We start from the raw sequence: 57,671 nt of genomic DNA, 5'->3' as shown, positions 1-57,671 counted from the left end.
TTTGCCGACGTTGTCATCAGAAAACGCAATTTTGTAGACACGTTTAAACTTGGCTATCTGACTGAAGCAATTTGCTGTTGCTGCCCCCGCCGCACAGGCTTTATCCGCCGTACCCTCGCCATTATCGCGTTCGATGACTAATCCATGTGTCGCATCAATCATATTGAAATCACCAATGGCATTCTGGTTATCTTCCAGTACATATTGCCAGCTGCGCCCGGTCCATTTCCGCTGTTTGACATCAAACTCCAACACGCGCAGATAGCGTTTGCCCGCCACATTCTCAAACTTTTCATCCTGCCACAGCGCCCCTTCCAGCATCGGATACAATTTGCTGCCATCCGGTGAAACCGCCATGCCTTCAAAGCCTTTAGAGCGCGCCACCTGGAAATTCTGCTTCCCGTCCGGGGCGCCTGGCAATGTCAGTGTTGGATTGTCCGGCGATTTCACGATTTTGCCATCAACCTGAGTCTCGAACACTTCCAGCACCTTGCCATTGAGGTCGGCTTTAATCAGATAGGGGCCAAATTCTTCGCCAATCCACAGGGCATCATCAGCAAATTGGAAGCTTTCGGGATCAAAATCGCTGCCGGTTAAATAGCGTTTTTCAGTACTCTCATTGATGATATGGAAAGGCACTTTTTTATCTGGATCGTGCAAAAACACGGTTTGTAGCGGTGTCACACTGCCATTCTTGAAATCAATATTGTAGTGATTGAGATACAGCATGGCATCTGGTGAGTTGGCTTTACTGCCAAATCCATTGTCCGTCAGCACCCAATAGGTGCCATCGGGCATATGCTTTATTCCTGAATGCCCTTGCAGTGGTTGCCCTTTAATCGGCAGTCCAAGACCTGTTAGCCGGTCGGCAGATTTACCCGCCACAGTCCCCAATGCGCTAACCCGTTGGCCACTGGTGTATTTACCACTTTCTTGTAAGTCTGATGGGGCATCCTGTGGTGTCGCCACGGCTGATTTCACCGGTAATACGGCATGCCCGGCTAGAGTAGCGGGCACCTCAACAGCCTGCGCCCATAAAGAGGTACTGAACGCGATGCTGCTGGCTAGCAGTGCCAACCGAAATGTGGTCATCTTCATGTTAAGTTCCCTAATTATTGTTATTGCCCAAAGGTATAAAGCAACCTAACTATAGGGAGCCTGAATGACAGAAATATTATCCCTGTTATTCTCTATGATTGGTGCATACTGATTCTGAGTATTATTAAGTTCGTCTTCATTCTCAAATAAGGTAATCCATGATGAAAGATAACGAATACCAACCACCCAAAGTCTGGACAGAAAACAGTGCCAGCGGCGGTGTGTGGTCCAAAATCAATCGCCCAACAGCGGGGGCTCGATATGAAGCTGAGCTACCTGTTGGCAAACACCCGTTGCAACTCTATTCCATGGGTACGCCGAATGGTCAGAAGGTCACTATTCTGCTGGAAGAGTTATTGGCATGGGGCGAAAAAGGTGCGGAATATGATGCCCACTTGATTCGTATCGGTGAAGGTGATCAGTTCTCAAGTGGTTTTGTTGCCGTCAATCCGAATTCAAAGATCCCTGCCCTAATGGACTATTCGACGACCCCGCCAGTCAGGGTATTTGAGTCTGGCGCCATTCTGCTGTATTTGGCGGATAAATTTGGCCACTTCTTACCTAAGTCACACGCTGGCCGAACCGAAGCACTGAATTGGCTGTTTTGGTTACAAGGAGCAGCACCTTATTTGGGCGGTGGTTTTGGCCATTTCTATCACTATGCCCCGGTGAAAATTGAGTACGCTATTGACCGTTTCACCATGGAAGCCAAGCGGCAGCTCGACTTGCTCAATACCCAGCTCAAAACGCACCCGTATATTGCCGGTGACGAGTACTCAATTGCCGATATCGCGATCTGGCCATGGTATGGCAATTTGGTGCTGGGCTTGCAATATGAAGCTGGGGAATTCCTCGATGTGAAGTCCTATCCCCATCTTATCCGCTGGACGGAGGCCATTGCGAAGCGGCCTGCGGTACAGCGTGGCCGCATAGTCAATCGTACTTGGGGCGCGCCAGAAGAACAGTTACCAGAACGCCATGATGCAGCAGATTTTGACCGTCTGTAGTGCATAAGTAAATGGTGCCTGATGTGGTTGAACAAGCTGTTTTGATCGTGATGCGTTTGGGGCAACCCAAGCGCTCTCGATGTGCCACTCGGATCGGCAAACCACGAATCTATTTACAGGCTCGCCCATTCACCCACGGAGTCAGGCTACCACTGAAGCTGATCGCTAGCTGTTAACTACTATATCTACTTTTATGCTCTTAATTAAAGCCATGGATCTTTCTAAAATCTGAGCGGCTTCCGAACCATGCAAGATGATATAACCTGAACGTCTTGAATTGCCTTCCAAGGCTGGAATTTCATCACCTTCAGAGTAATTAATTTTGGTTTCAACAACCTCATTGTACTCATCACTTTTTATTTTCTCAAATCCCTGTACCCTTTTAACTTTACCGGGAGGCAATACTAGGAATCTGACAATAGCGACACCTTGTGCAGTTTTATCGTTTAAATAGTCAGGTGTGATTTCTCTTGCAGCCCATAGTGCTGATAACTGAATCATATCAATATCGAAAACTCTTTTGATCAGTTTACCTACATTTCCGCCAGCAATACGATTATGTGACTCAATAATCCTAATCCCCTTCGAGCTTACTTTAAATTCAGTATGGGATGGTCCGTTGCTCAGCCCAATAATATTCAGAAACTGTGATGCCATCACTTGGGCCTGCTGCTCCACGTCAGGTGCCAGTCTTGCTGGTACCATGTGTCCAACTTCGACAAATTCTTCTACTGAAATTTTTTCAGTAATGGTCACCACTTTGTGCTGACCATTAAAGCTAAAGCATTCAATACTGTATTCTGGGCCATCAATAAACTCTTCAACGATATAATCGCCCCGACCTGAATCAATATTATTGACTATATCAGCCAGCATCTCATTTTGTGTAATTAACTGCACTCCCATACTACCGCTACCATCAATAGGTTTTATAATAACAGGAAGACCATTAGCACTAATAAAATTCACTAACTGCTGACCGTTAGCACAAACAGCATAATGTACCGGACTAAAATAATGCTTATTAAGCAATGCTCGCATGGCACCTTTATTCTTTAAATAATATATTGACTCTAGCGATGTACTTGGCTTTCCCCAACGAATGTTTAATTTCGCCGCAATTTCAACACCAGCCTCGGTAAGGGATAATACCGAGAAAAAATTCCAGTGCTGATGCAAACTATCAGCGAGTGGCAGAAAACTTTCCGCAAGATAATCTGTTATAACAATATCACTTGTCGCAGATAGTGCATGGATATCGAGTAACTCTTTTCTCTGCACAAATACGAATTTTAGCCCGGTATCATTGATTCGTTTTAAGGTATCCGGCGAATCCATTCCATAGCCAATTATCAGCAGCATTTTTTCAATGGAGTGATCATTCTTATTTAACATGTTGTTGGCCCCAATGCGTTTTAAGTGTGCTCTCGAGAAATTTGAAATACTCCTCACCCATTTGGGGCGAATTATGTTGGCCAAATACGATGATCAAGAAACCGTCGAAATCAGGATATGGCCGGTAATGTTTTCCAGGATGGGAAAAATCAAGAATATAGCGTGTATCTGGATGCTTGTTGACCGCATCCAATCCTTTAATAGAGAGCAGCACGCCTGAACCTCCCAGAGGCATAATCCAGCTACTAGCCGCTTTCGATAACCCGGTGGTATCAGGTGGCCAATTTTCAGGTGTCAAAGTGTTGGTCAACCAGTGAAAATAAAGGCCAATAAAGTCGATTCTATTTGATGCTTCAACGTTAAAATGAGCACAACCTGCCCCACCCAGGCGAGCGCCAATTTCCAGAATTATCGGTGTCCCTTCATGATTAAGTCGCAGCTCACAATGTCCCGGTCCATTCGTTAATCCTAATGCTTTCATACCCGCGATAGCAGTATGCTGGATGTTGGTTATCAGTGTTGGCTCAACGTCAGGGGGGCACAGATAAACTGACTCTTCGAAATAGGGACCTTGCGGTATGCCCTTATAGCCGCAATTTAACGCATGAACTTCCCCATCAACCGCGAACAATTCCACTACAAACTCAGGCCCATTAATAAACTCCTCTATCAGAACTTTGGCAAAATTGCCAGATTGATGCCAAGATAGGTGCCGATAAACATCCTGATTTAACTGCTCCACATAAGTAAATGCTTTGCACAATTGTGCAAAGTCCTGAACTAACTGAACTCCAGCACTATTAAGGCCAGAGCTTGGTTTAACTATGCAGGGAAACGTCAGTGACCGGCAGTGTTCAAGTTCATTGCTATGCTCCAGGGTGATATTACGTGGCACAGTTAACCCCGCTTCCTCAAATAATCTACGCATCATAGATTTATCGCGGGCGGCCATGGCTGCATCTGGGGATATTCCCGGTAAACCTAGTCGGTTTGCCGCGGCTGCTGTCCATACTACGGAGGGTTCTTTTACTGACATGATGCCATCAAAATTCCATTTCTTATGTAGCGCCTCGAGTGAAGTAAGCGCCTGTTCGGGTGCATCATAAATAGGTAAAAACTCACAACCAATGACAGCAGGGAAAGCTTCCGCCTCTGCGGTATCGTCAGGGGAAATGACGATCAGTTCAATGCCATTTCGGGATGCGATGTCAAAAATAAACGGTACCCCAAGAGTGGGGTGTATCAACGCTATTCTTAAGGGCATATTTAACTCCTTATTTAATTGGGCACTCTGCACGTTACGAAGGAATAAACCCTTTCTTACGCAGTTTAGCCACCGCGTTATCATTTTTTTCTAAGCTAGAGAGCTCCATTTTTTCCAATATCCCTGGCAACTTGGTAAACATAATATGTTGGTAGGAGACGATCTCAATACGATTACCCCAAGGGTCAAGGAAGGTAAATGTCGGTCCTGGCAGAAGTGAAATACCTAAATCAGTTACGCATTCACGCACCCGTTCTTTATCACTGACGACCAGACCAACATGATGGTCAACATCATTTCTTTCTTTTTTCCCACAAGTTAGAGCAATAAACTGATCGCCCATTTCTATGGAGGCAAGTTCTGAGCGAGGAATGCCAGATTGATCCTCATACACCACTTCAATGTCGAGGAAACCACCATAGAATGCCACAGCCTCAGCGATATTACCGACAACTAGCGATATATGATTAATACCAACAGGTTTAGCCAGACTCTTATTTTTCATTGTTATTTAATCCTTTAATTATTGTTTATTTAATTTTTCTCATGAAATATTTACCTGTGAAAACTTGAGTAATGCCAGTTTTCCAATCAAAATTTCGCAATGTTGCTTATTGCCTACGGTAATGCGCCACCAGTGTTTTAGTGCTGACAGTTCATAAGGTTTGCCAATTAAAATCCCTTCTGACTTCAGCAATTCAAATAGGTTATTCCCTAAAATGTCAGAGAAGTGGACAATAATAAAGTTACCAGCGGCATCTCGGCATTGAATATCTAATAGATTTAATTGATTAATTAACCAGTTTTTATTACTGCGAGTATTGTCCTGATATTCTTGTAGCAAATCAGTATTACGTAAGCGCCATTGTGCTGCTTCACCCGCTAATGCACTGATTTCGTAAAGGGGTCTGACTTTATATAATTGCTGAATAAGTTCCGGCGCTGCCAATACCATGCCAACCCGCGCACCTGCCAAACCGAATGCTTTGGATAAGGTTCGTAGTAAAACCACATTATTAAATTGCTTTAGCAAACTGAGATGCTCACTCTTGTTATTCGCTACATAGAGGTAAGCCTCATCAATAACTAGCAGGATATCTCGCTTATCAAGCTCAGCGGCAAGTTCAGTGATCGACTGCAAGTCTGCCTGTGTTCCCAGGTAACCGCTCGGGGTCTCCAGAATCACCATTCGGGTATTATCACGCAACTGGGCTTTCATTAATGGCAAATCTGGTTTCCAGGCCATATTCATCGGGATTTTTTCTAATTCCGCTTCAAAAAATTGTGCATAACGTTCATACATCAAATAACAAGGGTCATGTATTAGTATGTGATCGCCTTTCGATATACAGGCGTCATAAAGGCATTTAACGGCGAGATCTGAACCATTAGTGAGGATAATCTCGTTCTCATCGACACCGACAAAGTCTGCCATTTCTTGATAAATAGCACTCAGATCTGGATAAGCAGATAGCAACTCAGGTTTTAACCCTGAAATAAAATCTTTAAAGTACTTTTCATCTAAATCTAGCAAGTTCTCATTAAGATCGAGACGAATATAATTAACCCGTTGTGCTAGCTTTTCGCGTAGCTGGCGCCGTTCAGTTTCCCATACTCCCTTTTTAACCACATTTTGAATCTTCATGACTATTCTCCTGTTACTTTTAATCATTAGACAATGTTATTGATCAGGGCAAAGACGCGGCAGGGGCTACCGGTGCCGCCAACAATAGGTAAAGGCGCAATAATCAAGTCAATGCCGATAGGAGGCAGTTGTGCCAACTTTTTGAGTTGGGTAATACCGTATTTCCCTGCGCCAAGAAAATACCAGTGAACCGGGAATGGGGGGACGAAGCTGGCAGCCTGACCTGCGTCGGTTCCCACGGTTTCAACGCCGACACCAATAATAGATGTCTCATGTGCTAGCCAGCGGGCACATTCCACGCTTATCCCTGGGGTATGGCGGTTATTGAGAAAACCCTCGATATCGCCATCTCTCTCATCCCAGCCACTGCGATACAGCAACCAACCACCCTCAGGCAGAGGACCATATTGATCTATCCATGCTTCAACATGTTGACGCTCAAGGAGAAAATTAGCTGATTCCTTGCACTTGTCGCTCATATCGATCACCACCGCGGGTACGATGAGGTGCTCAGGAGGCACAGAAGCCACATCAAGACCATCTTTGCCCGAGGGCCAGTGGATCGGCGCATCAAAATGAGTACCGGTATGCTCTGACATTGAAATGTTGTACCAAAAGGCCTCGCCATACTCATCATAGTGACTGATAGTTTCACGTTTGGATGACCAAGCCTGACCGTGAGTGGGTGGTAGTTTGATTACCGGCGTTTGTTCCGAAAGAGGTGCGGTGAGATCAATAATGCGGCGTTTTAACCATTGCGACATGCTGGCATCTCCTGATTATTTGACATAAACCGGTAGGGAATAATGATGTGTTGGTGCTGAACGCACCTCTTTCTCGTAGCTGTACTGTAGTTGGCGCGTGATGGGGCCTGCTCCGCCGCAACCAATTTTTTTACGATCGAGGGAGATGACGGGTTGGATTTCAGCCAGAGTTCCACATAGGAAAACTTCATCAGCCAGATACATTTCGGTGCGGTCAATTTCGCGTTTTTCAAAACACAACCCAAACTCGGTCTGGGCCAGGCGTTGTAGACTATCAAGCGTAATACCTTCGAGCACACCACTGGATCCCGGCGGAGTAGCCAGTGTACCTTTATGTACCATAGCAACACATGAGCCCGGTGCTTCAGCGACGGTACCGCGTTGATTGAGGAAAATAGCGGTATCAAAACCGTTTTGCTGGACTTCATGCTGTGCTAAGCGGCTATTGTGATAATTAGCACCCGTCTTGATACGGGGTGGCATACATTCATCGCTGATCCGGCGCCAAGAGGTAATAGCGGCATGTGCCCCTTGCTCATAGCGGGGTGAGCGCGGCATGGGCAATGCAGTAATATGCGTCAGTGTATCGGCGGTGTAGCCAAGAGAGTCAAAGTTATGGCCGAAACCAAAACCGGCCACAATCACAATATGAATATCTTCACGGAAATGATTGCTTTTAATTACTTGTAAACAGCCCTGGGTGATCTCTTCATCACTATAACTGACCGGCATATCAATACATTTCATTGATTCACGTAATCGTCTTAAATGATCGGTAAGACGATAAATAAACATCTGCTGATTATCTTCCTGCCAATAAACACGGATACCTTCAAATACATTAGCGCCCCAAAATGCAGTCTGACTGCGGGCATGGATCACACATTTATCCCATGGGACAACCTCGCCATTTAGCCAAGCGAATGCAGGTTTATTTAATGACATTTCATTTACTCGCTATTATTCAGGATGTTCGTTGATATAAATTATTTATATCTGAATCAGCCATTGCACATAGATGGATTAATTCGTTGATATCTTTCATTTCACTTAAATAAAACTGTGCAGCAATATGTCCATCGGGTCTGACGAGATAGCAAAGAGGCTGAGATCCCATAAATTGCTGGGCAGCCAAAATATCATCGTAATCTGCCACAGTGATCGCTGTTTCCGTCTGATATTCGAATGATGCGCGAGGAACTACGGCAACAAATTTGACTTCGAAAGGAGCACGGCATTGCTGCGATAGCTGAGTAAATGCCGCCAGCGATATCTCTTCTGCAAAGCATAAACAGGTGAAGTGTACACCGAGTAATTTCCTTAGACGGGTACGCTGGTGATATATAAAAACGCACATATCAGGTAAAAACTGCCCAACTAACGGTGTTTCTGGGCTTTTATGGATTAGTGATGAGCTTGCGTAGGTAAAAGGCTCCGCCATTTTTCCGTGGTTAATCCAGCGTCGGGCCTGTGGAAAAAAACGTGATATCAGCAAAATAAGATTGCGCTTAATGCGAATACCACGCTCACTGGGAGCAATGAAGCGCATGGTTTCTTCAGTGACACGCAAATTTTCTAGTGCAGCTGGCCGACGCTCTTGATGGTAACTATCAAGTAGAGCATCAGGAGCTAGCCCGTTGATTACCCATGCCAGTTTCCAGGCAAGATTATCAGCATCCTGGATACCACTATTCATGCCGCGTGAACCATACGGCGGCAGTGAGTGTGCCGAGTCACCGGCAAAGAACAGATTGCCATGACGAAATTGATCAATGACTTTCTGGTTAAAACGGTAGGTGCTTAACCAATTAATTTCATATGGGATATTACCAATGACTTTACGAATGCGTTGATCCAGTTTGCCATTGATTTTTTCCTTCTCGATATCATCATTTTCTTCGAGCTGCCAGTCGATGCGCCAAACGTTGTCAGGCTGCGGATGCATAACTAACTGTTTTCCTTTGTGGAAAGGAGGATCAAACCAAAAATGGCGCTCTTTAGTTAAGGCGATATTGGCCCGAATATCAGTGATTAGGAATGGCGTTCTGTGCGTATAACCGGAAAAGTTTTGCCCAGCTAAGTCACGAATTTTACTACGCACACCATCACAGGCGACAACATAACGAAAATGTTCATCACAAACCTCATCAGGGGTCTGTAAGGTTAGCGTCACTGAATCCTTATGCTGTTCCATCGCGATGACCTCATGCTGCCAATGGATTTCAGTCAGTTCGGTCGTGGCAATAAACGCCCCTAGTTCCTGCTCAATACGGTATTGAGAAATGTTAATAAACTGGCCAAAGCCCGCACGTTCAGGAAAATGTTGCGGTTCGAGTTCTAACCCTTTGATATATGTATGAGCGATACGCCAGTGTATCCCCTCTTGGGCAAGCCGCGTCGCACATCCTATCTTTTCCAGGATTTCAAGGACATCGCCCTGGATGAGACAAGCTTTAGAGCCTTTTTTCTGTAGAAATGGGGCTTTATCGAAGATTACGCTGGCGATATTAAATGTTGAGAGCCGGGCTGCAAGTGCCAGCCCTACTGGGCCTGCTCCGACAATTGCCACCGGCAGGTTATGTAAGGGCTTCATTTTATCTCCTGAATTTTATTGGCTTCGAATACCGCAATATGCCGGACTTCATTAAGATAAGGTGTTCCCTCTGTATATCCGGTTCCCGGAGATACTCCCAACATTTTGACCGCAATACCGTAGTGCGATTGACGCCATTTTTTCAGTTCAAATTCGAATGCATTCATTGCTTGCGAGAAAACGGCTAAGTCCGATGGGCTGATGCTTGCTGTTTGCCCCATGTTCAGATAAACCGAATCGATGGTCTCCGATTGCTGCAATACTCTGTTGCGTACTTCCGGCACGGAAATATAGGCGATAGAATTAATACGTTCCTTACTCGGCGTTCGACATAACGATTCAACAGTTTTATAGCTGTGGGACTGTATTGCACTGGCCCCCTCGGTATGGGTGCGAAAGTCACGAAAGGCCTCAACGCGCAAGCTAGATAGAAGAGGAAATAATAATGAAGCTTCGCAGAGTCGCTGATGACAGCGTTCGATCAAATGATGGGATTGATGAATATCGGTCGTTCCTAACCGAATGACCTGATTCAGTGAGACGGCCAGCCAACTGAATACAGTTTCAAAGGTTTGCAGTATCCGTAAAAAAAGGTATTCATCATGGACTTTATCCACTGGTAGTAAGGAATAGTTTAGTCGCAGCCTATCTGTCTCACTCATTCGGGCGTCAATTTGCGACCATAAGTTCGATATCTCGGTTATAACTCCGCTCTCCACGTTGTGTGGAGTGAGTTGCTGTCTTTCTAGGGCTGCTTGCATAGCACGCAGAAGACGCCGACCTCGCATTGAGGCGAGTTTTTCATCACTCGGTATTCGGGGAAGCCAATTTTCATTGCCACTCAGTGCGGCAAATTCAAAGCGCATAATATCAAAAGTGAGTAGTGTCAAACGCCAGTCCAGCAGCGCTTCATTGCCTGTCGCATTCTCTTCCCAGTTGAGAAGATCCAATGCAAGATAGGAGTAGTAATCATATTTACCGTCATATTTATCCAGCAACGTCGCCAACGCAGCGCCTATCCATGTATTGGCTAGCAACTGTGAAGCAGCAAGTCTCTGGCGCACCCCATCCAAACGCTGTAGCAACGCCTTATCGACAAACTGTTTGCCGTAGTCATGGAAGGCTTGCAGTATTTCCGCCATCGGCAAAGGAGCCGAAATCCTCCCGTTTAACCAGTCATCTAACTGATTAATCAGCTTCATAGTCGTATCGCGTGGCGAATCAGGGACAGCCTTGGTAGTGAGCTGCCAAGCTATTACATCGGGTGGTTCATTCATTTTTCATATCTCATCGATTAGAACGGCGGTATTGCCGCAAACGCAGGCAGACAGCATCGATATCATCTGTGCTATTGAAATAGTGAATGGATAAGCGCAATACCTTTCCGCGAGGGCTGGTAACGATGGCGTATTGTTCAAGAAACTGAGCCAACTTATGGGGGGCGGCATCATGTAATGCCAGGTGAGCGCCATGCTGGCGGGCGCAGGAATAACCGAACAATTGCTCCCCCTGCTGTTGTAGCAGGTGAGCAGCATACTCAATCAAACCCATGATATGTTGCCTGATAGCCAGTGCGTTTGTTTGCTCGAGTAGAGATAACCCAGCTTGCGCTGCAAGGATCGCAGGAACGGCTGGCGTCCCAGTTTCAAAGCGACGAGCATCAGCGGAAAAATCGAGTACATGAGGTTCGAAATCAAAAGGATCACATCTGGCGAACCAACCCGTAAATTGGGGCTTAAGCTTGGCAATTGACAAATCCCGCACATACAAAAATGCTAACCCCGGCAATCCGAAAAGATATTTCATCATACCGCCAAACAGGTAGTCACAACGCAAGGCTTGGACGTCGATAGGGATGACGCCCAGCGCTTGATAGGCATCAACAGCGACTCTGGCAGGACTGTTTTTGTTCAAATGAATCAATTCGTCTACAGGGAGCAAATCTCCCTGTAAATATCCCACCAGTGGCATTGAGATAAGATCCTGACTCTCGCCATTTAACCCAGCCTCGAGCAGCTTATGTTCACTACCATGACTGATCAAAGCTCCGCATGTTGCTTGGGCCTGCCACACGTTGGCAATGGACGGGAACTCTTTGTCGCAGTACCACAGACGAACAGTGGCGGATGACTTTAGCGTACTGATAATTTGGAAGGCACAGGCAGATGCATTAGGAAGTAGCGCAATTTGCTGCGGTTGTGCATTGATAAGTCTCGCGATTTTATGACGCACACTCTCAATTTCGCTCTCAAAAAAGTCCCAAGCCAAATGTGGTTTTGCCATTACGTCCAACATCACCTGCATTTTTTCTGTCAACAAAGATGACGGGGTCGAAAGACTACAACTCGCTAACCAGTGCAGGCTCTCAAGCTGAGGAAAATATTGTTGTCGAAAGTATGATGGCGTCAACATCGGTTGCATAAATATCAATACTCCTCCACCAGTTCTGAGCGTAATTGCCAGAGACGAGGGAAATATTTATGACCGATCAATTGTGCTAATTTGTCGACCGGTGTACCTTTGGTTCCAACGGTTTTGTGCCCGATCGTCCTAACAGCTACTTTATAGTGACGGGTACGCCATAATGAAACCCACTCATCCCAGCTAATAAGCGCTTCGCAAAGATTAAATATTTCGCTGTGTGTCTGTTGGGTATAAACCTTAATCAGATCGGTTTCAGTTTCGTCAAGATAGTTGTTTATTGTTTTTGCCATTTCTCGGCCAATAGTATTGACGTTTTTCCAGCCAGGGGACTCCAACCCAGAGCCGTTACCCAATATTGGACGGATCCTAAAGAAATCGTATGGCGTCATATGTGTCAGTATTTCCAACTGTTCTGTAATAGAGCGAATACATTGTGAAGCACGCTGAATGAGTGCTGTCGCGTGTGATAAACTATGTTCTTCAAGTAGTTTGATCGCTTCTTTTAACTCTTCATTACTCAGCTTCAACCACAATTCGGTAGATTGGTGAATAATCTGAAAAAGAAGCTCATCCCGATGAATCCACTCATCAGAACTTCTTTGTAAAGATAATAAAAATTCAGTATTCATGTATTTTTCATAGTCATTATCACCATGTCCAATCAATACTGATTTAAAGTAATCTTTTGTAGTATTAATATCTTTTCGTGACATAATAATACTCCTTGTTAAAGTTAAATAAAAATAAAATCAGTACGTTAACTCAGTTGTTGTTTAACCACGGGGTATTATTAAATTTTAAATCAGAACGAAACTTTAATTTTCAATTGTGCTGCTTAGCGAATTTTCTTTTCTGTGTGAGGTGAGTTTTTTTGTAATAACTCAAAATTAATAATTGCAAGGTAACAATAGCTAAAGAGCTGTAAATAGCCTTATCAAAGCCAAATTGATGTATCCATGAAATGAATAAACTGACCATACCTATCCACAGAGAAGATAAAATAAACTTTACACCAGTCAGTGTGCCACGTATTTCAGTGGGTAGCTTTTGCTGCAAGAACGTACGCCAATAAATACCGGAAAAACTGGTAAAGTATCCCATAATGAATGAAGCGATAATAATAAGATAACTAGTTGTAATAGCGGCTGACGTTCCCAGCCATACTAAAAATATCAGCTGTACTGATGTAACATGCCAGTATCGTGTTTTAACTTGCCAATGGCTGACAAGCGCTCCACCGGTAATAGCACCAAGGGCATAGCATGCATCAATACCCGACATCCATAAGGCATTGCCACCGAAGTTCTCAGACACGATAGAAGCTAACAAGATATTGAATATTGCCAGAACAGTAAAATCAAAATCACTGATCACAAATAATAGCCCGTATCGCTTGCAAGCACTGATCAGGCTGTTGATAGTTTGTGGTAAGTGTAAACGTTTTAATTCCGTTGCTGGTCCATTATGTGTCGGTAACAATGTTGCCTGAATATAACCGATTGCTGCCATAATAAAGCAAACAGAGACAACACCGATTACTGTGGGAAAATTTAAAAAATATAACAACCCCCCAGCGCTGATCATGCCAATTAATTGCCCCAATTGTGAATTAAACGTCAACTTACCATTGCCCCATTCTAATTTTTCGAAGGTTAACAACGTTGGGATGAGATTAAATACACATAGCCGACTCATTCTCCATAACGCACTCAACACAATGGAGATAAAGAGTATTAGTCCAGCAGAAAGTCCAGCATGATACCAAATTAAGAGTGTCACCAAACTAGTGAAAATATTCATGGCAGCAACGCCGCGTAAAATACCTGATACGCCGTGATTATCAACATACTTCCCTGCTAACAGCGGCATGCAGGCAGAAATAAATATCTCACTAATAAATGAAATACTGACCATCCATATCTGTCCGGTCTCATCAAACATGAATTTTGCTATGCTGAGTAGCAGCATGGCGCGAGCCATATTAATAAAGAACTCTGCCGATGATAAAGGCTTCATTTACATTCCCTATATTTATCAGCCATATTTCATTCAAGCACTCGTTATTTTCACCCTAGAGTACATTTCATTGAGCATGTTAGTCAGTTCTTGCGTGGTTTGCCCGCGGATAATGCCTGCCAGAGGTAAACGCTTTTCATTATAAGTGACAGTTTTCAATAAATACTGTTCTAAGGGGAGCTGATTTAAATGCAACACATTTGGGTGGTCATGTAGATATTCATGTCCTGAAATTTGGTATTTATCTGCCGCAAGGTGGTGTCCGGGGAAAATAAACCATCCGTACAAATAATCCATATCCCACTTAATATTTAACTGAATGTCGTTATCTAAATGTGCTTTTATTTCTGCCACAGACGGGTGGATACCGGTCTTTAGTTCAAAGGTATCCGATATTCTAGCTCCCCCTACCCGATGAGCGATCTCCAAAAAGACGTTGCCATTGTCAGTTTCAATTGCTTCCAAATGGAACGCCCCGTTATGAATTTCGGTCGCAGCAAGAATTGTACTGACCCAGTTCTCGAATACTTTATCCGTTTCAAATTGAACTGATCCGGAAGGTGTACCATTGGCGAAATCAAGCAGAGAATTAATATATCGGCTGGCAATAATAATCAATATTTTATCGTTGCTGACAATGCCATCAATATGCAGTATTGGCCCAGAACAATATTCCTCTATCTCGAAATTATCATATTGACCGGCATCAAGCTGAGGAACTCCAGTTGTGCGTTGAGTTAAGGTATCAAATGCGCTTTCTGCTGTGGCAAAAATAGTCACGTACTTTGAGGAAGCACCATCCAGTGGTTTAATGACCACTTTGCCTGCAACAGGAAATACCGTTTGATCCTTAAACCAGTGTGTTAGATGAGCAAAGCGGGGAGTGCGAATGCCCGCATTTTGCACACACTGCTTCATAATCACTTTATTACGCACCTTTTCTGTTTGTGCATAATTAGCCCCGTTAATACCGAAACGCTCACGGAGTTTTGCCGCTGTCAGCAATTCAAACTCAGAAACTGAAATAAGCTTATCAAATTTTTGAGGGTGATCCGTTAGCCAGGACTCGACTTCTTCATACAGTGCTTTTTCGCCAGTGATACTAACTTTCTCACACCGGAGGTTGCTAGGAATATCAGCTAATTTATCAGGCAGGCCAATATACACGACATCATTGTTTTGATGGTCAATTGCTAAATGGTAAAGGATTGATTCATAGCGTACACAGTGAAGAACAAGAACTCTCACGCAACCCCCTAATAGCCTATGGCATCAATGAATTGTTTGTTGATATTTGGTTGGTTTTATATGTACTTAAAGTGTTACAGAACTTATCACAGGCTTTTTATGGTGTAAATAAATTAATATTAAAATAAGACGGCGCGTGGCGTTAATATTATATTCATCTTTATTTATCAAATAAATAATTGCCACCCAAGGTGGCGCGGTGGTATTTTTTGACTTTTATTTATATGAATAGTTAAATTATTTTAAATAGTTTATATGCTTATGGTGATAAGAATATGAGTCAACACATTAGCTTTATAAGAAACAAAAAACTAACGATTGAGAAACCACTGAAGATTTTACTCACAGGCATATCTTCAGACTCCCACACATGGAACCTGGTTTTTATCCAATTGTTGATTGAGCATTATGGCCACTCAGTAGTGAATTTAGGAGCCTGTACTCCTGATGAATTGATTATTGAGAATTGCATTTCTGAAGATATTGACATGCTGGTTATTAGCAGTGTGAATGGTCATGGACATATTGATGGTCGACGCCTGATCAAAAAAATCAGGGAACATAAACTGACTTGTCACCTTCCCTGCTTTATCGGCGGAAAACTGGGGACAGCAGGTGCGGGCAATGTGGCTTATATCAAAGAATTACTATCAGAAGGGTTTGATGCAGTTTATGACGACAGCCAGCAGGGAGATTCCTTTGATGATTTTCTGGCGCTACTGACAAGTGAATAAACAGGGAAAATACTTATCATGGATTTTAACCAAATTGTCACCCAAGCCAATCGAAACGGCATGTTAACGGTACAACCTCGTATGGGGTTTGATTGCCCAGATAAGATGCTGAATGGATTAACAGCCGTCAAAAATGCCAATGCAACGACGATGGGTACCATCACTTTAGACAGCTATACTCGGGTGGATGATATTGTAAATGCTCAAAAAAGTCTGGATGCTGGGCATATATTAAATGGTTATCCGATCATTAATCATGGTTCTAGAAAATGTATTGATTTACTTAATACCATTCAAGATGACTATTTTATGGTTCAAGTCAGGCATGGTAGTTCTCTGCCTAACCACATATTTGAATGTCTTGTGGAAAGTGGTGTTATGGCAACCGAAGGTGGCCCAATTTCGTATTGCTTGCCATATAGCCGTACTCCGTTGAAGGACGCCGTAAATTCTTGGAGACAATGTGTAAACATGGCTGCAATAGGAGGGGCGTTCGGACCTCTCCATATTGAGAGTTTTGGCGGATGTATGCTTGGGCAAATGTGTCCGCCGGGCTTGCTAGTGGCTCTTGCTATTATTGAAGGGGTTTTTTTTGAACGTTATGGGTTGACCAGTCTTTCTTTAAGCTATGCGCAGCAGACATCGGTCAGCCAAGATATCGGCGCAGTTCGTGCATTACGTGAATTGGCAACGAAATGGCTTAAAAAGGCTGAATGGCATGTTGTTGTGTATACCTATATGGGGGTTTTCCCAAAAACCATCGAAGGGGCGACAGACCTACTGAAGGCCAGCGTTGAAATCTGTAAATATGGTCATGCTGAAAGGCTGATCACCAAAACGGTAAAAGAAGCTTTTCGTATACCGACAATTGTCGAAAATATTGCTTCCCTCGAAAGGGCCCGTAAACATTGGGATTCACTGGGGGAGTACAATTCATATAAAGACAGTACTTTATTTTTTCATGAAATTTATACTGAAGCGACTAATATAATAAGCCATGTTCTGAATTTAGATTCTGATGTTGGCGAGGCAATACTCAAAGCATTTAGCTTGGGTATTATTGATGTACCTTATTGTCTTCACTTTGATAATAAAGGTAAATCGAGAGCTTATATTGATGCTGCGGGTATTCTACAATGGTGTGACGTTGGTAATATGCCTATTGAAATTAAACAAGAGAGGGGGGGAATCAACTCATTGGATCCATTTAAGTTTTTAGGTATGTTGTCATCTATTGAATCGAAGTACGATGCCCATTATTTGAAATAAACATATCCAATTCTCGGACAGAATTAACTGCACCGATTTTTTAGATTGAATAGTCATTCTTAATAAGAATAGGACCGTAAACGGCCCCTAATTTATCGAACCTTTACCTTCGAGGTTCTCCTAGCGTTGCACTACCCCATCACGACGCCAATTCCCCGCCGCCGGCATAGGGTGTTTTCCCGGCGATTTTCATGACTTCAGCCCCCAAGGTCACAAACGGCGCGCGACGACTGGCATAGATAATGCCCCCGGCTTTCGCCCGTACGGCTTTCACGGTATCAGTTATGGGGTCAATGATTTCAGCCACCACTTCATCTTTGCCGACCCAGTCGCCCGGTTGACGCACTAGCAGCAACAGGCCGCTGGCGGGTGCGGTGACAATTTCTCCGGCGGAAAATGGCAACATCACCACGTCGCGCTGCGGGATATCTGGCTTGGCCCCGGCAATGGCCCCCCGATACTGCAAATAGTGGTAAATACGTTCGGCATCCGCACTGGCTAACGCGTGGCTGACATCTTGCTGCCCTCGCAACTCCACGGTGACCGCCATGCAAGCCGGGGCCAGCGCACTTAAATCTGGCTGCTGCGCCAGCCGGTGCCACGGCAAGCCGCAAGCTTCATCAAAGGAGCCACCGCCGCTATCTTGTGACAGCAACACGGTGTCGATATGCAAAAAGCGCGCGAGTGTATCGACCGACTCACGCCAGGCGGGATCGGCATATAAGTGCAAAATGGCACTATCATCACAATGCAGATCCAGCACCAGATCCGCATCACAGGCCAACATCAGTAAATGTTGCCGTAAAGCCTCCACTTCACTGCTGGCAGGCAAATTTTGTAAGGCATCAACCATTTCGTGGCGTATCTGTTGCCGCAGCTGATGACTTTCTTGGCTTAATGTCTGGTGGCCCAGCCGCTGCTGAAGCAACTTAGCCAGATCAGGAAAGTCACGATTAAAATTGCGCCCGCTGACCAGATCAAAACGGCCGATTCCACTATTGAGTAGCACTTGTGCAATGCCCGCCGGGTTAGCGATTGGCACAATAATTATTTCGCTCTGAATTTCGGCCCGCCGTTCCGCCTGACTCAGTAATCTTTTAAGATAATGTAATACCAGCATACCGGGCAGTTCATCGGCATGCAGGCCAGCCTGAAGGTAGATTTTCTCGCCCACACCCGGTTGGCCAAAGTGAAAACTGGTTAATTGACGCTGCCCACTCAGGGCGTGTTCAGGTAACTTATGATGATTGATTTTCATTGGACATCCTATCTGTGGAAAAGAAAGCCCGGCTTGACCGAATTGACAAAAAAATCCTTGAAATCCTAAGCCAGGATGGTCGTATCTCTTATCAGAAGCTGTCTGAACAGGTCAATCTGACCGCCCGCCCCTGTCTGGAGCGTGTTCGGCTACTGGAGCGCGCCGGTATTATTCGTGGCTACAGCGCGATTATTGAGTTACCGGAGCCGGAGCACGCATTTGTGATCCAAGCGCAAATTGCGCTGGCTGACCACGGTCACTCCCAGGCAGCCTTTGAACAAGAGGTCCGTAAAACCCCCGAAGTGCTGGATTGCTGGCTCGTCGGCGGTAGTTTCGATTTTCTGCTACGCATTGGTTGTCGCAACATGGAACACTACCGGTTACTGGCCGATACCTGGCTGACCAGCAAAAAATTCCGCGTCGATAAAATTGTTACCATCACCGAGCTGCAAGCGATTAAGCGTTCCTGAACCTCTGGCCAGCCTGCCACCTCAATCGTGGCGGGCAAATGCCAACCAGCGCCGTTCCGCGCGCGAAAACAAGAATATCAATATAAAGGTACAGAGCAGATAAAGGGCGGCGGCCATCAAGAATGGGATAAAGGGTGAATAAGTTGCGGCATAGAAAGCACGGGCGACGCCGGTGATATCCAGCAAGGTGACCGTGCTGGCAAGGGAGGTCGCGTGCAACAGGAATACCATTTCGTTATTCAGTGCCGGAATACCACGGCGCAAGGTCGCAGGCAGTACCAGCCGACGGATGATTTGCCACTGTGTCATGCCAAATGCCTCGCCAGCTACCCACTCCTGACGGGGAAATGTCACCATCATGCCAGCTAATAATTCGGCAACATAAGCACTGGTATTGAGCACCAAGGCCAGCACGGCACAGAATGTGGCATCGCGGAACAGTAACCAGAAGGGTTGGTCATCCTGCCAGCCCAATTGCACAATATCAAACTGCGAAAGACCATAATAAATCAGCATTAATTGCAGATAGAGCGGCGTGCTGCGAAAGAAATAGGTCACACTGCGGATCAACCAAGCCAGTGGGCGTGGGCCAAATGCTTGCCCGATAGCCATTAACAGCGCCAATAGCAGACCGGGGAATACCGACAACAAAAACAGTTTGGCGGTCATGGCTAGCCCGGTGGTATCGGAACCGTCGCTATACAGAAATGTGGGTATGGCTTCCAGCACCGTTTGCAGATTCATTAGCGCGCCCTCGCCGTTGAGGTCGATAGCGCATAGCGCCGCGCTAGCAGGCTAAAGCCCCAGCTGGAAAGTGCGGTAATGACCATATAAATCATCGCCACCAGGAAGTAGAACAAGAAAGGTTTTTGGGTCGCCCGCCCGGCTTGCTCAGCCAGCCACACCATATCTTCTAAGCCCAAAATAGAGATTAATGCCGAGGCTTTCATCAAACCCAACCAGTTATTGTTGATGCCGGGAATAGCAAAACTGAGCATTTGTGGCAGCATAATGCGGCGGAATACTTGAGCGGGCCGCATACCGTAAGCCACCGCAGCCTCGAGCTGTCCACGATCAACCGTTTGAAAAGCGCCACGGAAGGTTTCGGTGTAATAAGCGCCAAACACAATGCCAATCGCCAGCACCCCGGAAACAAAGGTATTGAAGCGAACCGGCCCTAACCCCAATAAGCTCAAGAAACCGTTAACCAGCATTTCGCCGCCAAAAAACAGCAACAACATGATCACCAGCTCAGGAATGCCGCGCACCACGGTGGTGTATCCGGTTGATATCCAACGTAACCAGCGCGGGCCAAACAGTTTGATCACCGCATTAATCAGCCCGAGAATCAGCGCCACCGCCAATGAAAGCAGCATCACACACAGCGATAACCCCGCCCCCTGTGCCAGTAACGGCAAATAGTCTGTTACCATTATCGGCCTCCCCATGCTGAGAAACTGCAACCGGGCGTTTCAGCACGCCGCCCGGTTGGAGCAAAAAATTAGTTACCGTAAATATCGAAACTAAAATACTTTTTCACAATGGCATCATAGGTACCATCCGCGCGAATAGCCTTAATCGCACCATTAAGGGCATCGCGTAATGCCGGGTTATCTTTACCCACCGCAATGCCGACATCCGTAGAGATGGTTTCGTCTTGAATCACCGGACCGGCAAAGGCAAATTTCTGCCCGCGTGGCGTATCAATAAAGCTACTGGCAGCCTGAATATTATCTTGTAGCGAAGCATTAATTCGCCCGGACATCAGATCCAGATACACATTATCTTGATTAGCATAAGAAACGATTTTTATGCCCTGCCCAGCCCAATGTTTTTTCGCATAGGTTTCATGGATAGAACCGGTTTGCACGCCAACCGTTTTACCTTTCAGTGTGGCCACATCAGGTGTCAATGGGCTGCCCTTGCGCGCGACTAACTGGGCGGCGCTGCGGTAATAGCGGTCAGTAAAATCGACTTCTTTTTTACGCTCTTCAGTAATACTGAGTGACGCAATAATGGCATCAAACTTACGGGCATTGAGGGCCGCAATCATGCTCTCAAACGGCTGTTTGACGAAGACACATTTGGCATGCAAATTGTCACACAGTGCATTGGCAATATCGATATCAAAACCGGTGATCTCGCCGCTAGGCGCCAGCACGTCAAAAGGTGGATATCCCCCATCAACCCCAAAACTGATAGTGTCAATCGTCTGAGCCGCCACGGGAGCGGAAAGTATCAGGCCAGTCAATAATGCAGCTAATGTCTTTTTCATCGTTAGGATCCCACTGGTGGCAAATAATAGAGATGGTGAATAGTCAGAGATAAAAAGGGTTAGAAACGCAGTGAGAGGCAAGTTAAGCCGCCATCCATCTTCTTAAATTCACTGGTATCAAGTTGCACAATGGGCATTCCCAGCTTTTCAATTTGGGCCAAAGTATAAGGATAACCTTGAGGTGTAATCAGCGTATCATTGATCCATAAGGTATTACCCGCGTAAGATTCGGCCTCGGGAATAACAATGGTATTAAAATGGGCAAATGCGGGATGCTGTTGATAATCCTCAGTCAGCAATAATGTGTTGCGCCCCACGTAGTTCACAATAGATTTCAGGTGCAGACCAGCACTCACTTCGATGGTGGTCACTCGATAGCCATAGCGCCCGACCGCGGAAGAAAATTCACTGATTCCCACCTCATCGGTCCGAGAAGTTAACCCGATAAAAAACTGTTTATCCACTAACAGAACATCACCGCCATCAAGATGACCGTGCTGACTCATACGAAAAACGGGGCGATCCGTAAATAGTGGCTCAATGGTGTCAACTTCTCCCTGACGACTCGGCGCGCCGGGATGGGTTATCACCGCCAGCTCCGGCATCACAACCGCGGTATCTTCCACAAAGTGCGCATCTGGAAATGCTGGCGCTGCCGGTAAAATAGTCACTTTCAGGCCAAGACGCAGCAAAGTATCCACATAGGCCAAGAACTGGCGGCCGGTTGCAGCAATATCTGGCGCACCCAATTTTGAGGTCGTCTGGCCGCTGCCGCAAGTGTCAGCAGGGAGTCTGGCAATGGCTTGAGTAAAGTGCATAGGGATTCTCTTGATTGATGGCGAAAGGATTAATCTGATTATTAAACAGATACTGTCACTAATCTGGTTGAATCCGCCCATGGCGACTATACATTTGCGCTGTATCTGGCAATCACTACGACCTATTCAGCTGTTAGATGAAAAGCATATAATCCCGCTCTAACTATTTTTCTTGTAAGGACGTTCCCATGGCACACCTTTTTGCCAACGGATTATTACTGAGCGCGGTACTGGGCCTGCTGACCGCCTGTAATGATACTGAAACCCGGCAACAAATTGATATTGAAGGTAAAACGATGGGGACCTTCTACAGTGTCAAAATCAGTGGGGCAACCACCCCCAACCCACATAAGCTACAACAAGAGATAGATGCGCTGTTGGAGCAAGCCAATAATGATATTTCGACCTATCGCCAAACGTCGGTGCTTTCCCGCTTTAATCAGTATCGTGGGTCTGAACCCCAGCCGATTCCCCGTGGTATGGCGGATATTATTTTGCTGGCTCAGCGTATTGGTCGTGATACCGACGGCGCGATGAATATCACTGTTGGCCCGCTGGTGAACTTATGGGGATTTGGCCCAGAGAAGCAACCAACGCAGATACCCACTCAAGATCAGATAGATAGCGCACGCCAACAGGTTGGCTTACAGCATTTGACGCTTATCAGTGATAACCGTGGTGAATGGTTGCAGAAAGACTTACCTGATTTATATGTTGATCTCTCGACCATGGGAGAAGGCTATGGTGTTGATCTATTAGTTAACCTGATGATGCGAAAAGGAATTACCAACTATTTAGTCTCGGTGGGGGGCGCGGTCTCTTCCCGTGGCGTTAATGGTCAGGGGCAGCCATGGCGTGTCGCCATTCAGAAACCGACAGATCAGGAAAATGCCGTGCAGGCGCTGGTTGACCTGCAAGGCTACAGCATCAGCACTTCAGGCAGTTATCGCAACTATTTTGAGCAAGGAGGCCAACGTTATTCTCATGTGTTGGACCCGGCCAATGGCCGCCCTATTAACCATAGATTGGTGTCCGCCACAGTGATTGCGACCACCGCGTTAGAAGCCGATGGCTGGGATACCGGGCTGATGGTGCTGGGAACCGAAAAAGCCCTGAGATTGGCAGAAAGCAAAGGGCTAGCGGTGTATTTGATTACTAAAACTGACCAAGGATTCACGGCGGTAATGACGCCACAATTCAAAGCTTTTTTGGTACCCGATCAGCATTAATCATAGTTTGATATAATTAAGATAAATATCATTATGGATATGCCAGCTTTGGTTGCCGTCGCTGCACCCATAGCTTGCTCGTGAACCCAGGAAACCGAATGAAAAAGTTAACCATTGTGATGATTACATTGTTACTGATTGCCTGCGCGAATACCGGCCATGTTGGGGTGAGCGGAGGTTCGAGTGGCATCTCCAGCATCAGCATTGGCACCGGGGTTCGCCGCTAGGTAGGTATTTTAAGCCCCCTGCCTTGCGGCTAGTTACGGCTCAGTTAGGGGTGCTTCAGGTCGGTAACTTCAGTGGAAAAACGCGCGCTAATGGCATCCCGCTCATAACCTTGCCGCTCAGTCAAAAGAGTATATAGCTCTGGGCGGCGACCATAAATCCAACGACGACCGGTGCTCAGTGGGATCAATGAGAGATCCAGTTCGGCACTGACCATCATATCCGCCGCTTCCCAGGTCTCATTGATGATACGGCCGTAAGGGTCCAATATCATGGCATTGCCAGTACGGACCTCATCATCATCCGCGCCAATACCATTACTAAACAGAATAAAAAGGCCATTGTCATGGGCTCGCGCCGGTAGCCAGCGCATTAACCATTCGCGGCCATTGATTCCACGAATAGCCGCAGTCATTTCCTGTTTTCTTTCAATCCGTTGCTCCCATAACGCCAGTGGAATGGGCTTCATACCATATGGGCTACGTGAATGTGTGCCCCCAGTCTGATGTGGCGCTAATAATATGTCGGCCCCTAATAAGGTGGTGGCGCGGACATTTTCCACCAAATTGTTATCCCAACAGATGAGAATCCCGACTTTGACTCCCCATGGCGTGTCAAACACAGTATAAGAATCGCCGCTACTGATCGCCGGATGCTCAAAGGCATGCAGCTTGCGGTGAGTGTGCAGAGATCCATCCGGCATGCAGGCCACATAAGCATTGTAGAGCCGCCCATCATCAGCCAATTCAATCAGACCGACACCAATGAGCATTTGGTGTTTCACCGCTAAAGCGCGCACTAAGGCAATCGATGGGCTGCTGTCAATGGTCTCGGCCAGAGCACTGACCTGTGCTGCCGTCAATTTCGGCACATGCCAATAGCCGGTAATGCACATCTCTGGAAAGGCCAATATTTGGATATTTTGCACTGCTGCCTGTTCAATAAACTTCTCAATAACCAATAGATTATATTGCTTGTTGTTGGCCTGATGCTGGAACTGCACTGTTGCTGCGGTTATCAATTGTGATTCAGTCACATTAACCTCCAAGGTTAGCCGCTGTTGATGTTTATCATTGCTATTACAGCAGCCGTATTGATAACTTTATAATGAATGATTTTCCTTTATTGATTACCAATAGGAATGGACTGTGAATCTCAAATTGCTAAAAGCTTTTGTTATGCTCGCCGAGAAAGGCAACTACAGTGAGGCGGCGCAAGCACTTTGCGTCACACAACCGGCGTTGAGTAAGCAGATTAACTTATTGGAATCAATGCTTAATCTGCAGTTATTTTCTCGCGGGCGTCATGGTGCGGAACTGACGCGAAGTGGGCAGCAACTGCTTTCCGAGGCGGAAAAAGTGGTCAATCAGTCCGACTTTTTTGTACAGCATGCGGCGCGAGTGGCGCAGGGAATGGACGGATTCATAGCTGTAGGTTTTGGATTATCGACTTTTTATACTGCGCCGAACTGTATCGCAAAATTCAGACAACAATACCCGGCTATCACCATGACGTTGGAGGACATTCCCTCGGCCCAACAGTATGCATTATTGACCAGTGGTGAACTGCAAGTTGGCTTTGTGCGAATGCCGCCTACAGCATCGCTACATTTTCATCCCTTATTTGAAGACCAACTGGTGCTGGTTACGCCCCAAAATACCGCACTAACACTCGATGCGTGGCTAAAACAGCTGCCGTTGCTGCGGTTATATAGTGCGCGCGGGCGTGGATTAAATGCGCAAATTGACCTGTTTTTGCAGTCAAACCAACTTTATGCCCCTCAGGTGCAAGAAGTGGAAGATATTCAGACCATACTCGCACTGGTGGTTGCCGGTATCGGAGTAGCACTATTGCCACACAGTGTGGTGCATATCGCCCCTGCTACCCTCAATATTATGCCACCCAGTGGCAATAACCTTAGTTGGCCTGTTGGGATCGCCTGGAATGACGCCATTACGGACGTGGTGCGGGATAACTTTATTAAGATGATTACTAATGAGTAACTGACAAAGCATCAATGGCTCCGATGCTTTGTCAGCGATTAGGTGCCGAGATTAACGGAATGGCGGCTCGTTAAAGGTGCGCAGCTTGCGGGAATGCAGTTGATCCCCTTCGGCGCGCAGCAAATCTATCGCCCGGATACCAATTTGCAGGTGCTCAGAAATCGCCCCTTCATAGAAGTGATTAGCCTGACCCGGTAGCTTGATTTCGCCATGCAGCGGTTTATCAGAGACACACAGTAAGGTGCCATAAGGCACGCGGAAGCGATAACCTTGCGCAGCAATAGTGGCACTTTCCATATCCACGGCCACCGCACGACTTAAGCTGAAGCGCAATGCAGAAGCAGAAAAACGCAGCTCCCAGTTACGATCATCCGAGGTCACCACGGTTCCGGTACGTAACCGCTGTTTGACTTCTACTCCCGGCATGCCACTCACCGCTTTAGTGGCGTCATAGAGTGCTCGCTGCACTTCCGCAATACTGGGGATGGGGATATCTGGGGGTAATACTGCGTCCAGAACATGGTCATCACGCAAATAAGCATGAGCCAGTACATAATCGCCAATCGCCTGGCTCTCACGTAAACCGCCACAGTGCCCAATCATCAACCAGGCATGGGGCCGCATGACGGCCAGATGGTCACAAATAGTTTTGGCGTTGGATGGGCCGACCCCAATATTCACCAGCGTAATACCATGCCCACTTTCAGCCATTAAATGATAAGCCGGCATCTGGTACTTTTTCCACGCCAGATCGGAAGTGGTTTTGTCAGGATCCGCATTTTCTGCCGTTATATAGCTCCCACCGGCGCAGGATAGCGCTTTGTAAGGGCTGGTCGGGTCTAGAATTTGCTCGCAGGCCCAGCTGACAAACTCATCAACATAGCGGCTGTAATTGGTAAACAGAATATAGGGCTGAATATGTTCTGCCGGGGTGCCGGTATAGTGTTTCAAGCGCGCCAGTGAAAAGTCGGTACGCAGCGCATCAAAATGCGACAGTGGGAAGTCGGCGGTGAGAGTATCAATACCATCAGTGATACCATCGCCAATCATCGCCAAATCTGTGGTTGGGAAGTGTTGAGCCAGCCCCGCGGTCATTGAACGGTCAAGAACAAGGTCGGAGCCATCAATCACGAACGGATATGGCATCTGTTGTTGTGACGGTGTCACTTCAAACACTGCACCATATTCGTTTTCGAGTAAAGTCAGTTGCTCCGTTAAATAGGGTTTGAACAAGGCAGGCCGCGTGATAGTGGTGCTGTATTGGCCGGTGCGCGAGAAGCGCCCATAAGCACGAGTGCGCTGGAGGTCACGCAACCGCCCGTCCCAACTGACACTGATCTGCGGATATGAGAATAAACCTCTGGCCCTATCACCTGCATCCGGCAAAGAACCATCACGAATATAGTCGCTGATGGCATCACGCAATGCCGCCAGTGCCGACTCGTATAACGTCTCCAATCGCTCTATGGCCTCAATAGCCGAGAGATGAGTTGTAGTGGATGACTGATTCAAAGTATCTCCTTGCTTGCAATACGCGTTCCCATGGCTTTACTAGAGCTTACGCAATAAATCCAGACAGAGGTAGCTCTCTCTATGCGGGAATTGGCAAAATACTTTCTCAGTAATCCAAGTACTGCGAGTAAGAAGCGATACCCTGTAACGAAGGCTACCGGGTTAATTGCCGAACACGTTTCCAGCAAACAACGGGGCATTTTGCCACTTATTCCGCCGTTTGATTCCTACTGTTGCGCACTAAAGTATAGGCTGTCGCAGATAACACATTATTTTCTGCCTTGGGTTTCATTACAAAGGTCTCTTTTGCGTGGCAAAATTATTTTTACGCAGTGGTAGTTTGGCCGATATTCTGGCATTGGGCGAAAACGGGCAGCCGGTTTATGCGGCTGCACTTCAGATAAGAGAAGCATTACGCCTTAAAAAACAGCAGCATATTGCTGATTGTCTGGCAATTCCTCAGCTCAATGAACAAGGCGATCGTATTGACTGGTATTCCCCGATTGACGGTAAAGTCACCTCATGGATAGCCGCCAGCACCACTGAACGCAAAGCCGCCATTAAGCAATTGTCGGCGTGTCTGGCGAGTGTCAATGACCTCTGCCAACGCGCACAGCAATCAGATAAAGCGGCGCAACGACTATTTGGCGTGTTGCTCGCTAAAGCCATGCAGTTTCCTGATCAAAACCACGTGTATTTAGTTGCTGGCAAGCCAGTGCTGACGTTCTGGGGATTTGTCAGTCAGGATAAGAAAACACGCACTGACCCACTGGATTGTTTGCGCGAGACGGCAGAAAACAGTGAACCGACTTTCTCGACACTGAGCGCCACTCCGCCTGCGCCCATTACCTCGGTGGCCCCTGCCACTGTTGCCGCTATTGAGCTACCCCCTCAAGCCGACATTGCGCCAGAGATACCGCCCGCGCCGGTGAGTGAACTCGCACCGCCAGTTACCGAGGTAAAAAAATCATCTCGCTGGTTACGATTAAGTTGGATGTTACCGGCACTGGCGTTAATGATCGCTTTAATCGTGCAATTTAGCGGCAGCATGCCAGAGAGAGCCTCTGCGGCACCCGAAGTTAAAGCCGTGACTGCTGAAGATAAAACGCCTAAAATTCAGGAGGTTACTCCGCCAGTTACCGCGCCAATTACCAAGATTGTGCAACCCGCCATTGAGCCACAACTGCCGTTGGAAAATGCCACCATCGTCACTCCGGCCCCGGTTATTACCGAGTCTGTCGTCGTGCCGGTATTAACTGAGGCACAGAGTAAAAGTGCGCTGATATTACCCTCCGATGCCGTCAAGGTTGGCTCTACCACTTTCCTGAATGGCAACTGGCGTGTTAGCCCGGATATTAAAACCGCCCATACGGGTAAAGCGCCAAGCTTGAAATATCAGATTAAGAGTGGGAAAGGTACTGCCAAAATAACCCACGGCGATAATGTCACTTGTCGCGCCAATATTACTGCCGGGCTGATGAAGTCGGGCAACTTGGTGATCAATAGCCGTTACCGAGCACAGTGTAGTGATGGGTCAAAATATCAAATGCCTGAGCTGGTCTGTAAGCAAGGTGCCAGCGGTATTGCCGATTGTAAAGGCCGTTATGATGCCAATACGACCCTTCCAATGACGATGAAGCGTGAGACTAAATAATATTATGCTGGCAACGATCACTGACTATAAACAGAAAATTACGCTGATTCAGAATAGTGGCATCCAGTTTTTGGACTTCGCTTTAAAACCTGAATTAGAGACTGAACTGCCCAATAAATTCGTCCGTAAAAGTGCAAACGGCCCACTGCTGCGACTGAATTATAATGAACATAATGGTAAATATTCTCTTATGGTGCCAGGTGCCGCGCCTGAGATTGTTAAACCTGAATTTAGCTTCCCGCTAGAACAATCGCTGAAGTTGCTGAATAAGATTTGGCTCCCCTTGCCTTTCTTGCGTTTTAATCCGCCACGCACTTTCATTAATGGGCCAGATAACTGGGCCAGAATGCAAATTTTAGTCTTGGATAGCCCAGATCAAGATGGCAATACTTTGCGGGTGACACTGGCCTTTGATACCAAAGTTTATCCTGAAGGTCATGCTAACGAATATCTGGCACCGAATGAGAACGATATTAAGACCGGACTGAGTTTTGCCCTAGCCTACCATAATGAAGAGTTAGCTGAGTTTCTGGATTTAACCTGGGTAGATGGCTGGCTACGCGAAGTGTTTATCCAGCAAGCTTCTGAGCAGGAAGAACGTACTGCGCGGCATATCAGTGCTTCACTGCGTGAATTTGAATATCAGGCCCACTACCTTAACTTGCTTGAATTACTGGGCAGCCAAGTTGATGTGCCGGAAATTAAAATCAATACCAGCACCCTGCAAGAACCGGCGGTGAATGTTGACCTTATTCTTGATGTCGGTAACTCACATACTTGCGGTATTTTAGTTGAAGACCATACCGATGAAAGTAATGGTCTAAAACAGACTTACGAATTGCAAATACGCGACTTAAGCGAACCTCATCATCTGTATAACGAACTGTTTGAAAGCCGGGTTGAATTCGCGCAAGCCAAATTCGGCAAGCAGAATTTCTCGGTGGAGAGTGGTCGCGACGATGCCTTTATTTGGCCTGCAATAACCCGGGTGGGTAGTGAAGCGAGTCGAATGGCGCTGCATCGCTTAGGAACCGAAGGTTCTACTGGGATTTCTAGTCCGCGCCGCTATTTATGGGATGAAGAAACCTATACTCCTGGCTGGCGATTTAATGAAACGCAATCCACACAGACCGATGAACCGCTGGCTACCGCACCGCCGTTGACTAATTTGGTTAATGATGACGGCCAGCCTTTATATAGCTTGCCGCTGGATGATCGACTGCCGGTATTTTCGCCGCACTATAGCCGCAGCTCATTGATGACCTTCATGTTATCGGAGTTATTAGCGCAGGCACTGATGCAAATAAACAGTGCAGCGCAGCGGCTGAAAATGACTCATGCCAATGCTCCGCGTCAATTACGCGCCATTATTCTGACGCTGCCTTCGGCGATGCCAAAACCAGAACGCGAGATTTTCCGTCGTCGGATGAAGGAAGCCATTGCATTGGTATGGAAGTCTATGGGCTGGCATCCGGCTGATGATAACTTTGTCTCCGAAGCAGACCGCGCCAAAAGCTCAGTCCCGGTACCCAGTGTCCAGATGGAATGGGATGAAGCCACCTGTGGCCAAATGGTTTATCTGTATAACGAAACTCAGGTTAACTTCGGTGGGCGCACCGCCGCTTTCTTTGCCAGCATGGCCCGGCCTGATAAGCAACTTGAAGCCGGAGAAAGCGCAGGGAAAACCTTACGCATTGCCTCAATTGATATTGGCGGCGGCACCACCGACTTGGCTATCACCCAATATTGGTTGGATGGCGGCATGGGGAATAATGTCAAAATCAGCCCACGTTTATTGTTCCGTGAAGGATTTAAAGTGGCTGGCGACGATATTTTGCTGGATGTTATTCAGCTCTATATTTTGCCCGCCCTTCAGGCGCATCTTAAGAAAGCCGCCGTCGCCAATACTGATGTGTTGATGGATAAGTTGTTCGGTAATGATGGTCGCATGGACGGGCAATCAGCACTGCGGCAGCAAGCTACATTACAGATATTTATGCCAGTTGGTCGGGCAATTCTGGAAGCTTATGAAAGCTTTGACCCATTGGATACCAATGCAGAAATTGAGGCCAATTTCGGTGAGTTATTATCCCAACAACCGACTGCGAAAGTGCTGGAGTATATCAACAGTGAGGTTCAGCGCGAGCTGCCTGCCGATGCGGCTGAGTTTGATATCTTGCAGGTGCCATTAGTATTGAAATTAAGTAAATTGCACGGCGAGTTTTTATCTAACCGGATGAGCATTACGCAAAATCTGCGTTCGCTGTCGGAAGTGGTGTCGCTCTATAGCTGTGATGTGCTGTTATTGACCGGCCGCCCTTCGCGCTTCCCCGGTATTCAAGCCCTGTTCCGCCATCTACAACCGCTGCCTAACAACCGTATTCTTTCACTGGATGGATACCATACCAGTGATTGGTACCCGTTTAGTAAACAAGGCCGTATTGAGAACCCGAAATCTACGGCAGCAGTGGGAGCCATGCTGTGTTTGTTGGCACTGGATTTGCGACTGGCCGGTTTTTACTTTAAAGCGGGCGATTTCCAGCCTTATTCGACTATTCGCTATCTTGGTATGCTGGACAATAGCGACGCCCTGACTGATGAAAATGTCTACTATCGCGATATTGATCTTGATAGCGCAGATTACACCTTGCCATCTGAGGTCCGCTTTCAAGTAAGAGGCACATTGTGCCTTGGATTCCGTCAACTCGATAACGACCGCTGGCCGGCTTCTCCCCTTTATAGCTTGTCGATTGTTGATCAAGAATTGGCGCGCAAAGTCGCTGGGGATAGTGTGTTGCATGTCAGATTGAAACTGGCAACAGGCGATAATTTATTGGTTGATAAAAGCTGGGTTGATAAAAGCAGGATTGATAAAAACAGTGGCCCCGAGCGTTTTGAGATAGCTGATGCGGTATTGCAAGATGGTAGCCGCGTTCCATCGCATCATCTACGTCTTAAGCTAAACACCTTAGCCAGCAATGGTTCAGCATCAACCCATTATTGGATTGATAGTGGGAGCGTATTTAGAAAATGAAATCATTAACCAACCTTCAGCTCAATAGCCAGCTTCAGCAGGTGACTCAAGGCATTGATCAGACTATTGATTGGATTAACAATACGCGCCAACATGCTATTCGTCTGGATATCGAAGCTGACCAACTGACCATCAAATTACGCCGCCATCGTAATAAAGCGCGCCATTTAGCAGCGACGTCATTAACAGCCATGAGTATTGGCTTTTTTGGCCAGTCATCCGCCGGGAAACAGCATCTCATTTCAGCGCTGATGCCGAATGAACATGGCCGACTGGAAACGACGTTGGCGGGGAAAACTCTCGACTTTTGGCAGCAAATCAAACCGGGGTATCAAGCCAGCGGTCTGGTCACTCGCTTTAGCTATCAGACCGGAATGAGCCCAACAATAGCTCATCACCAGAGCCATCCGGTGCAGCTTTCGCTGCTGAGTGAAGTGGATCTTCTTAAGATAGTCACCAATGTTTTTTTGCTGGAAAATCAGACGAAAAGCCAACGGCAAGAGACTCACGAAAATACTCTGGATGAGCAGCATATTAACGACCATCTACAACAGTTGGTGATGCGCAAACAACCTGCTGTTGTTGCTGGCATAACCAGTGATGATGTTATTAGCCTCTGGGACTATTTGGTTCGCCATGACACATCACGGCAGAAAATATTGGCGGCACATTTTTGGCCCATGGCGACTGAACTGGCCCCTTATTTGAGTATTGATGACCGTGCCCGCCTATTCTCACTGCTGTGGGCCGAATCTCAGCCACTAACCGAGGCTTATCGCCATTTCGCCTATACATTGCAGCATTTGGGCGGCGCGCCGCAATTACTGGCACCACTGAGTGTATTAGTCGATGATATGCTGTTGCCGGCCAACGGCATCATGAATATCGCCACACTTGGCGACCTTAACACCCCTGCTGATAGCCATATCCAAGTGCTGCCTGTCGCAGACGATACCGTTAATGATTCAGTGACGTTGTCACTTGCCGAATTAACCTTATTGTCGGTCGAGCTACAGATTCCGCTGCCGATGTCAGCAGCAGAAAATGTATTTGAATCAATCGACTTATTAGATTTTCCTGATTTTAGTGCTGCGCTTGACAATGCTGTCCCTGAGCACCCCACTTACCCGCTAGCTGCTGGGTTGTCGCAAGCTAAAAATGCCTACTTGCTGGAGCGTTACACTGACAAACAGCAAATCAATCTGTTATTGGTCTGCAATGCGGCGGCTCAACGCGACGCAGTGAAAACGGTTGGTAAGAGGTTGGATTATTGGGTTAAGCAGTCTCAAGGTGAAAATAGCCAAGTCCGTTCACGGCGAAACCCAGGGCTTATTTGGGTATTAACACCTTTTGATCAGCGCATGGCGACGGATGGTGCAAAAAACCATGACGAAGCGGTTCAACGTTACGTGGGTAACCCCGGGGATAGCTGGGGCACGATGCTGGCACTGGATACTCGTGGTATTGAACGGATGGTGACTTATCTGGCTCAGGAAGTTCGCCGAGATATTAAAACTGAGCGTCTTACCGAGCAACTCCATGAACTGCAACGGGAACTGACAGAGAATGTGCTAGCGGGTTGGTATCAACCTGAAGCGAATGAATCACAACAAAAACAGCTTATTGCCGAGACATTGCTTAAAGCACTGCAAACCCGCACGGGCCTACATGGCGAGTTATTAGACCGTTTATTACCCTCTCGTGATGAGTTACGTGGCTTGTATTTGCAGCAGCAAAGTCACGCGGTTGAATTGAAAGCCCCGACGGCTAACACAGAACCTTTTAGCATTGGTATTGATATCGATTTATTCAGCGACCAACCTGTTGCCTTTGAAATACCCACCGCGACTGCGACACCGCTCGGGAGTGACTATGACGCGGAATATGCTGCCAAAGTGCACCGTTACTGGGTCAATCACTTACGGCAATTGCCGGAAAATGGGCCGCTGATCGAATTACTGGGCATTAATAAGCCCACGGTTGAATTGCTGGTTGCGGAACTAATTACCGCCAGTATCCGCTTAAATATCGTCGGGCAGTTGATCAAGACACTGGCAGACAGCGAACCTGTGGGTTTACAGCGTGAAACCAAAGCCGATCGTCAGGTATCCCGCGCCCTCAGCGTATTAGGGGATTTTGTTGCCTGGCTCGGCTTCTTACAAATCAGTGAAGATCAGCGCCCTAACAGCCGAATTAATCGTGGCTATAAGATTTTTGTTCAGCCGCCTAAGTCAGCCTCTCCTCTGGGGGCATCACATCGATTAACAAAACTGGCGCTCACCCCAACCAATAACACCGCATTTTATATTTATGATTGGCTGGTTGGTTTAGGTGAAATGATTATTCACAACGAAGGTTACTCAGCCAGTAATGAAATTAGTGGGCTCCATCGCGAACAGTTGGCAGCCTTATTAAAACTGATTAAAGCGTAAAGAGAGTCACTCACTTTTAGCAATAAGCCGAGAGTGAGTGACTGTTATTAAGTGAACATTTTCTTGCTACCGGCATTCTTGCCACGTACAACCCGATAACTCACTAAACTGCCTGAAAATACTTCTCTACTAACGCATATAAAATTGCAGCAGTTTCAATATCAATTATTCCACTGTAATTCTCGGGGCGAAAGTGTAGCTGGAATGCGCGCACCAGATATTTATAGCCATCTTCACTGTTAGCGTAAGTAATATCATAACCATAAGTACTAAAGTGACTGAGCAGTTCCGCTCTGGTCGGCAAGCCATGGGAAACAAAGTCTTGAGAGTATTTTTGCTTGGTATCATCATCATACCAAGCCCCTATTCCCGCTTCATATAACTCCTGCCAAGGGAAAGCTGGGCCTGGGTCACTTTTTCGGGTGGGTGCAATGTCAGAGTGAGCCACCACATTGACCGGGGTAATATCGGGGTAACGTTGTAAAATATTGGCGGCCAGCTGTTTGACGGCGGCAATTTGTTCAGCTGGATAAGGTGGAAAATTAAAAACGCCTTTACTTTCAGTTGCCAAATTAACAATTTCAATGCCAATCGAGCTATCATTAATTTGAGTACGCCCTGCCCAGCCACTCTCGCCAGCATGCCAGGCGCGCGCACTCTCATCCACGAGATTAAAGATGCGCATATCTTTAAATCCAGCCTGAATATAGCTCTCATCAGTAATATCTGGCACCAGATATTGGACACTGACCTTATCTCCTGTTAGAGAAGCCATCGAATCTGAAAAGTTCTCCGAAGTATAATGAAGCACTAAAAATCTGACGCGAAAATTAAACCCCTTAACAGAGCGATAACTATTATAATCAATCTGATACATAGTGAACTCCTTGTGGTATCAACATCATTTAATATGTGTTAATCAATACATCCCTATTTTTCACTTAGCCCACATTTAACGAGAACATTTGGGTAATAGATATTTACAATGCTCTAAGCACAATAATTCCAGGCGTGTTTTTTACATACTCAATAAATGGTGAATCAACAACTTTCATATTCTTTTTCATTGACGAGGCGTTACGCAACATTGGCCCATTGGGCGTCATAATATAAATACCGGTATGAGTGACATCTAACCCTTTAATTTTGGTGTAAATACCAATGTAATCACCGGTTTCTAAATTATGCACAACCGTATCATCAACGAACTCGGCTGGAATATAAACCACATCGCGTTTTGTCACCCCCAACGTTGGGATAAACTCACCGCCATCCTCTTTCTTATTCAGATACTTAGTGACAGTAACCGCGTGCGAACTTATTGTTGCGGTCACATCCTGGGCATTTAAGGGTTGTCGCTGTGACCAATCGGTGAAGAAATGCTTGCGATTTTTATAGCTAACATCACCATTGATATAGCGCGTTTCAATAAGCCGCTGAACAAATATATTGCTATCTGTAGATTTACGTAACGAATTAACATAATCAAGATAAGTAAAACAATCTAGCCCTCTGAAATCTATCACCAATTTTTCAGCTTCTGTTGCAGATCCCATCAGCATATTGGCTTTATAAGGTGTCCCTAGAAATTCGGCGGAGACTTTATTGATAACTTCACCCGCAGATTGACCCTGAGCGGTGTCTACTTGAGTTGCTATAATTTGCGCAATGCGTGTTGTCGTATAATTATCAATATCAACTGTTTCATGTGGGCTATATTTCGCACCACAGCCGGCTAAAACTGCAATTAAAACCAACGACAATGATTTATGCATAAGTCCCTTCTGCGTTATTCCATTCAAGCCAAGAAATGTTACTTTAATGTTTAAAATTTAAACAAGGCATCAACAAAACGACATTGAGTGAAATTAGCGCCAGCTGATGAGGACAACATTGTTCTCAACAACTCTGTGATCAATCTTGGGTTTTTGCATTCTTGTTGTTCTGCACTCTTGTGCCTTTTTGCTAATCGTGTTTATCTTTTAAGGCTTATTACACTTATTGATGAGATATCCCGTGAACTATTCCACTGCCAATTTCGCCCTACTAAACACCGCGCATGTTGACGCGGTAGTCGTCGTGCGCGTGGTGGTGGTGGTCGGCAGCGCGCCGTAACGGGTACCGAATCCAGAAAGATTCCCAAACCCCGCCGGCGCCAGCCGAGCGGGGTTTCTTTTTAGCCCCACTCTGTTAGCCGCCGGCCCTGATAAAGGATATAACCATGCGTTATACAGGCGCCCAATTAATAGTTCGCTTGCTGGAGCAGCAAGGTATTACCACCGTTGCCGGGATCCCCGGCGGTGCCGCGCTACCGCTGTATGATGCGCTGGGGCAGAGCCGCATTATTCGCCATGTATTGGCGCGACATGAGCAAGGTGCCGGTTTTATGGCGCAAGGCATGGCCAGAGCCACTGGACAAACCGCCGTTTGTTTGGCCTCCAGTGGCCCCGGTGCGACAAATCTGGTGACGGCGATTGCCGATGCCAAACTTGACTCAATTCCACTGGTTTGTATTACCGGCCAAGTTTCCTCTTCTATGATTGGCACTGATGCTTTTCAAGAAGTTGATACCTACGGCATATCGATTCCTATTACCAAACATAACTATCTGGTTCGTGATATCAACGAACTCACCCGGGTGATCCCTGCCGCATTCCGCATTGCGCAGTCTGGTCGTCCCGGCCCGGTATGGATTGATATCCCTAAAGATGTGCAAACGGCCACCATTGAGATTGATAACCTGCCTGCGCCCGGGGTAGCTGATGCTCCCTGCCCGATTGAGCCAATCGCTATTGCGCAAGCCGCGCAAATGATTAACCGAGCGGCTCGGCCAGTGCTGTATCTGGGGGGCGGGATCGTCAGTTCTGACGCTCATCAGCAAGCCATACAGCTGGCAGAAAAAGCGGGTTTGCCAACCACAATGACATTAATGGCGTTAGGCACGATGCCTGTTGACCACCCATTATCCTTAGGAATGCTGGGGATGCATGCCGCGCGCTCCACCAATTTAATCATGCAGCAAGCTGACTTATTAATTGTGCTGGGAGCCAGATTTGATGACCGAGCCATCGGAAAAGCCGAGCAATTCTGCCCTGATGCCAGCATTATTCACGTTGATATCGATCCAGCTGAACTGGGTAAAATTCGCCGTCCACATCTGGCGATGAATGCAGATATTCAACAGGTATTGACTCATTTATTGCCCTTGGTTGAGAGCAACACTCGCAGTGAGTGGCGCGCAACCGTCAGTGATATGCAGCGCGAGTTCCCGTTCAATCAACCCAATAGCGGAAACCCACTGTGCCACTATGGTTTGATTCGTGCCGCCGCTGAAGCGCTGGATGACGAAACTATCATCACCACTGATGTTGGACAGCATCAGATGTGGGTGGCTCAAGCTTATCCTTTGCACCGCCCGCGCCAGTGGTTAACCTCCGGCGGGTTGGGCACTATGGGATTTGGTTTGCCCGCCGCTATTGGTGCCGCACTGGCTAAACCCCAAGCAAAAGTGGTGTGTTTTTCCGGTGATGGCAGCTTGATGATGAATATTCAGGAGATGGCGACGGCAGCTGAAGAGCAACTGAACGTCAAAATTATTTTGATGAACAACCAATCGTTAGGTTTAGTCCATCAGCAACAGGAATTGTTCTTCGGCAAACGAATTTTTGCTGCTGACTACCCTTATCGGACTAATTTCATTCATATTGCCGAAGGATTTGGTTTCTCAACCTGCGACCTTAATACCGCGAGTGACCCTTATGCTGCATTACACGAAGCATTGAACCGCCCGGGGCCGGTATTGATCCACGCACTGATTGATGTAGATGAAAAAGTGTATCCGATGGTGCCTCCCGGCGCGGCCAATATCGATATGATTGGAGGTGAGTAATATGACAAATCAACACAGCACAGCTCAACCAACTGCAGACTTACCTACTGCCGCGCGGGTAACGCTATTGCTCACAGTACGCAACCATCCCGGAGTTATGTCCCATATCTGCGGTTTATTTGCCCGTCGTGCCTTTAACGTCGAAGGGATTCTATGTATGCCGCTAGCCAGTGGCGAAGAAAGCCGTATTTGGTTGCAGGTCTTGGATGATCAGCGCCTGCTGCAAATGATAAGTCAGCTAGAAAAGTTAGAGGATGTCCTTCAGGTGCGTCGCTTTGGGGCTGAAATGCCGATTTTTGACCAAGTCGAAGATTTGGTCGCCAATCAGCGTTGATGCTTTCGCTTTAATAAAAGTAGAAAAAATCTGATCTCACCTTTATTACCGACACGGCTGTTTATTGGCAGCCGTGTCGGCGTCTATCATTTCTGACCTGCCCCTATTCAGCGCGATCGTAACCAGCCAAACTCAATGCATAGTCACGAACATCGCATGGCCAATTGGCTGTGAGCTGAATGAATTTATTTGAGTCTCCGGCAAACAATGCTCGCGTACTCTCTTCAAAACCAGCCATGTCACCAGCCATTGCTGACATGAATTGATAAGCTCGCTCCTGAGCCTTTCTCTTATCTTCCTGTGTCGCGGTACGGCGTTTAGCCTCTTCAACTAGCTTACGTAAAGCAACTGATGCGCCTCCCGATTGTGTTGACAACCAATCCCAGTGACGAGGTAACAACGTAACCTCGCGAGCGATCACGCCAAGCTTTGGTCGCCCGCGACTGCGAGATTGAGATTGCTCAGCTTCAGATTCTTGAATCTCAACATCCTGAGACTCTTGAGGTAATCGCGCGATCATCTCAGCATCCGTGCCACGGATGTCTAACTCGATGACATGTCCAGTATGGTCGTCAAAGGTCAATATAGAGTGGGTAGAACCTGATTCCACCGCCCGTTTTACTGCCAGTGCGTTGGTTTCTAAATTGCCGTGGGCAATACGTTGCCAGCCATCAAAGCTGGTGAATGAGGGTTGTGTTACAGTTGGCATAGCGATTTTGTCCAGAATTTAAAGTTTTTTAATTTTACCCGGGTAAATATAAATGTCAATAATACCCGGGTAAAATAATGCTATGCACCCTATTGTAGATTGAATGGTCATCAAGTGATTCGCACTACATTACACCGCGCCAAAATCAGTTACATTTTAATATACAATATCGCAACATATCGCACTTGTTGCTAAATCAAAGACACAACAGCGGCATAAGCTTGATGAGTATCTCCCCCGACAGTAATTCGCCTGAGTGAGAGGGTTCTGCCACATGGCAGACGACGTATTTGCTACGAAATAAGCAGGTATAATATGAACACTCAAATCAAATATGCTCTGACCATTGCCATCATTACTTTAGCCAGTGCCAATATCGCCCGCGCTGCGGACCCACAAATTCCGTGGGCCGATAACAGTGGTGGAACTGAAAGCACTCATATCGCCGCAGTTGGGCAAGACTTGAATTCACACCATCAGGCCGTGACCAAAACACCAGAAGGCGTTTGGGCAGCCAATAGCGGCAGTATCAGCCAAGATGAACAAGCGCTACAGAGCAGCAAGCCCGCCTTTGCCGGTACGCCATCATTAATGCCTCATCAGGGATAATATAATTTACTTATTATCCTAGCGGCATAAATAGGCTATTAGGCAAATAAAAAGGCCGTTATCGATAATGTCTCGTTAACGGCCTTCGTTTAATTAAATATCCCTGAACTACGCCAGCAATAATTTTTGTAATTCTGCCAATGAGCTGACTTGATAGCGAGGTGCAATATTATTATCGGCTGCTGCGCCATGCATATTAAGCCAGCAGGTATCGATCCCGGCGTTAATCCCGCCTTGAATATCAGAATGGAGGTTATCCCCTACCATCAGAATATTTTCTTTCGCCGGATGATTCATTAAATTAAAAGCATGTTCGAATATGGCAACATCTGGTTTAGCTGCCCCCACTTCTTCAGAGATAATCAGCGGAGAAAAGACATTTTTTAAGCCCGTGCGTTCTAAACGTATGGTTTGCAACTCGGTAAAACCATTGGTAATGATACCCATGTTAACTTTGCCGCTCAGAGCATCAACCAGTTCCCGTGCACCAGGTAGCAATGAACAGATATCTGCCATAGCGGTTAAAAACTCACTGTTCAAGCGCGTCGCCGCCACACCTAATTTTTCAGCCCACATCTCAAAACGCGTATTTTGCAACTCAGTTGCTGATATTTTCCCGTCTTGATAGTCAACCCACAGTGGCTTGTTAACCAATTGATAATGGTCGAAATCCTGTACGGAGAAATCCACGTTAAAACGTGAAAACATCAGCTTTAACCCTTCATAGGCATCAAAGTGAAATAGAGTTTCATCCGCATCGAACAGTATCCATTGGTATTTCATTACGCTTATCTCTCTGACATTTGGCATTATTAGGCGCGTTATGGTAGCGATTATTGTGGACCGGCTCAAGCAAGGAGTGCTGCTGATATCTCGCGATCAAGGGTGATAGTCTCTTCACCAGTGATCAATGGCACCTCAAACGCAGCTAATACTTTTCGGTTAATTTCCACCAAAGCATCTTCAAGCTTAATTTCCATATCACAGGCAATATCGACCAATTTCTCTCGCTCCCAAGTATCACGGGAAATGAGTAACTTCAAGAACGTCACTGTACCATCAGGCAAATTAGCACTGATCGCCGCCATTGATTGTGGGTTAATTTCTTCCGCTGTCTGTGCCACGACGGTTTCAGTAACAAATAGATTCTCAAGTAATGTGACCAGCTCCTGACTCTCTTTTTTCAGCAAATTAACGCGGTCGGTATCGGTAATAACTTCGGCTGTTGGTGACGGCAGACTTAACGTCATTGGTGTTGCACGGCTATCAAGATCGGCATAGACCCATTTGCTGTCCAGAGCAAAACGCTGGTAGACCCGCTCAAGGAATTTAACTTCCTGTGGAGTGATTGTCCCTTCAACTTGCATTAAATGAGCCAGGAAACGAGCAATAACTCGGCGATTCTCCGGTGAAAGCGGCTCCAAATTATTCTTTAGCGCTAACAAAGTATTACTTTTACGAATGCCCGGTTGTAGATAAGCTTTTAAACGCATGCGTTGACCCGGGCTTAAGAAGCCCCAGGCATCAATATGCCGGGTCAATATTATGGATTCAGGTTCACCGATACGCCCATCGATCATCACTGCGGCACAAGCCAGTTCCACAGCAAGCATGGTCACGCGGTAGGTGTCAAACGTCGCCGACTCGGCAGCCAGTGATTCAATCGGGAACAGCGCCACTGTATCTTGTAATACCGGGGTGCGGTTATCGGCTCTCACATCAGGCTCGACACCCACTTGCAAAGAGGCTAGTGCATAAGTCAATGCCATAACATGGCTGCGAGATAAACGCTCTAATGGCTTGGTGCCACAGGCAGTACTGAGTTGAGTAAACAGCTCAGCTAGCGTGACCATCAGTAAACCGTATCCCACTCTGGCTTTGATACTCTCTAGCTCAGTTTTTAATTCTTTGGACCACAATATCATTGGCATCAATAACTGCCCTTCCAGTGACATCTTCCTCTTAGGATTAACACTGGCAAAACGATTATAGATATCAAGATCCTGCTGACATGCGGCAAATATTGCTCGCAACTTATCGCGATACGCTTTGCATACAGTAACATTTGGCAAGTCGGCAATCTGTTGGAAAAACTCTTGCCCCATTAAGCCCGCAGAGGCTGGGCGGTAGAATATTTGTAATTTGGTTTTATTGACCGGCAATAGAAAACCTTCGCCGTATTGTTCTTGATAACGTTGTTGGAATAATGTGGCAAAAGCATCAGCACAATGCGCCATCGAAATATTCTGGTTGATAGCCGGGTCGGCTTCCCCCCAAGCTAGCGCCCATGCTGCTGGTAAGGGCTTTTGGTCAATGGCTAGCTGCCCTAACCCAACTAACAGCGCCAAAGGAAATTCAGTCGAGGCTTCGCGCACTACAGGCGGGGGTGAGAGATAAAGCTTCTCATCTATATTCACCCTCGAAATATAAACTAATAGATTTTGCGCATAATGATTAAAGGCATTATTTTTACCATAGATATTTAGCAGGCGATTAATTTCAGATTCAATTATAGGAAGTTCTTTTTTCGCCACTGGATCTATTGCTGCATCAATGAGTATGCGATGTTCTAAGCCATAGAAAAATAAGAAAACATAGCCGATATCTGCGGTAGGTAATTTACGACCTGAGGATAACCACTGTAAATATCCCTTTCTCGCCTCAGGTGAACAAGTCGAATAATCGGGCGCACTGTCTATCAGGGGCAATGAAATATCAATTTCTTCTGTCGCGACCTCCATCGATGGATTAATAAATGCCGGCTCTGCTCCGGTACGATTACTTTTGTATTTATTACCAATGTAAACCATACCATCAGATAAGGTTATTCCCGCCACCACCGCCAGTTCCCCCGGGCGAAGCCAGGAAGCCCGGGCTAAAGAACCTCGAGATGTTTCTGGCTGTTTTGATTTCGGCTTCTTATCTTCATCACCTAATGGCTTTTGGATCTGTTCATCAGTTGCCGCAGATTGTTCTGCTTCTAACTGCGCAGGGGCAATCTGGTAGTCGCCCAGATCGGGTATCGCCGCGGTTTTTTGCATATCCGTATTGATAGCCGGGCGCGCGTGGGTTCTGGCGCCTTTGAGATTCTGCCAGACAAAATACATGCATAAGATAGCTGCACTCAGTGCAATCCACGCCTCTCTTGGGATACCAGTGATCAAACCTAAAACGACGATCAGTAGGATAACCCAGCCGGTACCAGTAGATTTTCTCTTAGCCACGATGGTTTATATGCCCCTATCTTAAAATAGTAATTTTTATTCTGCCTTTAATGGCAATTTCTAATAAATAGTTCTTTTTACGCATGCTTTTTACATAAATAGATCACGGTAAAAACCACAGAGGAAACCGATAAATTAGACTTAAGTGCAATTTATCGGTTAAATAATAAGTTACTGTTTTATTTTAAATAGTATGTACTCGGCTTCGTCGTGAATCCAAGCATACAATAAGTCAATTATGCCAGTTGATTATGCATTCAGCTAGCAAAGACTATGCAACCATTGGATAAATTCCGCCGCTTTAGGTTTGTCCAACGTGCGTTTGGGATAAATTAAATAATAAGGTTTCGTCACTGGCAGTTTGTGGTCAGATAATTGAATTAAGCGACCGTCCGCTAATTCTTTTTTAATCAAATGCTGCTGTCCCAGCAAAATGCCGTTACCCGCCAGCGCTGAATCGATCGCCATGGCGGTTAAATTATAGATTGGCCCACGATTAGGCGTGCATTGCGACCATTTTGCAGACAACAACCACTCATGCCAGTCGGGGAGAAATTGCCCTTCTTTGCCCCAATCAACATGAATCATGGGGTAGTTAATGTGGTGTTTCCCTTCTGACCAAGCAGTGGTTAATAAATTGGGGCTAGCCACCGGGAAGACCCAGTCTTGGAATAAAACCTCTTTTTCTTGCTGAGGATAATACTCATCACCAAAAGCTAAATAAAAGTCAGCCGCAGTACGATTAAAGTCCACAGCTGAATGCGTTGCATGAATACGGATATCGATATCCGGATGCTGTGTCAGCCAGTGTTTGAGCGACGGATTAAGCCAGCGACTGGCGAGTGCTGGCAATGCAAAGATATTTAGCGATAAATCGCCTTTATCTCGCTCCAGGCTCTGTTGTGCCACCCGTAATGTTTCAAAGGCTTGTTGCACATAAGCCAAATAAGCACTGCCTTGCTTAGTCAGTTCAACCCCTGATTTTGACCGGGCAAAGAGTTGAATGCCCAAATGCTGTTCTAATTGACGAATTTGCTGGCTAACCGCCGCAGGTGTTAATGATAGGCATGCAGCTGCACGAGCTAAACTCCCCATTTTTGCTGCGGTTTCAAATGCTAAAATGGCAGTTAATTTTGGCAAGCGAACTGCTTTTAAACTCCCCATTATTCGCTCCCTTCCCCATTATCTGTACTGTCGCTATCGATAGCTGAACTTAACCTATCATTAACGTTTTATTGTTATTCCAGTTACAACTAATCCTATACAGTTAGTCATAGAAACCAAGCAACATTTAGCATCACTGCGGGGATATATGCAGAAACTCGATGAAATCATTAATATGGCGGCGAATCCAGTTAACGACTTAGCCTTCATCGCCCAGTGTAAAGAGACTTTAGAAAGCTATGGGGCATTAGTCCTATCAAACTTCTTATTACCCCAAGCACTCGATAGCATCAAACAAGAAGGTATCGAGCATCAGCACCTGGCTTATTATGCCGCTAATCAACACAATGTTTATCTAACTAAAACTGATACGGATTTTGCCGTTGAACATCCCAGAAATCGCTTGGTGACCTCATCAAAGGGCTGTATTACTGATGAAGACATCCCGGTAGATTCTGCGCTCAGAACCTTATATGCCGCAGCAGATTTTCAAAACTTTCTGTGCGCCGTATTAAATGAAAAGCAGCTCCATCCCTATGCGGACTCACTTTCTTCCATTAATTTACACTATGCCGCTCAAGGCCAAGAACTGGGTTGGCACTTTGATAATTCATCATTTGCTATTACCTTATTAGTGCAAAAACCTCAGGCCGGGGGTGTTTTTGAATATATTGAAGAGATGCGAGATGCCGACCAAGGAGAAATGAACTATTCCGGGGTAGAAAAACTATTGAATCAACAAATTACGCCTAAAACATTACAGATTGAACCCGGTGATTTAGTCTTATTCCGCGGACGAAATGCTATTCACCGTGTCACACCGACGCAGGGTGACATTACCCGCATGCTGGTGGTACTGGCCTATAATGCTCAACCTGATATTTCGCTATCAGAAAGCGCCAGAATGACGTTCTATGGCCGCCTTTAGTTTATATTGTGTCCAAAGTTATGCGAGATAGGCTTGCCGATATTTAGCGGGCCTCCTTGCCCACCAAAAGAAATATCCTGTATTTAGACCACGCCAGTTGTCACGCTAAAATGACGCGTTTCTCCCGGTGAAAGTAGCAGTAAAGTCCCCTTTTCTTTTGCTGCCAGATATCCTTCTGGACGGCAGGTTGCCGGTAGAATAAAAGCAGCCACTTTCTGATCACCGTTATACAGTATCCAGCGAGTACCATAATTAAACTGTGCTGTTGAAAAACGAGTTACAAAACGATGCCCTTGTGGAGCCAACATAAAGAACTCGGCTTCATCAACGTACTGAGATAAATCATCGGCAAAGAAAACGATCTCTGGATCGTAGAACTCCGGCTCATTTAAATCAGTTAATCCCGCAGGTCGATCCTGTAATTGCCGAGTGTATTGCAACCACTGTGGTGTTGGCTGTACGTGTGCCGGTACCGTTTCACGGAGTTTTAATGCTGAACCCGGTAAATTTTGGCGGAAAGTGGCCCCCGGAATATAGGTGTAATTCATATGGCACATATATTGGAGCGGCATTGGGACACTGGCCAAGTTGGTGACATTCATTTCAATATCAAACTGCGCACTCCCTGCGGTTAATCTCACCAGCGGTTGCGCGCAATAGTGATCACCAAACCCTTTCACATATTCCACACTTCCTGTTAGTGCTAGCTTGTCACCCTCAATAACTAACCAGGCGTGATCCATTTCGGCGCAAGGCATTTCGCCATGAAGGACATGGTCATCCTGCGGTGATGGGCAACCATTACGGCGCAAACCTGAGTGGAAAGCAAAACAACCGTAAGTATCGACAATACTCTCTCCCCGTTTGGGTTGAGAGAACATGTTATCCATTTTCAAATTATGGCCATCAAACTCAGCATCCCAAATCATCTGCCCGTAATAAGGTAAGATAGTCACATAACCACGAGAGTTGCTAATCTTTAAGGCTTCAATTCCCGATGCATATTTAAAGCTGGTCACAGTAAAGTTGTCGCTGTGAAAAATTTCCTGCTCATGGCGGCTGAATTGTTCACGGAACAACGCTATTTTAGCGGTCATTATTCTACTCCCCGTTTAACTAGGATTCGTTATTTGCCAATGTTGCCGCATTGACTCGCTGTTTATTGCGCAGTTCACCCCAGAAATAGAAACCTACATAGGCGAAGCACAGTAAAGAGACAACAAAAGCATGCTGCATTGAGCCTAAATGGTCAGAGACAAAACCCTGCAAGGCAGGAACAACCGCAGCACCGACAATTGACATGACAATAATCGCCCCAGCTACCTCGGTATATTTATTGTCTACTGTATCCAATGTGCCGGCATAAATGGTGGCCCAGCACGGCCCGAATAATACGCTGACAAATACGGCGGCATAAACCGCAGTAAAGTTAGGTATACAGACCACATATAGCAGGGTTAATGCTCCCAAGATGGAATAGGCAATTAACACTTTCTCTGCTTTAAAACGGGTCATCAGGAAGTTGGCAACAAACTTACCGATAAAGAAGCAAATAAAACTGTAGATCATAAAGTTTGCAGCATCTCGTTCATTAGATGCGCCAAGATTCAACGCCAGACGAATAGTAAAAGACCAGACTGCGACTTGCATACCAACATAAAGGAACTGTGCCGCAATGCCTTTTTTAAAGCGACCATTCCCTGCCAGGTATTTCAGTGTTTCTTTTAATGATGGCTGGGCCACTTTCTTATTACTGTCGCCTTGAGGCTTGCAATGTGGATAACGGGTAATGACAAAGAGCAGCATTACCAGTAATAGGACAAAGATTAGATATTTATAAGGCTCTAAGGTGTGTTCTAACATGCTAAGACGAAACTCATGGATCTGCTCTGGCGTCATTGATGCCATTTGACTCTGTAAACTGTCGCCTTCCTGGAATACCAAATATTTGCCTAATACTATCCCCATCAATGCGCCAATCGGATAAAACGTCTGGCTGATATTCAGGCGCAGAGTGGCGTAATCCTTATGACCAATCATTGAGCTGTAGGTATTGGCGGCGGTTTCGAGGAAGCTCAAACCAATGGCAATGGCGAAAATAGCCGCCAGAAACATGGTGTAAGTTGCCATGTGGGATGCGGGATAAAACAATGTACAACCAACAATATAAAGTGTTAGCCCAATCAAGATAGCCACTTTATAACTGCTTTTCTTAATCACTAATGACGCGGGAATAGCAATCAGGAAGTAGCCACCATAAAAGGCACTTTGTACCAATGCACTGGCGAAATCACTGAGCGCAAAAACACTTTTAAATTGAGTAATTAAAATATCATTCAGACTAGCTGCACATCCCCAGAGTGGGAATAAGCAGGAAAGCAAAATAAATTGGAATAAAGGGGTTTTATTTAAATAGCCATCTGGCAGTTGAACGGTATTCAGGCGCATTTTATTTTCCTTGGTGTAGGGTATTTAAAAAATCAATAAATTGCGACGCGTCAGGGTAAGAACGTTGTGTTCCTTTGCCGGTGACACTGTATGCTGCAAAAGCAGAGGCCATTTCCATAGCTTTTAATACATTTCCGTGCTGAACATATTCATGAGCAAAACAGCCAATAAAAGCATCGCCAGCGCCACTGGTATCAATGGCATGAACACTGACCGGCGGCACATGGTGAATGTCTTCGCCATGCATCCATAAAGAACCGCGATGCCCCAACGTAATAATCAGGTTATGCAGACCTTTATCCAACAAGCTGCGCCCTGCCCGATAAATATTATCCAGACTGTCCACTGGCATTCCGGTCAGGATGGCAAGTTCGGTTTCATTTGGCATGAAGAACTCGCACTGACAGGCATAGCCAATATCAAGTGCTTTAGATGCCGGGGCTGGATTGAGAATAACTTTAATCTGGTGCTGACGAGCAAAATCAATCGCGGCATAGACCGTTTCTAATGGTATTTCGAGTTGCAAGATGATCAACTGGCAGGTCTTTAAGGCATCAGCCGCAGCATCGATATCTGCCGGTGACAGGTGGTTATTCGCGCCTTTGATAATGAGAATGCGATTTTGTGATGACTTATCGACAAAAATGGGTGCGACACCACTGGACGTTCCGGCGACTGTTTTCACATATTGGGTATCAATACCCGCTTGTTGTAAGTTTCGAATGGTATTTTCTGCAAACAGATCATCACCCACGCGAGTGACCATCATGACATTGGCGCCTAATCTGGCCGCGGCTACTGCCTGATTCGCCCCTTTACCGCCGCACCCGATTTCAAAATCCGGTGCTTCTAATGTTTCCCCGATTTGTGGCATTTCATCAATGTAGGTGATCAGATCAACCATGTTCGAACCAATGACTGCAATATCCATTGTCCCTTCCTCTATGCTATTTTTTTATCATTCAATGTTAATGCAATAACATTATCAGGCTATAAATGTTATGTGTGTGACAATGATCGCAGCAATGAAAGGGAGATAATTCGGTTTTTCGCCTTAACCAGACAATCTAAAATGTTATTATTATAACAATTGATAAGCGATGATGATGTAAATAGGATATTTCGGCAGAAATAAAAACCAGGGTGGGATGGCAGCAATAAAAATCCCGGCCATAACTGCACCGGGATTATTCAACAAAAAGAAAGGGAATTTATTTAATTGCCATGGCATCACGCATGGTAAAGAACAGGTCGGTCTGATCAGTTAGACCGACAACATTGGTTGCATGTGGGCCATAAGCAGCGATACGCAATTGGGTACCGGTGTGCCCTTGGGAATCATCTTCAGAGTTGCCATAGCTGATCGCCATTATCGCACCATCTTTAGTGGTTAATGCTTGCGTCAAACCTGGGGCTTTAGCGTCAGCTTCAATAATTTGGCTAGAATGCGCGTGGTCTGCCGTCACAATAACCAAGGTGTTACCATCAGCACGGGCGAACTCCAGTGCTTTCTGTACGGCTTCATCCAGATCGACGGTTTCGCCAAACTGGCCACATGGGTTAGCGGCGTGGTCTTGCTTATCAATCGACGCCCCTTCTACTTGCAGGAAGAAGCCATTTTTATTGGTTTTCAGCAGGTCAATGGCCTTTTCAGTCATGACTGCCAGCGTTGGAATATCCTTGGTACGTTCGGCATTATTTTCACATACAACCGCGGGTTTATCGAGATTGCCGTGGTAAGAGGCTTTTGGCCCTTGCCAGCGCACCGGCATATTGCCAGAGCTGAATAGCCCTAAAAGCGGTTTCTTCTGGTCTGCCTGTTTGATGGCATTCAAGTCATCAAGGTTTTCGACAATCACATAACCACGGGCCAATGCTTGGTCACGCAGTGATTTATCTTTCCACTCACCGGCTTTAGCCAACTGGCTGAATGATTTTGCGCCGCCGCCCAAAGTGACATCGGCGCGCCCTTCAATCATTTGCTCAGTAATAGAACCACGGCCCCCATTTTCCAATGCATTGGTGCCACATTTCTCACTGGTTTCTTCTGGACCATAACATTTACGCCCGGTGACATGCGCAAACTGTGCTGCTGGCGTCGCATCTTGCAGCTCTGCGGTTGACACATTACCGGTAGCTTTACCTGCTTTTTTAGCCAGTTCTAAAATAGTGACATGATCTTTGCCAAACACATCGACACCCAGCGCGCCATTATAGGTTTTTACACCCGAAGACCATGCGGTCGCGGAAGCGGCTGAGTCAGTGACATAATCTGGCTTTTGCGTTTTTTTATCTAATGAATAGTGGGTATATTGCCCTGTCAGCGGCAGGGCATCAATGCCTTTAAAGAAGCCACCGGCTCCCATAGCATAGTTACGTGCAGAGGTGATTTCTGAATCCCCCATGCCGTCACCAATCAATAAAATGACATTTTTTACCGTCTTATTAGATAACGAGTCACGCAGAGCTTGAGTTTGATCCCCCGTCAAACGACGCGCTCCGCCAAACTGGGTGACATCGCCATGAGCGCTGCGATCATATAGCCCAGTAGCGGCGGCAACCGCATTCGGTACGAACAGAGAGCTGCTTAAGATCAGGGTGGATAACGCTATGCCGGACAAAGTGGATATGCGGTTCTGCATTAGTAGAATTCCTTGTTGTAAAACAGTAATACAAATTGTATTTATTGGTTACAACGGATACTAAAACAGGCTAATGACGCTTTTATGACAAGCGCAATTAATTATTAATCCTTAACTTTCAAGATTATTCCCAGATCTCTCGCAGCCAAACAACTTGATGGCGTTAAATCAGCCCCCCATTGGCCCGCAAAACTTGTCCATTAATCCAGCCACCCTCTTTACTGACTAAAAAGGCCACTGCCGCCGCGATATCTTCGGGTGTACCCAATCTTTCCAGTGGGGCCATTTTTGCCATTTTTTCAATCAGCTCAGGTGATTTACCATTTAAGAACAGGTCGGTCGCTGTTGGCCCAGGAGCAACGGCGTTGACCGTAATATTGCGGCCCCGTAATTCTTTTGCCAGTATGGCAGTCATGGTTTCAACAGCGGCTTTCGTACCCGCGTAAACAGCATATTTCTCCAGTTTTAGCCCCACCACACTGGTTGAGAAGTTAACAATACGGCCTCCATCTCTCAGCCGTTTAGCCGCTTCCCGCATTCCGTTAAAACTGCCTTTTAGGTTGATGGCAATTTGGCGGTCGAAGTGCTCATCATCACTCTCAGCAATCGTGCTAAGAGACAGAATTCCCGCATTATTAACTAACACATCGACACCACCAAAAGCCGTTTCAGCTTTGGTAAATAATTGAGCAACGGCGATGGGGTCACTGATATCGCCTTTGGCGCTCAATGCATTTCCACCCGCTTGTTGTATTTTGCGCACTAAGGCTTCGGCCTCATTATCAGCCCGAGAATAATTAATAAGCACGGTATAGCCATCCTGCGCCAAGCGTTCAGCTATAGCGGCACCAATACCGCGCGATGCCCCGGTCACAATGGCAACGGGCTGAGTTGTATTCGTCATGATATTCCCCTGAAGGTCAGTTTAATGGTCAGTGTTCGCTGATTGGCCGCATATCCCAATGAGATCTGTCGCCGCCAAATCGGTAAACAGAGAATGCCACCTTTACCTATTCGGATAATCCACTATTATTCGGTAATACTATCCGAATAAAGCGAACAATAGCGTGGACCGAATAGATGCAATGCGTGTGTTTACCAGAGTAGTGGAACAGCGCAGTTTTACCCAAACAGCCGAAGATTTAAATTTGCCACGCTCTACGGTGACCGATGCGATTAAGCAACTGGAAAAGCGCTTAAATGTTCGTCTCTTGCAACGAACAACCCGGCATGTCAGCCCGACCTTGGATGGTGAAGCATACTATCAGCGCTGCCTGCACATTATTGCCGACATTGAAGATGCTGAAATGGCGTTTGCCAATGCCAAGCCGCGAGGCTTACTGCGAATTGATGTACAAGGCACTCTGGCCCGTCATTTTGTGTTGCCGCAATTACCTGACTTTATTGCTCAATACCCTGATATTGAATTATTTATCAGTGAAGGTGACCGGTTGGTCGATTTGATTCGTGAAGGCATTGATGGCGTGCTACGTGTCGGGAATTTGCAAGACAGTGACATGGTCGCCCGCCGAGTCGCACTATTACCCCAAGTCACCTGTGCTGCACCGAGTTATCTGCAACAATATGGAATGCCATACAGCTTAAAACAGCTGGCAGAACACCAGATGGTCGGCTTTCGTTCAAGCGCGACCGGTGGACTGATGCCCTTGGAATTTTGTGCGCATGGCACATTGCCGCGCCCCCCAAAAGCAAACTCACATCAGCCATCATCGCCCCGCTCATCCCCTGAATATCATCAAATTAAGCTACGTACTGTTTTGTCGGTCAGTGGCGCAGAAAGTTTCGTGGCTGCTGCACGGCTGGGATTAGGGATTATTCAGGTGCCGCGCTATCACATTGAACCCGATTTAATGAACGGAACATTGATTGAGATACTGCCGGAGTATGCTCCGCCCTCCATGCCAGTCTCTTTTCTGTATCCCCATAATCGCCAGCTTTCCCCGCGCGTCCGGATTTTCAGTGACTGGCTAAGCCAACTATTTCTAACTACTGAGCAGCAAAATGCAGACAGATAAAAGTGGCAGTAGACACCCGCAAAAAGAATGAGCCTTGGCTATCATCAGTGGCTTCAATATAAAGAATAAAGATGAATACAAAGATGGTTTGAGTCAGCAGCCGAACTGGCTAACCCGGCTGCTGCTGCACTTTATTGCGCTTTCTCAACTGATTGATAAATATCAATATCAAAATATCCATCACTCCTGCCGTCATTAAGGTAAACCTCGTAACATGCGCCGTCCGCTGGGCGATAGCCACTTTGCGGCAGATGCTGATGATACAATTCACCCCATGCTTTGGCGTAATCATCATCTGTTACTCGAGTGCTATACACCGCATAGCAACCACCGGGGATCACTTGTAATTGCAGTTGATTACTGAGCTCTTCAGGCAAGACATAGTCATCTGCGACCGATAGCGACACATCAGCTCGCAATTGGGCCGGAGGATTGGTTTCTGGGTTATCCCAATACAGTGCTAGCCAGTCTCGGCCGGGGATTTGGTGCTGAGCATAGAGCGATGAAAGTTGGTCAAATCCTAGTGGGATGGTCTCATGATAAGGGCCAACCACCCGGATACTGACGACGTGTTGCGGTTGTTTTTCAACTATCTTAAATGTCATATCGCTACCTCGACTTAATGGTTTCAAGCAAAATTAAGTGATCAAAGATACGATTGTTACGTAACCACTGTTTATTTATACAGTGTACCGTGTTTTTATGACATTTGATTAATTTTCAACCTTGATTTGTGAACAGCTTCGCAAAAAATCATCTGCTTGTTCAAGTTGAAGATGGCTGAACACGGTGATCCCGTGGCGACGTAATAGTGCCGTGGTCACCCCCTGACCTGTACGTTGAGTACCCCTAAAATGACCATCATAAATACGGCTACTCCCGCAGGATGGGCTGCCTTCTGTCAGAATGGCGAGTTTACAATGGTGTTTTTGTGCCACGTCCAATGCCTGATAAGCGCCTTGCAGAAACTCCCGGCTAACATCATTACCCCATTGTTCAATCACCCGCGCCTGCCCTTGTAGCACGGCCTCGCCATTGCCTTGCTGAATTTCAGCTGGGGGGCGCGGTACCGGCATACCAGCGGCTAACTCAGGGCAAACCAGAACCAGTCGCCCTTCATCCTGCCAGCGTTGAATAATTTCATCATGAACAGACAGAGCACTGCCGTTATAACGAACAGGTTTTCCCATTAAACAGGCACTGATCAGGATACGCGCAGGCTTAGATTCCACGTGATAGTCAACCTTAGGATCATGTTATGAATAAAATGTGATGGTTAAGGTCGATAATAGCCAATTAATTGCTGCTAGTCATAAGTCCCATTTGATCATTGATGCAAAACAGATATTTATCGGGGAAATACATATTCCACCACTTATTTTGCGCCATTTAATGTCGCTAATACCTGTGGTAATAGTGTTGCCAGACGATGAGCCCATTGCTCCTGCCCCGCTTGTTGCGTAATAAGATCCTGACGAATCTCGATACCCACATAAGGTAATTGCCGACGTTCGGCATGGAATGGCAGAGTAAAGTCTGTTGCATCCGTCATGGCGTAAGGTTGGTTAATCCCGACATTCAGCGAGCTATCTTGTTGTAAAAGCTCAATCAATTGCGAAGCAAAGGCCGGGTTACGATTAAATAAGGTCCCAATTTGCCACGGGCGATCGTTATTTTTAAATGAGGGTGTAAAGCTATGCATCGAGATAATGACACTGGGCTGGCCGCTATCACGACGCCGATTAAGTGTTTGTGTAATCAAATCATGATACGGCTGGAATACCTCAGCACGACGGGCTTCGGCCTCTTCTATCGTCACGCCGATGTTACGTATAATCCGCGTGTGCTCCGAGATTTCAGGAATAGAGCTGGCGATCCCCGGAGTGCGGTTACAATCAATCACCAAGCGCGAATAGCGCTGATGAATCAATGTGGCATCAAGATACTGGCTAAGCAGCTGCGCGGTAGCCAGTGAGCCAATATCCCAGCCGATGTGCCGATCAATTTCTCCGGCGGGTAATCCCAAATCACCTAACTGAGCCGGAATGCGCTGCCCGGCATGATCTGCCAGTAAAATAAAAGGTGAGCGACTTGCTGGACGTTCAATAGCCGCCGCTGGCGGTTCACCATCACGTAATAGAGGATACAACAGGGTATTGGACATGAATGGGCTACCTGATATTAGATGGATTTCGCCAGCAGTATTTCCGCCAGCAATATGATTACAAACCGCGTTCACAAACTCTCATCCTAGCGGCTAAAACTCACTTCGCCCACCCCGACCTTATAACTAAACTTTCTGTGTTATGCGATTAATGCCGCAATAAGAACAGCTTTTTGCTTTCACATCCGGATAGTGATCTATCGAAGCTCTTTTTCATGCAATAATTGCCAGTAAAATATTCACCGTTACAGATTTTCATCAACCAATGACAGCAAGATAGCGGAGACTTATGGAAACGTTTTTGATTGATAGGATGACAACGCCTCAGGGTGAACTGTTGCTCATTGCAGATGAAGAACACCGGTTACGGGCCATCGATTGGACTGATCATTATGATCGACTGATAAAATTGCTAAACAATCATTACGGCAAAAATAGCTTTACGCTGGTTGAAAAACGTAATCCCGGCGGTTTAAGCGAGAGCATGCAACGCTATTTTGCCGGTGAACTCAATATTATTGATAATTTACCGGTTAAGACCGCCGGTACTGATTTTCAGCGTCAGGTCTGGGATCAATTACGCAAAATCCCCTGTGGTGAGACGATTACCTATGGCGAGTTAGCAAAGCGAATTAACCGCCCAACAGCGTCCAGAGCGGTTGGGATGGCAAATGGCCTGAATCCAATCTCCATTGTTGTCCCCTGCCACCGGGTGATTGGGCAACAAGGTGCATTGACCGGTTATGCCGGTGGCGTGGAGCGAAAACGCTGGTTATTAATGCATGAGGGTTATCTTTTAGCACGCTAACTATTGTTGCTCTTATCAGACGCAAGAAAAGATGTTAAAATTGACGCATATCAATATTAATGGGAATACCCTATGATCCCGGAAAAACGCGTAATCCGACGTATTCAGTCTGGTGGTTGTGCAATTCACTGTCAGGATTGCAGTATCAGCCAGCTCTGTATTCCGTTTACCTTAAATGAAAACGAGCTGGACCAGCTCGACAATATCATTGAAAGGAAAAAACCTATTCAGAAAGGACAGGCGCTGTTTAAAGCAGGTGATGAACTCAAATCCCTGTATGCCATCCGTTCCGGGACCATTAAAAGTTATACCATTACCGAAGAAGGTGATGAGCAGATTACCGGTTTCCATCTGGCGGGCGATTTAGTCGGTTTTGATGCTATCAGTAACTTGCAACACCCAAGCTTTGCTCAGGCATTGGAAACTTCCATGGTGTGCGAAATCCCGTTTGATACACTGGATGACTTATCCGGCAAAATGCCAAATCTGCGCCAGCAGATGATGCGTCTGATGAGTGGCGAGATAAAAGGTGATCAAGACATGATTTTGCTGCTTTCTAAAAAGAATGCAGAAGAGCGTCTGGCCGCCTTTATTTATAATCTTTCGCGCCGCTTTGCTCAACGTGGCTTCTCTCCACGTGAGTTCCGTCTGACCATGACGCGCGGTGATATCGGCAACTATTTAGGGTTGACGGTAGAAACGATCAGCCGCTTGTTGGGCCGTTTCCAGAAAAGCGATATTCTGAGTGTGAAAGGCAAGTACATCACCATTGAGAATACCGAAGCGTTGGCCCAGTTAGCCGGTAATCCAAGACCTAATCTTTAAGTCGGATATCAGATCAATAAATGCCCAAGAGGATAACTCTTATTTATTGGTCTGATTTGCTCTCTCCCTGTCCTCTTTCACTTTCATGGTTTACTCTTTAACTAACATACTGTTAATTCACGGTAGTAAGGAGACACTATGGCAAAGTATCAGAATATTCTGGTGGCTATTGACCCCAATCAGGATGATCAGCCTGCATTAAGACGTGCAGTTTATCTTGTGCAGCGTAATGGCGGCACAATCAAAGCATTTTTAGCTATTTATGACTTGTCATATGACATGACCACCCTGCTGTCCCCGGATGAGCGCACGGCTATGCGCAAAGGGGTCATTAGCCAACGCTCAGCATGGATCAGCGAACAGTGCCGATTTTATCTTGATGCTGGCGTGCCCATTGAAATCAAAGTGGTATGGCACAATCGCCCGTATGAAGCCATTATTCAGGAAGTCCTGAAATATAAGCACGATTTGTTGCTAAAAATGGCTCATCAACATGACCGATTGGAATCCATTATTTTCACCCCAACTGACTGGCACTTATTACGTAAATGTCCATGCCCGGTGTGGATGGTAAAAGACCAACCTTGGCCGGAAGGTGGTACCGCATTGGTGGCCGTCAACTTATCCAGCGAAGATCCCCTGCACGACCCTCTCAATCTACGTTTAGTGAAAGAAACCAGAGAACTGGCTGAGCATGTTAACCAAACTCAGGTGCATTTAATCAGCGCCTATCCGGTAACGCCGATCAATATTGCTATTGAATTGCCTGATTTTGACCCGAGTGTCTACAACGATGCTATTCGCGGTCAGCATTTGGTGGCGATGAAAGCATTACGTCAGCAGTTTGGTATTGACGAAAAATTCACTCATGTGGAGAAAGGATTACCTGAAGAAGTTATCCCGGACTTAGCTGAGCATTTACGCGCCGGGGTGGTGGTGCTGGGTACTTTGGGGCGCACCGGGCTATCTGCCGCCTTTATCGGTAACACCACCGAACATGTGATCGACCATCTTAAATGTGATTTATTGGCCATTAAACCAGAAGGTTTTACTTGCCCGATTGAAAGTGATGAAGACCACGAAGATGATGAATAATCGCCCTCTCATCTGATTTTCAAATTTAATGCCAAAAAAGAAGGGCCACATCAGTGGCCCTTTTTCAGCTACAACACTAACGATTACAACGCACGTAAGATGGCTTCTACGCTGTCTTTAGCATCGCCGAACAACATCTGAGTATTGTCTTTGAAGAACAATGGGTTCTGAACGCCAGCATAGCCGGTATTCATTGAACGTTTAAAGGCAATGACACTTTGCGCTTTCCACACTTCCAACACTGGCATACCGGCAATCGGGCTGCGCGGATCTTCGAGTGCGGCTGGGTTAACGGTGTCGTTGGCACCAATCACCAATACCACATCGGTGCTTGGGAAATCATCATTGATTTCGTCCATCTCCAGCACCACGTCATAAGGCACTTTAGCTTCTGCCAATAACACGTTCATATGGCCAGGCAAACGCCCT

General features: G+C 46.3%; 54 protein-coding genes (2 of these 54 running past the window's edge). 19 read left to right on the top strand and 35 right to left on the bottom strand.

Going from position 1 to position 57,671, the window contains the following annotated elements:
- Positions 1-1,098: the 5' portion of an esterase-like activity of phytase family protein gene (locus tag N0H69_RS14170; protein ID WP_050151217.1), read on the bottom strand. The gene continues 249 nt to the left of window position 1, outside the view; the window shows 1,098 of its 1,347 coding nt (coding positions 1-1,098); it begins with the start codon at positions 1,096-1,098; the stop codon falls past the left edge of the window.
- Positions 1,099-1,259: 161 nt separating this feature from the next.
- On the opposite strand from N0H69_RS14170, the gene yghU reads away from it, so the two are divergent.
- Complete coding sequence (gene yghU, locus N0H69_RS14165) at positions 1,260-2,105, top strand: glutathione-dependent disulfide-bond oxidoreductase (RefSeq protein ID WP_050151216.1); 846 nt, start codon at positions 1,260-1,262, stop codon at positions 2,103-2,105.
- A 165-nt stretch (positions 2,106-2,270) separates the two neighbouring features.
- Here the strand turns inward: yghU and N0H69_RS14160 are convergent, their stop codons facing one another.
- The 12 genes from N0H69_RS14160 to N0H69_RS14105 all read right to left on the bottom strand — a co-directional run bounded on the left by N0H69_RS14160 (position 2,271) and on the right by N0H69_RS14105 (position 15,454).
- Complete coding sequence (locus tag N0H69_RS14160) at positions 2,271-3,500, bottom strand: ATP-grasp domain-containing protein (protein WP_050151215.1); 1,230 nt, start codon at positions 3,498-3,500, stop codon at positions 2,271-2,273.
- Positions 3,490-4,764: an ATP-grasp domain-containing protein gene (locus tag N0H69_RS14155; protein WP_050151214.1), complete on the bottom strand. Its 1,275-nt coding sequence runs from the start codon at positions 4,762-4,764 to the stop codon at positions 3,490-3,492. Before N0H69_RS14155 ends, N0H69_RS14160 begins: the two co-directional genes overlap by 11 nt.
- 34 nt (positions 4,765-4,798) lie before the next feature.
- Complete coding sequence (locus N0H69_RS14150; protein ID WP_050151213.1) at positions 4,799-5,269, bottom strand: VOC family protein; 471 nt, start codon at positions 5,267-5,269, stop codon at positions 4,799-4,801.
- Between the two features lie 39 nt (positions 5,270-5,308).
- A complete protein-coding gene (locus tag N0H69_RS14145) occupies positions 5,309-6,409 on the bottom strand; it encodes a pyridoxal phosphate-dependent aminotransferase (protein ID WP_050151212.1) in 1,101 nt (366 codons plus the stop codon).
- A gap of 26 nt (positions 6,410-6,435) precedes the next feature.
- Complete coding sequence (locus tag N0H69_RS14140; RefSeq protein WP_151419867.1) at positions 6,436-7,173, bottom strand: cyclase family protein; 738 nt, start codon at positions 7,171-7,173, stop codon at positions 6,436-6,438.
- A 15-nt stretch (positions 7,174-7,188) separates the two neighbouring features.
- The gene (locus N0H69_RS14135; RefSeq protein ID WP_072077502.1) at positions 7,189-8,118 is read right to left on the bottom strand and encodes an aminotransferase class IV; all 930 of its coding nucleotides are present in this window, start codon (positions 8,116-8,118) and stop codon (positions 7,189-7,191) included.
- Positions 8,119-8,137: 19 nt separating this feature from the next.
- Positions 8,138-9,766: an FAD-dependent monooxygenase gene (locus tag N0H69_RS14130; RefSeq protein ID WP_151419866.1), complete on the bottom strand. Its 1,629-nt coding sequence runs from the start codon at positions 9,764-9,766 to the stop codon at positions 8,138-8,140.
- Positions 9,763-11,043 (bottom strand): hypothetical protein, encoded by a 1,281-nt coding sequence (locus N0H69_RS14125; RefSeq protein ID WP_050151209.1) that lies wholly within the window; start codon positions 11,041-11,043, stop codon positions 9,763-9,765. Before N0H69_RS14125 ends, N0H69_RS14130 begins: the two co-directional genes overlap by 4 nt.
- A 10-nt stretch (positions 11,044-11,053) precedes the next feature.
- Complete coding sequence (locus N0H69_RS14120; RefSeq protein ID WP_050151208.1) at positions 11,054-12,049, bottom strand: aminotransferase class V-fold PLP-dependent enzyme; 996 nt, start codon at positions 12,047-12,049, stop codon at positions 11,054-11,056.
- Between the two features lie 143 nt (positions 12,050-12,192).
- A complete protein-coding gene (locus tag N0H69_RS14115; protein ID WP_050151207.1) occupies positions 12,193-12,903 on the bottom strand; it encodes a tryptophan 2,3-dioxygenase family protein in 711 nt (236 codons plus the stop codon).
- Between the two features lie 109 nt (positions 12,904-13,012).
- Positions 13,013-14,206: an MFS transporter gene (locus N0H69_RS14110; RefSeq protein ID WP_050151206.1), complete on the bottom strand. Its 1,194-nt coding sequence runs from the start codon at positions 14,204-14,206 to the stop codon at positions 13,013-13,015.
- A gap of 33 nt (positions 14,207-14,239) precedes the next feature.
- Positions 14,240-15,454, bottom strand: coding sequence for an ATP-grasp domain-containing protein (locus tag N0H69_RS14105; RefSeq protein WP_057632543.1), 1,215 nt, complete (start codon positions 15,452-15,454; stop codon positions 14,240-14,242).
- 275 nt (positions 15,455-15,729) lie between these two features.
- Between N0H69_RS14105 and N0H69_RS14100 the strand changes: the two genes are divergently transcribed.
- A complete protein-coding gene (locus N0H69_RS14100) occupies positions 15,730-16,188 on the top strand; it encodes a cobalamin B12-binding domain-containing protein (protein WP_050151205.1) in 459 nt (152 codons plus the stop codon).
- A gap of 18 nt (positions 16,189-16,206) precedes the next feature.
- Complete coding sequence (locus N0H69_RS14095) at positions 16,207-17,457, top strand: hypothetical protein (protein ID WP_050151204.1); 1,251 nt, start codon at positions 16,207-16,209, stop codon at positions 17,455-17,457.
- Positions 17,458-17,596: 139 nt separating this feature from the next.
- Here the strand turns inward: N0H69_RS14095 and N0H69_RS14090 are convergent, their stop codons facing one another.
- Positions 17,597-18,715, bottom strand: a complete 1,119-nt coding sequence (locus tag N0H69_RS14090) for a succinylglutamate desuccinylase/aspartoacylase family protein (RefSeq protein WP_050151203.1) — start codon at positions 18,713-18,715, stop codon at positions 17,597-17,599.
- Between the two features lie 14 nt (positions 18,716-18,729).
- Here N0H69_RS14090 and N0H69_RS14085 point away from each other — a divergent pair, with 14 nt between their 5' ends.
- On the top strand, positions 18,730-19,185 hold the full coding sequence (locus N0H69_RS14085; RefSeq protein ID WP_032913178.1) for an Lrp/AsnC family transcriptional regulator: 456 nt from the start codon (positions 18,730-18,732) through the stop codon (positions 19,183-19,185).
- A gap of 21 nt (positions 19,186-19,206) precedes the next feature.
- Here the strand turns inward: N0H69_RS14085 and N0H69_RS14080 are convergent, their stop codons facing one another.
- From N0H69_RS14080 to N0H69_RS14065, 4 genes are all read right to left on the bottom strand, one after another.
- Complete coding sequence (locus tag N0H69_RS14080) at positions 19,207-19,929, bottom strand: ABC transporter permease (protein WP_050107022.1); 723 nt, start codon at positions 19,927-19,929, stop codon at positions 19,207-19,209.
- Complete coding sequence (locus N0H69_RS14075) at positions 19,929-20,618, bottom strand: ABC transporter permease (protein ID WP_050151202.1); 690 nt, start codon at positions 20,616-20,618, stop codon at positions 19,929-19,931. Before N0H69_RS14075 ends, N0H69_RS14080 begins: the two co-directional genes overlap by 1 nt.
- 68 nt (positions 20,619-20,686) lie before the next feature.
- Positions 20,687-21,460, bottom strand: a complete 774-nt coding sequence (locus N0H69_RS14070) for an ABC transporter substrate-binding protein (RefSeq protein WP_050107025.1) — start codon at positions 21,458-21,460, stop codon at positions 20,687-20,689.
- Between the two features lie 59 nt (positions 21,461-21,519).
- Positions 21,520-22,278 (bottom strand): dimethylarginine dimethylaminohydrolase family protein, encoded by a 759-nt coding sequence (locus N0H69_RS14065; protein WP_050151201.1) that lies wholly within the window; start codon positions 22,276-22,278, stop codon positions 21,520-21,522.
- 188 nt (positions 22,279-22,466) lie between these two features.
- Between N0H69_RS14065 and apbE the strand changes: the two genes are divergently transcribed.
- On the top strand, positions 22,467-23,507 hold the full coding sequence (apbE, locus tag N0H69_RS14060) for an FAD:protein FMN transferase ApbE (RefSeq protein WP_050151200.1): 1,041 nt from the start codon (positions 22,467-22,469) through the stop codon (positions 23,505-23,507).
- Positions 23,508-23,605: 98 nt separating this feature from the next.
- On the top strand, positions 23,606-23,734 hold the full coding sequence (locus tag N0H69_RS14055; RefSeq protein ID WP_256967494.1) for a hypothetical protein: 129 nt from the start codon (positions 23,606-23,608) through the stop codon (positions 23,732-23,734).
- Between the two features lie 44 nt (positions 23,735-23,778).
- Here the strand turns inward: N0H69_RS14055 and N0H69_RS14050 are convergent, their stop codons facing one another.
- The gene (locus tag N0H69_RS14050) at positions 23,779-24,768 is read right to left on the bottom strand and encodes a nitrilase family protein (protein WP_050107030.1); all 990 of its coding nucleotides are present in this window, start codon (positions 24,766-24,768) and stop codon (positions 23,779-23,781) included.
- A 112-nt stretch (positions 24,769-24,880) separates the two neighbouring features.
- On the opposite strand from N0H69_RS14050, the gene N0H69_RS14045 reads away from it, so the two are divergent.
- Positions 24,881-25,735, top strand: a complete 855-nt coding sequence (locus tag N0H69_RS14045) for a LysR family transcriptional regulator (RefSeq protein WP_050151199.1) — start codon at positions 24,881-24,883, stop codon at positions 25,733-25,735.
- A 51-nt stretch (positions 25,736-25,786) separates the two neighbouring features.
- On the opposite strand, the gene N0H69_RS14040 is transcribed toward N0H69_RS14045, so the two are convergent.
- Positions 25,787-27,247, bottom strand: a complete 1,461-nt coding sequence (locus tag N0H69_RS14040; RefSeq protein WP_050107033.1) for an AMP nucleosidase — start codon at positions 27,245-27,247, stop codon at positions 25,787-25,789.
- 310 nt (positions 27,248-27,557) lie between these two features.
- Between N0H69_RS14040 and N0H69_RS14035 the strand changes: the two genes are divergently transcribed.
- Genes N0H69_RS14035 through N0H69_RS14025 form a run of 3 tightly spaced genes read left to right on the top strand, consistent with a single transcriptional unit; the run spans position 27,558 to position 34,367 of the window.
- Complete coding sequence (locus N0H69_RS14035; RefSeq protein WP_050151198.1) at positions 27,558-28,901, top strand: SrfA family protein; 1,344 nt, start codon at positions 27,558-27,560, stop codon at positions 28,899-28,901.
- Positions 28,902-28,905: 4 nt separating this feature from the next.
- Positions 28,906-31,935 (top strand): virulence factor SrfB, encoded by a 3,030-nt coding sequence (locus N0H69_RS14030; RefSeq protein ID WP_050151197.1) that lies wholly within the window; start codon positions 28,906-28,908, stop codon positions 31,933-31,935.
- Positions 31,932-34,367, top strand: a complete 2,436-nt coding sequence (locus tag N0H69_RS14025; RefSeq protein ID WP_050151196.1) for a putative virulence factor — start codon at positions 31,932-31,934, stop codon at positions 34,365-34,367. The genes N0H69_RS14030 and N0H69_RS14025 overlap by 4 nt, the downstream gene beginning before the upstream one ends.
- A gap of 103 nt (positions 34,368-34,470) precedes the next feature.
- Here N0H69_RS14025 and N0H69_RS14020 read toward each other — a convergent pair whose 3' ends face one another.
- Entirely contained in the window at positions 34,471-35,244 is a 774-nt protein-coding gene (locus N0H69_RS14020; protein WP_050151195.1) for an N-acetylmuramoyl-L-alanine amidase, read from the bottom strand.
- A 103-nt stretch (positions 35,245-35,347) separates the two neighbouring features.
- Positions 35,348-36,142, bottom strand: a complete 795-nt coding sequence (locus N0H69_RS14015) for a DUF1460 domain-containing protein (protein ID WP_050151194.1) — start codon at positions 36,140-36,142, stop codon at positions 35,348-35,350.
- 241 nt (positions 36,143-36,383) lie between these two features.
- On the opposite strand from N0H69_RS14015, the gene ivbL reads away from it, so the two are divergent.
- The 3 genes from ivbL (at position 36,384) to ilvN (ending at position 38,590) form a co-directional block, all read left to right on the top strand.
- The gene (ivbL, locus tag N0H69_RS14010) at positions 36,384-36,482 is read left to right on the top strand and encodes an ilvB operon leader peptide IvbL (RefSeq protein ID WP_375541944.1); all 99 of its coding nucleotides are present in this window, start codon (positions 36,384-36,386) and stop codon (positions 36,480-36,482) included.
- 106 nt (positions 36,483-36,588) lie between these two features.
- Positions 36,589-38,256, top strand: coding sequence for an acetolactate synthase large subunit (gene ilvB / locus N0H69_RS14005; RefSeq protein WP_050151193.1), 1,668 nt, complete (start codon positions 36,589-36,591; stop codon positions 38,254-38,256).
- A 1-nt stretch (position 38,257) separates the two neighbouring features.
- On the top strand, positions 38,258-38,590 hold the full coding sequence (gene ilvN / locus N0H69_RS14000) for an acetolactate synthase small subunit (RefSeq protein ID WP_050121322.1): 333 nt from the start codon (positions 38,258-38,260) through the stop codon (positions 38,588-38,590).
- 103 nt (positions 38,591-38,693) lie between these two features.
- Here the strand turns inward: ilvN and N0H69_RS13995 are convergent, their stop codons facing one another.
- Positions 38,694-39,299 carry a DUF2239 family protein gene (locus N0H69_RS13995; protein WP_050121321.1) on the bottom strand — a complete coding sequence of 202 codons (606 nt, stop codon included), beginning with the start codon at positions 39,297-39,299 and terminating at the stop codon, positions 38,694-38,696.
- A 327-nt stretch (positions 39,300-39,626) separates the two neighbouring features.
- Between N0H69_RS13995 and N0H69_RS13990 the strand changes: the two genes are divergently transcribed.
- A complete protein-coding gene (locus N0H69_RS13990; RefSeq protein WP_050107193.1) occupies positions 39,627-39,908 on the top strand; it encodes a hypothetical protein in 282 nt (93 codons plus the stop codon).
- A 108-nt stretch (positions 39,909-40,016) separates the two neighbouring features.
- Here N0H69_RS13990 and yjjG read toward each other — a convergent pair whose 3' ends face one another.
- From yjjG to N0H69_RS13975, 3 genes are all read right to left on the bottom strand, one after another.
- The gene (gene yjjG, locus N0H69_RS13985) at positions 40,017-40,691 is read right to left on the bottom strand and encodes a pyrimidine 5'-nucleotidase (protein WP_050107050.1); all 675 of its coding nucleotides are present in this window, start codon (positions 40,689-40,691) and stop codon (positions 40,017-40,019) included.
- A 65-nt stretch (positions 40,692-40,756) separates the two neighbouring features.
- Positions 40,757-43,132 (bottom strand): tellurite resistance TerB family protein, encoded by a 2,376-nt coding sequence (locus N0H69_RS13980; protein ID WP_050151192.1) that lies wholly within the window; start codon positions 43,130-43,132, stop codon positions 40,757-40,759.
- A gap of 261 nt (positions 43,133-43,393) precedes the next feature.
- Entirely contained in the window at positions 43,394-44,296 is a 903-nt protein-coding gene (locus tag N0H69_RS13975; RefSeq protein WP_050121319.1) for a LysR substrate-binding domain-containing protein, read from the bottom strand.
- Between the two features lie 148 nt (positions 44,297-44,444).
- Between N0H69_RS13975 and N0H69_RS13970 the strand changes: the two genes are divergently transcribed.
- Positions 44,445-45,224 (top strand): HalD/BesD family halogenase, encoded by a 780-nt coding sequence (locus N0H69_RS13970; protein WP_050151191.1) that lies wholly within the window; start codon positions 44,445-44,447, stop codon positions 45,222-45,224.
- A gap of 83 nt (positions 45,225-45,307) precedes the next feature.
- On the opposite strand, the gene N0H69_RS13965 is transcribed toward N0H69_RS13970, so the two are convergent.
- From N0H69_RS13965 to N0H69_RS13945, 5 genes are all read right to left on the bottom strand, one after another.
- Positions 45,308-46,321 carry an aldose 1-epimerase family protein gene (locus N0H69_RS13965; RefSeq protein ID WP_050134481.1) on the bottom strand — a complete coding sequence of 338 codons (1,014 nt, stop codon included), beginning with the start codon at positions 46,319-46,321 and terminating at the stop codon, positions 45,308-45,310.
- Positions 46,322-46,340: 19 nt separating this feature from the next.
- Positions 46,341-47,672 (bottom strand): L-fucose:H+ symporter permease, encoded by a 1,332-nt coding sequence (gene fucP, locus N0H69_RS13960; RefSeq protein WP_050121317.1) that lies wholly within the window; start codon positions 47,670-47,672, stop codon positions 46,341-46,343.
- 1 nt (position 47,673) lies between these two features.
- Positions 47,674-48,603, bottom strand: a complete 930-nt coding sequence (rbsK, locus tag N0H69_RS13955) for a ribokinase (protein WP_050107061.1) — start codon at positions 48,601-48,603, stop codon at positions 47,674-47,676.
- Between the two features lie 280 nt (positions 48,604-48,883).
- Positions 48,884-50,314 carry an alkaline phosphatase gene (gene phoA / locus N0H69_RS13950; protein ID WP_050151190.1) on the bottom strand — a complete coding sequence of 477 codons (1,431 nt, stop codon included), beginning with the start codon at positions 50,312-50,314 and terminating at the stop codon, positions 48,884-48,886.
- 163 nt (positions 50,315-50,477) lie between these two features.
- Complete coding sequence (locus tag N0H69_RS13945; RefSeq protein WP_050107064.1) at positions 50,478-51,218, bottom strand: SDR family oxidoreductase; 741 nt, start codon at positions 51,216-51,218, stop codon at positions 50,478-50,480.
- Positions 51,219-51,381: 163 nt separating this feature from the next.
- Here N0H69_RS13945 and N0H69_RS13940 point away from each other — a divergent pair, with 163 nt between their 5' ends.
- Positions 51,382-52,350, top strand: a complete 969-nt coding sequence (locus tag N0H69_RS13940) for a LysR family transcriptional regulator (protein ID WP_050107067.1) — start codon at positions 51,382-51,384, stop codon at positions 52,348-52,350.
- A gap of 131 nt (positions 52,351-52,481) precedes the next feature.
- On the opposite strand, the gene sbmC is transcribed toward N0H69_RS13940, so the two are convergent.
- The 3 genes from sbmC to N0H69_RS13925 all read right to left on the bottom strand — a co-directional run bounded on the left by sbmC (position 52,482) and on the right by N0H69_RS13925 (position 54,514).
- Positions 52,482-52,955, bottom strand: a complete 474-nt coding sequence (gene sbmC, locus N0H69_RS13935) for a DNA gyrase inhibitor SbmC (protein ID WP_050151189.1) — start codon at positions 52,953-52,955, stop codon at positions 52,482-52,484.
- 108 nt (positions 52,956-53,063) lie between these two features.
- Positions 53,064-53,582, bottom strand: a complete 519-nt coding sequence (locus N0H69_RS13930; protein WP_050107070.1) for a 2-thiouracil desulfurase family protein — start codon at positions 53,580-53,582, stop codon at positions 53,064-53,066.
- A 143-nt stretch (positions 53,583-53,725) separates the two neighbouring features.
- Entirely contained in the window at positions 53,726-54,514 is a 789-nt protein-coding gene (locus tag N0H69_RS13925; RefSeq protein WP_050145956.1) for an N-formylglutamate amidohydrolase, read from the bottom strand.
- Between the two features lie 289 nt (positions 54,515-54,803).
- On the opposite strand from N0H69_RS13925, the gene ogt reads away from it, so the two are divergent.
- The 3 genes from ogt (at position 54,804) to uspE (ending at position 57,242) form a co-directional block, all read left to right on the top strand.
- On the top strand, positions 54,804-55,322 hold the full coding sequence (gene ogt, locus N0H69_RS13920; RefSeq protein ID WP_050107074.1) for a methylated-DNA--[protein]-cysteine S-methyltransferase: 519 nt from the start codon (positions 54,804-54,806) through the stop codon (positions 55,320-55,322).
- A gap of 72 nt (positions 55,323-55,394) precedes the next feature.
- The gene (fnr, locus tag N0H69_RS13915) at positions 55,395-56,147 is read left to right on the top strand and encodes a fumarate/nitrate reduction transcriptional regulator Fnr (RefSeq protein WP_025378308.1); all 753 of its coding nucleotides are present in this window, start codon (positions 55,395-55,397) and stop codon (positions 56,145-56,147) included.
- Positions 56,148-56,285: 138 nt separating this feature from the next.
- On the top strand, positions 56,286-57,242 hold the full coding sequence (gene uspE, locus N0H69_RS13910; protein WP_050121313.1) for a universal stress protein UspE: 957 nt from the start codon (positions 56,286-56,288) through the stop codon (positions 57,240-57,242).
- Positions 57,243-57,325: 83 nt separating this feature from the next.
- Here the strand turns inward: uspE and pntB are convergent, their stop codons facing one another.
- Positions 57,326-57,671, bottom strand: partial view of a Re/Si-specific NAD(P)(+) transhydrogenase subunit beta gene (gene pntB, locus N0H69_RS13905; RefSeq protein ID WP_050151188.1) — the 3' end only. Its footprint extends 1,046 nt past the window's final position; only the last 346 of its 1,392 coding nucleotides appear in the window; its start codon lies off the right edge, out of view; its stop codon occupies positions 57,326-57,328.

The sequence above is a fragment of the Yersinia alsatica genome, assembly GCF_025133195.1.
Taxonomy (GTDB): domain Bacteria; phylum Pseudomonadota; class Gammaproteobacteria; order Enterobacterales; family Enterobacteriaceae; genus Yersinia; species Yersinia alsatica.
This window is presented reverse-complemented; position numbering and strand designations above follow the sequence as displayed.

What these genes read in the sequence shown, in the direction of transcription:
- N0H69_RS14025 (WP_050151196.1), top strand. Translation starts at nt 31,932, where the DNA reads ATGAAATCATTAACCAACCTTCAGCTCAATAGCCAGCTTCAGCAGGTG.
- N0H69_RS14150 (WP_050151213.1), bottom strand. Translation starts at nt 5,269, where the DNA reads ATGAAAAATAAGAGTCTGGCTAAACCTGTTGGTATTAATCATATATCG.
- yjjG (WP_050107050.1), bottom strand. Translation starts at nt 40,691, where the DNA reads ATGAAATACCAATGGATACTGTTCGATGCGGATGAAACTCTATTTCAC.
- N0H69_RS13975 (WP_050121319.1), bottom strand. Translation starts at nt 44,296, where the DNA reads ATGGGGAGTTTAAAAGCAGTTCGCTTGCCAAAATTAACTGCCATTTTA.
- N0H69_RS14160 (WP_050151215.1), bottom strand. Translation starts at nt 3,500, where the DNA reads ATGTTAAATAAGAATGATCACTCCATTGAAAAAATGCTGCTGATAATT.
- N0H69_RS14145 (WP_050151212.1), bottom strand. Translation starts at nt 6,409, where the DNA reads ATGAAGATTCAAAATGTGGTTAAAAAGGGAGTATGGGAAACTGAACGG.
- N0H69_RS14020 (WP_050151195.1), bottom strand. Translation starts at nt 35,244, where the DNA reads ATGTATCAGATTGATTATAATAGTTATCGCTCTGTTAAGGGGTTTAAT.
- N0H69_RS14110 (WP_050151206.1), bottom strand. Translation starts at nt 14,206, where the DNA reads ATGAAGCCTTTATCATCGGCAGAGTTCTTTATTAATATGGCTCGCGCC.
- N0H69_RS13945 (WP_050107064.1), bottom strand. Translation starts at nt 51,218, where the DNA reads ATGACGAATACAACTCAGCCCGTTGCCATTGTGACCGGGGCATCGCGC.
- N0H69_RS14125 (WP_050151209.1), bottom strand. Translation starts at nt 11,043, where the DNA reads ATGAATGAACCACCCGATGTAATAGCTTGGCAGCTCACTACCAAGGCT.
- yghU (WP_050151216.1), top strand. Translation starts at nt 1,260, where the DNA reads ATGAAAGATAACGAATACCAACCACCCAAAGTCTGGACAGAAAACAGT.
- phoA (WP_050151190.1), bottom strand. Translation starts at nt 50,314, where the DNA reads ATGCAGAACCGCATATCCACTTTGTCCGGCATAGCGTTATCCACCCTG.
- N0H69_RS14100 (WP_050151205.1), top strand. Translation starts at nt 15,730, where the DNA reads ATGAGTCAACACATTAGCTTTATAAGAAACAAAAAACTAACGATTGAG.
- N0H69_RS13995 (WP_050121321.1), bottom strand. Translation starts at nt 39,299, where the DNA reads ATGCCAACTGTAACACAACCCTCATTCACCAGCTTTGATGGCTGGCAA.
- N0H69_RS13965 (WP_050134481.1), bottom strand. Translation starts at nt 46,321, where the DNA reads ATGACCGCTAAAATAGCGTTGTTCCGTGAACAATTCAGCCGCCATGAG.
- N0H69_RS14030 (WP_050151197.1), top strand. Translation starts at nt 28,906, where the DNA reads ATGCTGGCAACGATCACTGACTATAAACAGAAAATTACGCTGATTCAG.
- rbsK (WP_050107061.1), bottom strand. Translation starts at nt 48,603, where the DNA reads ATGGATATTGCAGTCATTGGTTCGAACATGGTTGATCTGATCACCTAC.
- ogt (WP_050107074.1), top strand. Translation starts at nt 54,804, where the DNA reads ATGGAAACGTTTTTGATTGATAGGATGACAACGCCTCAGGGTGAACTG.
- N0H69_RS14090 (WP_050151203.1), bottom strand. Translation starts at nt 18,715, where the DNA reads ATGAAAATCAATCATCATAAGTTACCTGAACACGCCCTGAGTGGGCAG.
- N0H69_RS14015 (WP_050151194.1), bottom strand. Translation starts at nt 36,142, where the DNA reads ATGCATAAATCATTGTCGTTGGTTTTAATTGCAGTTTTAGCCGGCTGT.
- sbmC (WP_050151189.1), bottom strand. Translation starts at nt 52,955, where the DNA reads ATGACATTTAAGATAGTTGAAAAACAACCGCAACACGTCGTCAGTATC.
- N0H69_RS14120 (WP_050151208.1), bottom strand. Translation starts at nt 12,049, where the DNA reads ATGGCAAAACCACATTTGGCTTGGGACTTTTTTGAGAGCGAAATTGAG.
- N0H69_RS14065 (WP_050151201.1), bottom strand. Translation starts at nt 22,278, where the DNA reads ATGCACTTTACTCAAGCCATTGCCAGACTCCCTGCTGACACTTGCGGC.
- N0H69_RS14155 (WP_050151214.1), bottom strand. Translation starts at nt 4,764, where the DNA reads ATGCCCTTAAGAATAGCGTTGATACACCCCACTCTTGGGGTACCGTTT.
- fucP (WP_050121317.1), bottom strand. Translation starts at nt 47,672, where the DNA reads ATGCGCCTGAATACCGTTCAACTGCCAGATGGCTATTTAAATAAAACC.
- N0H69_RS14140 (WP_151419867.1), bottom strand. Translation starts at nt 7,173, where the DNA reads ATGTCGCAATGGTTAAAACGCCGCATTATTGATCTCACCGCACCTCTT.
- N0H69_RS14075 (WP_050151202.1), bottom strand. Translation starts at nt 20,618, where the DNA reads ATGGTAACAGACTATTTGCCGTTACTGGCACAGGGGGCGGGGTTATCG.
- N0H69_RS14130 (WP_151419866.1), bottom strand. Translation starts at nt 9,766, where the DNA reads ATGAAGCCCTTACATAACCTGCCGGTGGCAATTGTCGGAGCAGGCCCA.
- N0H69_RS14095 (WP_050151204.1), top strand. Translation starts at nt 16,207, where the DNA reads ATGGATTTTAACCAAATTGTCACCCAAGCCAATCGAAACGGCATGTTA.
- N0H69_RS14070 (WP_050107025.1), bottom strand. Translation starts at nt 21,460, where the DNA reads ATGAAAAAGACATTAGCTGCATTATTGACTGGCCTGATACTTTCCGCT.
- ilvN (WP_050121322.1), top strand. Translation starts at nt 38,258, where the DNA reads ATGACAAATCAACACAGCACAGCTCAACCAACTGCAGACTTACCTACT.
- apbE (WP_050151200.1), top strand. Translation starts at nt 22,467, where the DNA reads ATGGCACACCTTTTTGCCAACGGATTATTACTGAGCGCGGTACTGGGC.
- N0H69_RS14135 (WP_072077502.1), bottom strand. Translation starts at nt 8,118, where the DNA reads ATGTCATTAAATAAACCTGCATTCGCTTGGCTAAATGGCGAGGTTGTC.
- N0H69_RS14080 (WP_050107022.1), bottom strand. Translation starts at nt 19,929, where the DNA reads ATGAATCTGCAAACGGTGCTGGAAGCCATACCCACATTTCTGTATAGC.
- N0H69_RS14055 (WP_256967494.1), top strand. Translation starts at nt 23,606, where the DNA reads ATGAAAAAGTTAACCATTGTGATGATTACATTGTTACTGATTGCCTGC.
- uspE (WP_050121313.1), top strand. Translation starts at nt 56,286, where the DNA reads ATGGCAAAGTATCAGAATATTCTGGTGGCTATTGACCCCAATCAGGAT.
- N0H69_RS13925 (WP_050145956.1), bottom strand. Translation starts at nt 54,514, where the DNA reads ATGTCCAATACCCTGTTGTATCCTCTATTACGTGATGGTGAACCGCCA.
- N0H69_RS14115 (WP_050151207.1), bottom strand. Translation starts at nt 12,903, where the DNA reads ATGTCACGAAAAGATATTAATACTACAAAAGATTACTTTAAATCAGTA.
- N0H69_RS13970 (WP_050151191.1), top strand. Translation starts at nt 44,445, where the DNA reads ATGCAGAAACTCGATGAAATCATTAATATGGCGGCGAATCCAGTTAAC.
- fnr (WP_025378308.1), top strand. Translation starts at nt 55,395, where the DNA reads ATGATCCCGGAAAAACGCGTAATCCGACGTATTCAGTCTGGTGGTTGT.
- ilvB (WP_050151193.1), top strand. Translation starts at nt 36,589, where the DNA reads ATGCGTTATACAGGCGCCCAATTAATAGTTCGCTTGCTGGAGCAGCAA.